Below are 53,558 nucleotides of genomic sequence, written 5' to 3' on the forward strand. Positions count from 1 at the left end.
CTCAATCCAATTGAACGTCTTTGGGCGGTCTTGCACCATTATGTCACCCACAATCGCTACTACCGAAGTCAGAAGCAATTCGCCGACGCCATCCTTGCATTCATGCGTGAGACCATCCCGCAGGAATGGAAGAAATTCCGCGACAAGGTGTCAGATAACTTCCGCGTCATAACACACGAGAACTTTCGGGTTTTGGAGTAGAAGAAGTATAGTGTTCTTGCTTGACGAATTTATCTTTTGGCAGGACTAATCCACTACAAATCTCTGGGAGAGTTAAAGCCACCAGCAAACACGGATAATAGAGCTTTGCGGTTCTCGCACGATGCATATCATTTACTACTGATGACAGCTCACCAGGAAGTATTACGGACATGACATTTTCCTATATGAATATCTTTGCGTTATATTAGTACAGATGTCCTCCGGTATATAATGAGTGTTGGTTAGCTTGATCTCGGGGCAGGCGTTGTCGACTTTTAGGGCTGAGCCAACCCCATCAATGCGCCTTCGCCCAACTCTCGCCAACCCCCGCATCCACCACCAGGGGCACGTCGAGCGTCACCACGGGGTCAGCCGCCCCTTCCATCACCTCACGCACCACACCGATCACGTCGTCCACGGCACCGTCTTCCACCTCGAACATCAGTTCGTCATGCACCTGTAGCAGCATCCGCGCGGGCAGCCTCGCTATCGCATCCGGCACCCGCACCATAGCGCGGCGGATGATGTCGGCGGCGGTGCCTTGGATGGGCGCGTTGATCGCGGCGCGTTTGGCAAAGCCTGCCGCTGGCCCTTTGGTGTTGATTTCCGGCGTATGGATGCGCCGCCCGAACAGCGTTTCCACGCGGCCATGCTTTTTGGCGAACTCCACCGTGCTGTCCATATAAGCGCGGATGCCGGGGAAACGTTCGAAATAGCGGTCGATAAAGCCCTGCGCGTCAGAGCGCGGAATGCGCAGGTTGCGCGCCAGCCCAAAGCCCGAAATGCCGTAGATCACCCCGAAATTGATCGCCTTGGCCTGACGGCGGATGTCCGGCGTCATCTGGTCCATCGGCACGTCGAACATTTCCGACGCGGTCATGGCGTGAATGTCCTGCCCCTCGCGAAACGCTTGCTTCAAAGCGTCAATGCCCGCGATATGCGCGAGGATGCGGAGTTCGATCTGGCTATAGTCGAGTGCCACCAGCTTGTGCCCCTCTGCCGCGACAAAGGCCGTGCGGATGCGGCGACCTTCTTCCGACCGGATGGGGATGTTCTGCAAGTTCGGATCGGTCGAGGACAGCCGCCCCGTGACAGCGCCCGTAATGACATAAGACGTATGCACGCGCCCCGTGTCAGGGTGGATATGGTCTTGCAGCGCGTCCGTGTAGGTGGATTTCAGCTTCGAGAGTTGCCGCCAATCCAGCACGCGGGCGGGCAGGTCGTGGCCCTCTGCTGCCAGATCCTCCAGAATATCCGCCCCTGTCGCATAAGCGCCGGTCTTGCCTTTTTTCCCGCCCTCCAGCGACATCTTGTCGAACAAGATTTCGCCGAGCTGCTTGGGCGATCCGACATTGAACGTCTCGCCCGCAAGCTCGTGGATCTCCGCTTCCAGCCCCGCCATTTTCTGCGCGAAAGCGTTGGACATACGCGACAGGATATCGCGGTCGACCTTGATGCCGGTGCGCTCCATTGCCGCCAGAACCGGGACAAGCGGGCGTTCCAGCGTTTCATAGACGCGCGTCACCTGCGCGGCGTGCAGCTTCGGTTTGAAGGTCTGCCACAGACGCAGGGTGATGTCGGCGTCTTCGGCGGCATAGCGCGTTGCATCGTCTATCGGAACACGGTCAAAGGTGATGGCGGATTTGCCGGTGCCCAGCAGCGTCTTGATGGCGATGGGGGCATGATTCAGGTAGCGGTCCGACAGCGCATCCATCCCATGCCCGTGCAACCCGCCGTTCAGCGCGTAGCTCATCAGCATGGTGTCATCTATGGGGGTGACGGCTATGCCATAGCCTGCAAAAATCTTGGCGTCATACTTCATGTTCTGCCCGATTTTCAGAATGCTCGGGTCTTCCAGCAGGGGTTTCAGGGCTGCGAGCGCGTCGGCCATCGGGATTTGCCCTTCGGTCAGGGCCGGGTCATCGAACAACCCGTCGCCCCCTGCGCGGTGGGCCAGCGGGATATAGGCGGCGTGGCCGGCCTCTATGCACAGCGAGACGCCGACCAGATCGGCGCGCATTTCATCCAGCGCGGTGGTTTCCGTGTCGACCGCGACATAGCCACGCGCATAGGCCGCGTCAATCCATGTGCGCAGCGTGTCCATATCGCGCACGCAGTCATATGTTGCCTGTGCGAAATCAGGCGCCGTTGGTGTCTCGGCTGCGGGCGCGGGCGTAGCCTCTGGCAGCGCCGGGGTTTCGGCACCAAGGCTGTCTGCAATGCGGCGGGTGAGGGTGCGAAACTCCATCTGGTTCAGAAAGCCCAGCAGCGTGTCGGGTTCTGGTTTGCGCACGGCCAGATCGTCCAGCCCGAAGGTAATGGGCGTCGCATCATCCAGTCGCACAAGGGCTTTCGACAGGCGCACGGCCTCTTCGGCTTCGGCAACTTTGGGGGCGATGGTGCGCAGGACTTTCAGCCGTTCGCGCATGGTGATGAGTTGGGCTGCGGCCTCATTGCCCTGTGCCGCCAGATCGGACAGCTCGGCGGGCGAGAGTTCCGCGCCGACCTCTGCGCCCGACAGCGCAACGATGGCCGCGGCATCGGCCTTGGACCCCAGCTTGACTTTGCGTTCCAGCTTGCCTTCAATCTCTGACACATAGCCGTCGATCTGCTCGGCCAGTTCTTTCAGCGCCGCCTCGCGCGTGCCCTCATCGAACAGGCGCTCCACCGGGCCAATGGCTTGCAGCAAAAGCGAGGCTGTTGCCGCCCCGACCCCGCGCACACCGGGGATGTTGTCGACAGAGTCCCCTGCGATGGCTTGTAGATCGATCATCAAGTCGGGCCCGACCCCGAACCACTCGACCACGCCTGCCGGGTCCACCAACTGGTCGGGTTTGCCTTGCATGCCGGGGCGGATCATTGACACATTTGCATTCACAAGCTGCGCCAAGTCCTTGTCGCCGCTGATTATTGTCACCCGCCCGCCCGCTTCTGTGGCCTGCCGCGCCAGCGTGGCGATAATGTCATCGGCCTCATACCCTTCGAGTTCCTCGCAAGCGATGTTGAAGGCGCGGGTCGCTTCGCGGGTCAGCGGGATTTGCGGGCGCAGGTCTTCGGGCATGTCAGGGCGGTGGCCCTTGTAGTCGGAATAGAGGTCGTTGCGGAACGTGTGCGACCCTTTGTCAAAAATCACCGCCGCATGGGTCGGCGCGTCGGGGCCTTGGTTGCCTTCGACATAGCGCCAGAGCATGTTGCAAAACCCGGCGACCGCGCCCACCGGCGCACCATCCGACTTGCGCGACAAGGGCGGCAGCGCGTGATAGGCGCGGAAGATATAGGCAGAGCCGTCAATCAGGTGCAGGTGGCTGTCCTTGCCGAAAGTCATCTTGCGTGGCTCCATGGGTTTGGGCAATTTTGCCCTATTCACTGTTGCTCAAAGGTATTCCACATGCGCTTGCTCTATTCAATCGCCGCCGCCGTTCTGAGCGGTCAGACCGCGACCGCGCTGGACCTGCCTGACTGCGCCTTGATCCCTGGCAGCCCTGATAGTTGTAGCCCCATCGTGGCCTGCATGCCGGGTGATGATACCTATCTGGTCGGTCGCGCGATTGGCTGGGACGAAGGCACCCTGTCGGGCGTCACGAATGATGGTGTCAGTTGCATCGGAACATGGCGCGTGACCGGGCTTGGCATTGGGCTCGCGCGCTTTGCTTGCGATGACGGGCTGGAAGGGCGGCTGGCCTATACCTATCAGGATGGCGAAACCGGCACCGCATCGGGCAGGGGGCTGGTCAGCGGCTTTGGCTGGCTGGAGGCGTGGTCGGGCCACAATATCGAGCAGTTCCTCGACGCGTCAGGCCGCCACGTGGATGGCGAACTGATGTGCGGCGCGGCACCAATGCTGATCAGCTAGGGGCGCCGAACCGGCACTGCATGGCGTCAGAGCGCAGCATATAGGCTGACAGCGCGATATAAGTGCTGAATTCCACCAACATGATTATAACACCGGTTGTGCCGCCGCCGAATGCGCCGAAATCCGTGACCTCGACAAAACAGAGCGTTGCCAGAACGGCATACATGGTGATCGTCGCGTGCCGCGTGTGGGGCCAGCGCCGAAGATAGCCGAATAGAAACACCGCCCCTGTCAGCATGATCGCGAAGAAATGCGCGAATTGCAGGCCGCCGGGAAACTGGCTGTTTTGTAGCCCGATGTTCAGGCTTGGGATTGCGTATTCCAACAGGCCTGGTGCGCCCCAACACAGTAGGAAAACCGAAAAGGCCAGAAGCACCTTGGGAAGAAACCGGTCAAGCGTGGTCAAGAGGAAACTCCAAGCAGTTTGGCCATAAAAGGCAAACTGACTCGAAACGGCCAAGCGCCTGTTGCCATTTCAAACCCTGCGTGATGATGCCGACACGGGTTAAGGCCAAGTTCAGGCCGCGTCATCCGCGAAATCGGCATGGATGAAGCGCTTGTCGCAATAGGGGCATTCGACCACGCCGGTTTCGTGCGACACGGACAGCCAGACGCGCGGATGCCCCAGCGCGCCTTCGCCGCCGTCGCAGGCCACGCGCATGGCGGTCACGATTTCGGTTTCCGGGGCGTCATGGGCCAAGGGTTTGGGGGCGGTCATAGGGGCTGTCCTTGTCGCTGGCGGCGCGCTGGCCTAGGTATGGCACAAACATAACAAATCGGGCGCGCGCGGCAAGGTGGCTTGCGCTGCGCCGAAGGGGCCAAGATGATGAAACAGGCAATCGAGATCAGCAATCTGCGCAAGATTTACGCCGCGCAAAAGGGCGAGGGGCCGAAAACCGCGCTGAACGGTGTGGATCTGAGCATTCCGGCGGGTAGCATTTTCGGTCTGCTGGGGCCGAACGGGGCCGGGAAATCGACGCTGATCAACATTCTGGCAGGGCTGGTGAACAAGACATCCGGACAGGTCAGCATCTGGGGCTTCGATCAGGATAAGAACCCGCGCCAGTCGCGGGCGGCTATCGGGGTGATGCCGCAAGAGCTGAATATCGACCCGTTTTTCACCCCGCGCGGCGCGTTGGAGGTGCAGGCGGGCCTGTATGGTGTGCCGAAATCAGAGCGCCGCACCGATGACATTCTGGAACTGATCGGCCTGTCAGACAAGGCAGAGGCCTATGCGCGCACCCTGTCGGGGGGGATGCGGCGGCGCTTGTTGCTGGGCAAGGCACTTGTGCACAGCCCCGCAGTGCTGGTGCTGGACGAGCCGACGGCCGGTGTCGATATCGAATTGCGCCAGATGTTGTGGGACAATGTGCGCAAGCTGAACGCGCAGGGCATGACCATCATCCTGACCACGCATTACCTGGAAGAGGCCGAGGAGATGTGCGACGAGATCGCCATCATCAACCACGGCGAAGTGGTGGTGCGCGACAAGACCGCCGCATTGCTGGGCCAGTTGGACGCAAAGACGCTGGTGCTGACATTGGAAAGCGACACCGCGCTGGACCTGCCCGAGACAGTCACCCAAGACCGCAAACCCGACGGGCGACTGACGCTGACCTACCGACGCAGCCAGACCAGCGCGGGGCAGGTTCTGGCGGCTGTGGCGGCAGCGGGGGGCGTTGTGGTCGATGTGTCGTCCGAAGAACCCGACCTTCAGGACGTGTTCTTGTCGCTGACCCGCTCGGCGGCGTGATCCGTGGCCTTTTTGCCTGCCGGACTATCCAGCGAGGGCCGCAAATCCATCCAGCCGCAAACCTGCGCATAGTCGCGCGGGTCGCGCGCGTCGGGGGCCGCAATCGCAATGCGCTCCTTGCGCGAGCGCCACAGGTGCCAGCGCCATTTATACAGGTCGCGGGCGCTGCGGGTGATTTTCACGACAGGTGTTTTAAGCGGTAACATGCCCCGCCACTTGCGGGCCATGTAGCGGAACGCAGCCTCGAAACTGCCATCGAGGGTTTCCTTGTAACCATCGTTATGGATCAGCGGCAGCGCCACGGAATAGGCACCCCGCCCATTTGCGCGCGCCTGACAGACAATGTCGGTGCCATACATGTGCCAGCCGTCCAGTGCTTCATCAAAGCGCAGCCCCGCGTCACGGCGCATGACGAAGAGCAACTCGTCGAAGGACTGCACCGGCACAGGGGCCATCGGCACCAAACCGGCAATGAACCCGATAGAGCTGGACCACACAGGCCCATAGCCGCGCGTATCCATGGCAATCCCGAACGCGCCCAGAAGCGCCCAGTCGGGATCAATCGCCTCTACCTCGGCAATACGCTGGCGCAGCAGGTCGTCCCAACCCAGCGGCAAATACACATCATGGTGCAGAAAGACCACGATGTCGGCATCGGTCCGGTCCAGCCCGCCATTATAGGCGCGCGCCGCGGATTTAGCGTTTTCAACCACCTCCAGCGAGTAGTCCCCCGATGCGATCAACGGGGATCGTAGCAGGTTATCCTGCAAAATCCGTGGGTTGTTGGACGCGCAGACAAAGGCGATATCGGGCTTGGGCATCGCTTACTCGGCCTTTTCCAGTTTTTGTCTGCGGATGCTCAGCCGTGTGATGCGGTTATCCACCCGCTCCAGCACCGTGAAGCGAAAGCCGTGGAACACAAAGCTCTGGCCTTCCTCTGGAATGGTCTGCGCTTCGTGGATTACCAAACCGGCCACGGTCACAGCTTCCTCGTCGGGCAAGGACCAATCGGCGGCGCGGTTCAGGTCACGAATGGTCATCGACCCTTCGACCAACACCTCACCGCTTTCCAAATGCACCAGTTCCGGGTCGGCGGGGACGTCGTATTCATCCTCGATCTCGCCGACAATCTCTTCCAGAATATCCTCTAGCGTTATCAAGCCGTGAAGTGCGCCGTATTCATCCACCACCAGCGCGAAATGCCGCTTCTGGCGCAGGAATTCGCGCATCTGTTCATCCAGCGGGGTGGTTTCGGGCACGAAATACGGCGACCGCAGCAGCTTGGTCAGGTCCAGCTTGCTAGTAGCGTCGTAATCGCCGCCGGCCGCGCCGACCAGCGCGTGCATCTCGCGCACAAGGTCGCGCACATACAGAATACCGATTATGTTCTCTGGGTCTTCGCGGTAGACAGGCAGACGCGAATGCGGCGCGTTGATGCAATGCGCGATGATGTCGCGAATTGGCTGGTCCGCGTCGACCACGTCAATCTGGCTGCGATGGCGCATGATCTCTTCCACCGTGCGCTCTGACAGGTCCAGCGCGCCCAGCAGGCGGTCGCGGTCCTCTTTCTCGACAGAGCCGGTGGAATGCCCCAAGGCCAGCGTGCCTGCAATTTCGTCATGCACCGACATGATGTGGCTGTCGGGGTCGATATCGACCCCGAACAGGGCCAGCACCCGCCGCACGACAAAGCGCACAACCGCAACCACGGGCGAGAATACCGCCACGATGATGCGCAAAGGCGCAGCAACTTTCAGGGCGGCGCGTTCGGGGTTGGAGATGGCATAGGTCTTGGGCAACACTTCGGCAAAGACCAGCACCAGCAGGGTCATCACCAATGTGGCCAGCGCCACGCCGCTATCGCCGAACAACCGTGTGAACAGCGCGGTCGCCAACGAAGCGGCCAGAATATTGACCATGTTGTTGCCCAGCAAGATCGCGCCGATCATGCGCTCGCTATCCTCTGTCAGGATCAGCGCGCTGTCTGCGCCGCGCTCGCCCTTGTCGGCCTGCGATTTCAGCTTACCGCGGCTGGATGCCGTCAGCGCTGTTTCCGACCCTGAAAACAGGCCCGATATGACCAGCAGGCATAGAATTCCGCCTGTGGTTAACCAAAAGGCCGTGTCCAGATTGGCGGCCAGATTTTCCATGTATCTCACGAAGGTTGCTGCAACTCGGTCCTATTTAAGGGCTTCAAGGGCGCGCGTAAAGATGCGGTCGCGGGCTTGACCGCGCAGCGGCTTGCGGTCATGTGCCATAGCCATGTTCGCACAAGACGCTCTGGACCAGATCCTGCAACGATTCGAGTACCTCGAAGCCCGTCTGATGGAGGGGGCCTCGGGGGCGGATATGGTGCAGCTTTCGCGCGATTATGCCGAATTGAAACCGGTGGTGACACAGATCATGGCCTATCGGCAGGCGCTGCGCGACCGCGAAGAGGCACTTGCCTTGCGCGACCAGCCCGACATGCGCGAACTGGCCGACGAAGAACTGACCCGTCTTGACAGCGAATTGCCCGCGTTTGAACAAGCCTTGCGGCTCGCGCTCTTGCCGCGTGACAGTGCCGATGCAAAACCGGCCCTGATCGAATTGCGTCCCGGCACAGGGGGCGAGGAAGCCTCGCTTTTTGCCGCCGACCTGCTGCGGATGTATCAGCGCTATGCAGAGGCGCGCGGCTGGCAGGTGCAGACCATCAGCTACTCGGAAACCGAACTTGGCGGGCTGCGCGAAGCGGTGATCCGTGTTGCGGGCGAGGGGGTGTTTGCGCGGCTGAAATTTGAATCCGGTGTGCACCGGGTGCAGCGTGTGCCGGTCACGGAATCGGGCGGGCGCATCCACACATCCGCCGCGACCGTCGCCGTGCTGCCCGAAGCCGCAGAGGTCGAGATCGACATTCCTGCAGGCGATATCCGCATCGACACGATGCGCGCATCGGGCGCGGGCGGGCAGCATGTGAACACCACCGATTCGGCGGTGCGGATTACGCATATTCCAAGCGGGATCGTCGTCACCTCTGCCGAGAAATCGCAGCATCAGAACCGCGCCATTGCCATGCAGGTGCTGCGCGCCAAGCTTTTCGACATGGAGCGCCAGAGGGCTGACGCAGAGCGCGCCGATGCGCGGCGCAGCCAGGTCGGCAGCGGCGACCGGTCCGAGCGGATCCGCACCTACAATTTCCCGCAAGGGCGCATGACCGACCACCGTATCAACTTGACGCTGTACAAGCTGGACGCGGTCATGGCGGGCGATCTGGACGAGGTGATCGACGCATTGATAGAGGCCGACCAAACCGCCAAACTGGCGGCGATGGACGGCTGATGCGCGCGGCGGACCTGTTGGCCGAAGGCGTCGCGGCGCTGCGTGCGGCGGGGCTGGACGGCGCTGCGGGCGATGCGCGCGTGTTGCTGGCCCATGCGCTGGGTGTACCGCGCGACCGTCTGACCTTGGCCATGGCCGACCCGGCCCCCGACAGCGCAATTGCCTGCTTTCGTCGGGCAATCGCTGTGCGCGCGGAGCGCGTGCCAGTGGCACAGATTACCGGGCAGCGCGCGTTCTGGGGGCATAGCTTTATCGTAACCGCTGACGTGCTGGACCCGCGCCCGGAAACCGAGACCCTGATAGAGGCCGCGCTGGAGCAACGCTTCGACACCGTGCTGGACCTTGGCACAGGGTCGGGCGCGATTGTGCTGAGCTTGCTGGCCGAGCGTGCGCAGGCCCGCGCGGTCGCCGTGGACCTGTCACAAGCCGCATTGGATGTGGCTGCGCGCAACGCGGATGCGCTTGGCGTGGCGCAGCGGGTCATATTCCAGCATTCTGACTGGTTTGCCGCCATAGAGGGGCGGTTCGACCTGATCGTGTCGAACCCGCCCTATATCGGCACGCCGGAACTGGCCGCGCTTGCGCCCGATGTGCGCGTGCATGAACCTCGCATGGCGCTGGTGCCCGCAGGTGATGACGGCTCCGGTCTGGCCGCATACCGTGTCATTTGCGCGCAGGCCGTGCGGCACCTGACCCCAGGTGGCTGGCTGATGGCAGAGATCGGCCACCGGCAGGGTGACGCGGTGCAAGCGCTGTTTCATGCGTCGGGACTGGTCAATGTCGGGTTGCGCCACGACCTTTCGGGCCACCCACGCGTGGTGTTGGGTCAGCGCAAACTATGATAAATATGCCATAACCTGCCGTTTCGGGTGATTTTATCGGTCACGGGGCTTGCCACGAGCGGCGTTGCGTGGCACCAACTCTGCGCAGGTTGGTTCAGCACACGTTCGCTGCACCTGACACCCCGATCAGCGGTTCGCTCTTGCGCCTCTTTGGCGGCGCAGCGCGAAGCGCAAGATACGTCCCTATCTGGCTGGACATTTTACAATATGAGATCACCCAATAAACGTTCGCGTTCGAAGTCGAACCGCCCCAAGACGCTTGGAAACATCGTGAACCGCGTGTTCGACAGTTCCGGGCCCGAAGGCAAGGTGCGCGGCACCCCCCAACAGATTATCGAGAAATATCAGTTTCTGGCCCGCGATGCACAGCTTGGCAATGACCGCGTTGCGGCTGAAAACTTTCAACAACATGCAGAGCATTACACTCGCATGTTGGCGCAAGCGCAGCGCGAGCAAGCCGCCGAACAGGAGGCCCGCCGCCAGCAGCAGGAAGACCAACGCGCCCGCAATGACGATCGTGGGCGCCAAAACAATGGTCAGAACAATGGCCAGCAGGGCCAGAATAACGGTCAGAGCGGTCAGAACGGTCAGAACGGCAATGGCGGTCAGAACCACCAGCAGCGGCAGGCCGAGCAAAGCCAGCCCCCGCGCGACGACAGTGGCAATGCAAGCGATGCGTTCGATGTCGCCCCATCAAGCGATGACGACAGCAAGGCGCTTGTGGTAGAGACGCCGGAAGGCAACAGGCCCCCGCAGGAGACGCCCTCCGAGGCGACAGAGCAAAAGCCGCGCAACACGCGCAAGCCTCGCGCACCAAAGGCAGAGGCTAAGGCGGACGGCGATGCCCCCAAACCCCGCCGCGCGCCGCGCAAACCGCGCGCGCCGAAAGGCGAGGGGGACAGCCCCCCCGCACCGGAAATGAAATCTTCGGCGGCGGAATAGGCTACATCGGCAAGGCGTTTGGCAATATGCCAAGCGCCGAAGCCCCGTTCAGCACAAACTGAACCGACAGCGCCGACAGCAGCAGCCCGAACAACCGCGTCAGCACCATCGTTCCGGTGCGGCGCAAGATGCGTTCCAGCGGGGCTGCGGCCAAAAAAGCCAGCAATACCAGAACGATCACCGCCAGCATGACGCCGGTGATCAGCGCGACACCTTCCCATGATCCGCCAGTGTCATTGATCAGCAGCACCATGGTGGCCATCGCGCCCGGCCCGGCAATCAACGGCATGGCCAGCGGAAAGACCGACGGGTCATCGGCCAGATTGCCAGACCCTTCGTCGGCATGGTTCTGACGGCGCTCCGAGCGGCGGTCGAACAGCATGTCCAGCGCCGTCAGGAACAGCAAAAGCCCCCCCGCGATCTGGAACGCAGGCATGGAAATGCCGATGAACTGTAGGAAATCCTCGCCCGCAAGCGCAAAGGCTGTCAGCAGAAGCGCGGCGATAAAGCAGGCCCGCAAGCCGACAGCGCGGCGGTGTTGCGCGCTCATCCCTTGGGTCAGCGCCAGAAACAGCGGTGCCGTGCCAATCGGGTCAATAACCACGAACAGCGTGACGAAAGCAGAGATCAGGAACGGAATTTCCAGCATCATATGTCCTGTATCACCGGGCCTTGAAATGCTTGGCGAGCTTCAGGCCCTGCCCTTGGTAGTTCGACGCCAGATCGGCCCCGTATAACTGTTCGGGCCGCTCTGCCATGCGTTCATAGACCAGCCGCCCGACAATCTGCCCATGTTCCAGCGCGAAAGGGGCTTCGTGGCAACGCACTTCCAGCACACCGCGCGCGCCGGTGCCACCCGCCGGTCCATGCCCAAAACCGGGGTCGAAAAAGCCCGCGTAATGCACACGAAATTCGCCCACCATGGCCAGATAAGGCGCCATTTCGGCGGCATAATCTGGCGGGATATGCACGGCCTCTCGGCTGACCAGAATGTAGAACGCACCGGGGTCCAGAATGATCTGGCCGGTGTCGCTGTGCAGCTCTTCCCAGAAATCGCGCGGCGCATACGCGCCGATTCGGTCCAGATCAATCACGCCGGTATGTGGCTTGGCGCGGTAGCCGACCAAAGTGTCTTGCGCGGGCTTCAGGTCGACCGAAAACCCCAACCCGTCAGAGATGACAGGATCGCCCGGCACCAGCGTTTCGCGCGCGTGCAGGTCGCGCAGGGCCGTGTCATCCAGCACGGCATGGCCGCGACGAAAGCGGATCTGGTTCAGCCGTTGACCGGGACGCACCAGCACAGAGAAGGATCGCGGACAAATCTCGGCATAGAGCGGGCCATGATAGCCATCGGGCACGCGGTCGAATTCGGTTCCATCATCGGCAATGACCCGCGTCAGCAAGTCCAGCCGCCCGGTAGAGCTTTTGGCATTGGTCACGGCATGCAGGCCTTGGGGCAGGGCGAGCTGCTCCATCAATTCCACGACATAGACACAGCCCTTTTCCAGCACGGTGCCATTGTCGAGCGCCATCTCGTGCATCTCGAAATCCGCCAGCCGTTCGGCCACGCGCCGCCCTTTGCCCGCCAGGAAAGAGGCCCGCACGCGCCACGCCCGCGCGCCCAGGCGCAGGTCAAGGCTGGCGGGCTGCACCTGAGCATCGGTGACAGGCAGTTCCGCGGCGATCTGTCCGCGCGCGATCATCTCGCGCAGGGTTTGGGATGGCAAAACACCCTGCATCTCATCACTCCTTGCACGCGGTCTGTCGCATGATCTGTCTTAGCGAAGCCTATGAGACTTGGGAAGGGCAGCCGCGCACGGGTTGTGTGACCCCGATCGGGTTCCTAGGTGAAATGGAGTGCCAAAAAAAGGAGGCCCTTATGGACCGTGACGCATTCATAGAGAAAACCAAGGCCAAGATTGACGAGTGGAACGCCGAGATTGCCAAGCAAGAAGCGCAGATGCGCGGCGCTCAGGCGGATATGAAGCAAAAATATGAAGACCAGCTTGCAGACATGAAAGAGCAGCGCGATCAGTTCGAGAAAAAGCTGCACGAGGCGCGCGAAACCGGCGAAAAGGCGTGGTCCGAAATGCAGTCGGGTTTCGAAGCGGCCTGGACCGACATTGCCAACGCATTCGAGCGGGCGACAAAACGCTGACAGTGAAGAAATGGTCGGGCTAGCAGGACTTGAACCTGCGACCTTCCGTCCCCCAGACGGACGCGCTACCAGACTGCGCTATAGCCCGACAAGCTATGGGCGGCGTTCTAACCGATTCAGCGCCGAGGGCAAGGGGCAATCCGCGCCCCACGCCCATTCACAAAACCGGACTGGCCGGTTTTCTTAAACAGTTGTTGGGGCCGGTTGATACCGGCACACCCCGTCTCGCGAACGGCGTGTCAGCCGTCCCGCGCGGCCATCTTCTGGACCAGCGTTTCAAGTCGCGCCATGGCCGCCGCATAGCTGTCTGCATTGCTGGGCGGAGCGGTGCGCAGCGCATGGGCAATGCCTGCGAAGCGGATCGGGCCTGCTTGTGCCGTCCCGGCCTCTAGTAGTGGCGCGAGCGCGGGCTCGGGGCCGGTGTCGACGGGTTGATCGTCCTCTATGCGCGCAGCTTCCGGCGTGTCCTGTGGCACATCCTCGGCCTTGTCGTTGATGTCAGGCACGGGCGCCGCTGCGATATCGGGGATGTCGGTCTCTGATGGTTGCGCCGCGGGAAGTTCCGTTGCGTCCGCAGCGTCGGGAATGTTCACCGTGTCGGGTGTTTCTTCCGGCTCTGTCGCGTCTGGCTCCGAGTCTTCGACCTGCTCGCTGGCAGGCTCTGCGTCAGGCGTGTCTTCCGTTGGCGGAACCGGCCTGTCTTCGGCTACGGCAGGGCCTGACGTGTCGGTGGCACTTGCCGCGTCGTCTTGCGCTGTTGCCGCTGTCTCGGGCGCAGGTGGCGTGGGTTCTGGCACGCTCTCCGCCGCGTCTGCACCCGTCGCTTGAGGGTCCGGGTCATTCGCCGCGATCACGACAGGCGGCGTCACCTCTCCATCCAGCACATCGTCGCCCAGCGGGGCCATGGCGGCGACGTGGCGCGCGCCTTTATCCTGCAGCAGTTTTTGCACACCACGGATGGTCATCCCCTGATCGTGCAACAGCAGTTTAATTCCGGACAGCAGGTCGATATCAGCGGGCCGATAGTAGCTCCGCCCGCCCGCGCGTTTCACAGGCTTGACCTGACTGAACTTGCTTTCCCAAAAGCGCAGAACATGCGCCGGGGTGTCCAGGGCATCGGCCGCTTCGCTGATGGTGCGGAACGCCTCTGGTGCTTTGCGCATGAACTTGCCTTACTCGTTATTGCCCGGAATTACCCTGCGCGACGCGATCTTTCATCAGATGCGAGGGCCGGAAACTGAGCACGCGGCGCGGAGAGATCGGAACCTCTTCCCCCGTTTTGGGGTTGCGCCCCATGCGTGCATTCTTGTCGCGTGTCGAAAATGTGCCAAAAGACGATATCTTGACCTGCTCGCCCGCGACGAGCGCGTCGGAGATATGTTGCAGCATGCTGTCCACCAGCATGGCCGATTCGTTGCGCGACAGCCCAACCTCGCGGAATACCGCTTCGGTCAGGTCCATTCGTGTAAGAGTTTTATCAGACATCATGCCCCCCGGCGTTTCCGAGCTAGTCTGCGCGAAAGCAATTTCCGAGTCAATATCAGGGGGTTGTGGCGGACCGTTAAAGCGTTACCAGCGCAGCACAACGGCGCCCCAGCTTAGCCCGCCACCGATGGCCTCGGTCACGATCACATCGCCGGGGTTGAACTGGTCGCGGTCGGCCGCGACTGACAGCGCCAACGGAATGGACGCGGCAGAGGTGTTGCCGTGGTCCTGCACGGTCACGACGACCTTTTCCATCGGCACGCCCAGCTTTTGTGCGGTGCCGCGAATGATGCGCAGATTGGCCTGATGCGGCACGACCCAGTCGACATCGCCCGCACCAAGGTCTGCGCGCTCCAGCGCCGTGGTGGCGGTTTGAGCCAGTTTCTCGACCGCGTGCCGGAACACTTCGCGGCCCTGCATTTTCAACACGCCCGATGTGCCGGAGCGTGACACGCCGCCATCGACATAGAGCAGGTCGCGGTATTGGCCGTCCGAATTCAGGTCGACGCCCAGAATGCCGCGATCCTGCGAGGTGCCATCACTGTCCACGGCTTCCAGCACCACAGCGCCCGCGCCATCACCGAACAGCACGCAGGTGCCCCGGTCGGTCCAGTCCATGATGCGCGAAAAGGTTTCAGCCCCGATGACCAACACGCGTTTTGCCTGCCCGCCCAGAATAAGCCCGTTGGCATTGGCCAGTGCAAAGACAAAGCCAGCGCAGACGGCCTGTATGTCAAATGCAAACCCCTGACGGATGCCAAGCGCCGCCTGCACCTGTGTAGCGACGGCAGGAAAGGTGTAATCCGGGGTCGATGTGGCGACGATCACCGCATCAATCTGGTCGGGCGCAATGCCAGAGGCGGCAAGTGCGCGGCGGCCTGCATGGGCGGCAAGGTCCGAGGTGTATTCGCCTTCTGCTGCGAAATGGCGCCGCTCGATCCCCGAGCGCGAGACGATCCAGTCATCCGAGGTGTCGAGCATGGCCGCGAACTCGGAATTCGGCACCACCCGTTCGGGCAGATAGTGGCCGCAACCGCGAATTACCGCCCTTGTGGTGTTCATTCCTGACCCTCTGTGCCTGTGCTGTCACTGGCCGACATCTGCCGTTCCGCGACCGTGTCCATGACCGCGCTCAGCCGGTCCGACATGCGTTCCTGAAAGCCTGACCGCGCCAATGTGAAGGCCAGCTTGATCGCCGAGGACACGCCCGTTGCATCGGCAGAGCCGTGCGATTTTACCACCGTGCCGTTCAGCCCCAGAAAGACCCCGCCATTCACACGGCTTGGATCGGTGCGCTTTTTCGCGCGGCGCATCGGGCGCAATGCCAAAAGCCCGGCGATCATCGCCCAAGGCGTGGCGGTCAATTCGCGGCGCAAAAGGTCGGAAATAAGCCGCGCGGTGCCTTCGCCGGTTTTCAGCGCGACATTGCCGGTAAAGCCGTCGGTAACGATCACATCCACCCGTTCCGAGGGAATATCGCCGCCTTCGACAAAGCCGACAAACTCGAACTGGCCGATCTCTGCGGCTTGCGCGATCAGGATTGCGGCTTCCTTTATCTCTGCGCGGCCTTTGTGATCCTCTGTGCCGACATTCAGCAAGCCGACGCGGGGGCGGGGCATGTTGAACGCGTTGCGAAAATAGGCGGCGCCCATCATCGCGTATTGCAGAAGCGATTCTTCGTCGGCGCGCACATCGGCCCCGACATCTAGCATGGTGTTGAAGCCGGTCTTTCCGCGCGACGGCCAAAGGCATGCGATGGCGGGGCGGTGGACACCCGACAGCTTGCGCAGTTGCAACATGGAAACCGCCATCAGCGCGCCAGTATTGCCGCAGGACACGGTCGCTTGCGCCTGTCCAGAGCGTTGCGCTGCCAACGCGTTCCACATGGACGTGTCGCGCCCGTGGCGCATGACCTGCGCGGGCTTGTCATCCATCTTCACGGTGTCGGGGCTATGATGCACTGTCACACGCCCGCGCAGGGCGGTGTGACGCGCGACAAGCGGGTCGAGCACGGCGCTGTCGCCGTGCAGCAGGATCATCAGATCCGGGTTTTTTGAAACCGACTGCGCGCAGCCGTCGACAACGGCTTGCGGGCCTTGGTCGCCCCCCATAGCATCCACCGACACGGTAATCGTGCCGGGCTTGCCTTTGGCGCTGGTTTCAGGCGCGTCTGACATCAAAGACCCTGACGCGGGACACTGGCATTTAGGCCGCGTCGTCTTCCAGGTCGATCTCGGTCGCTTGGGCAACCACTTCGCGATCAGCATAGTGGCCACAGGACGGGCACACGTGGTGCGGGCGCTTCAGTTCGCCGCAGCTGCTGCACTCGTTGGGGTTGGATGCGACCAACGCGTCATGCGCACGGCGCATGTTACGGCGGGAACGGGTAACGCGGTTCTGTTGAACGGCCATGTCAAACCTCGGATGTCAGTGGCGCGGTGGCGGCCCGAATGTGGACGGGCCGGTTTGGCGCGAGTGTCTGTGGATACGAATTTCGGGCCGAATACACGGAATGTGCCGCGCTTCCAAGCCCTGTTCGCACGAAGGGCGCAAAATACAGGCGTTTTTTTGATGCGCAAGCCATGTTTGCCGGGACCGCGCCACTGGCGAGCTCTTAGGACGGGTCCAGCTTGTCGCGCAGTGCCTTTAGCCCGGCGAATGGCTTGACCGCGTCATCATCCAGCGGTGTCTCGCCTTCCGGTGCGGCGCGCAGCACGCCATCTTCGTTCATAGCAACGCCTTGGGCGCGCGGGAAATCGGGCGCTGCCAGCGCCAGCGCCTCGATCACCGTGGCAGAAAGGTCGATCTGCGTGCCCAGCGGCTCGAGTGTTTCGTCGATTGTCATCTCGACCTCGTCACCCTCCGGCTCTGGCAACTCTGCGGTAAAGCGGCGGATTACGCGTTCGTCGATTCGGGTTGTCACCGGGGCCAACGTAACGCTGCAAGGTTGCACAACGGTCGCGCCTAGACTGCCCGACAGTTCCCAATCCTGCGCCCCGACGGGCGCAAGCGTTCCATGAAAGCGCACCTTTCGCAGGGCGCTCAGCTCCAGATAGCGGGCGAGCGCGGCGCATTCTGCCGTGTCGGGTTCGATCAGGATGTCGCGGGCTTTGCGCCCGTTCAGGCTGGCTACGGACACGGGGGCTGCGATGCGCGGCATTTCGGAAAGCTCGGATGTCATGGGGTGCGGGGCCTTTTGTGTCTGGGTCATGGCATTGGTTGCGGCTGGCAAAGATATAAGGGCAAGGTTTCCATTCTTGAAGTGGGGGGCGTCCTTCTGTATCCCTTTGCGGGAAGCGTGCCTTATTTTAGCGGCACAGAACGGGTTAAAGGGCGGACCGGCCAATGAAACACAGTGTTTTCGCGCTTGTTGCGATTGTGACCTTGGCCTTGAGCGCCTGCTCGCCCGTGCCCCGGTATCATGGCTATGCCCCCGATGACATGCAATTGGCCGATATAGAGGTCGGCCAGGATACGCGCGACGACGTGGCGGAAAAGGTCGGACGCCCCGGTGTGTCGGGCGTCATGGAAGGGGCTGCGTGGTATTATGTCCAGAGCGACTGGGTCGAAGAAGGCTGGCGCGCACCCGTCGAGGTAAAGCGCGAAGTCGTGGCAATCAGTTTTGACGGCAGCGACCGCGTGGCCAATATAGAGCGTTTCGGGTTGGCAGAGGGCGAGGTCGTGGCATTGTCGCGCCGCGTGACGAATACAGGACCATCCGGACAATCCATCTTGCGTCAGCTTTTGAGCAATTTCGGCCAGTTCAACCCCGCACAGATGTTGGGCGGGTAAGCACGGCATAACGGGTCGGGGCAGCTGCGATGACCATACCAGACGCCTTTCACGACCATAATTTCGGTCGGTTGACGCTGCGGGTTGCGCAATCCGAGGGTGATCTGGCGCAGGTGGCACAGTTGCGCCGCGTGCGGTTTCGCGGCAACCGCGGCGCGGATCTGGACCGCTTTGACCCGCTATGCGACCATTTGCTGATAACCGAGGCAGAGACCGAGGGCGCGCTCGCCTGTGCGCGCTTGCGCCTGCTGGATGGCCCGGCGCTGGATGAATGCTACAGCGCGCAGTATTATGATCTGTCGCCGCTGGTGCGCGCCCGGCTCCGCGCGCTAGAGCTGGGGCGCGTTTGTATCGCCGATGACCGCCGCCAAGACCCCGACATCCTGCGCGCGCTTCTGGCTGGAATCGCACGCCGCGCAGAGGCGCAGAGCGTGGATTTGCTGATCGGCTGTGCGTCGTTCAAAGGCGACGAGCCGGGGCGGCACAAAGCCGCGCTTGGCTGGTTGCGCGCGCGCCATACCGGCCCCGCCGAGCTGTGCCCCGCCAAGCGCGACCCCCTTGCCTTCGACCTGCCGCAGCCGGGCGATATTGCTGACCAGAAGGGCGCGATGCAGTCCATCCCGCCTTTGTTGCGTATGTATCTGGGCATGGGGGGCTGGGTGTCGGACCATGCTGTGCGCGACCCCAATCTGGATACGTTGCATGTGTTTACCGCAGTCGAGATTGCGCGCATTCCGCCCAATCGCAAACGCTTGTTGATGGGGATGGCACAGTCACGGTAAACGGCGCGGACCAATTGTCTTTTGGTGCCGCGCGGTTATATCTATTTATCTACAATCCAAGACGGAGGGCAGTTGATGGCCCAAGCCCAGAAACCCAACCTGCATTCCCTCGACCCGGTCTGGGAGCGTATCCGCCACGAGGCTGAGGCCGCGCTGGACGCCGAACCTCTGCTCGGGGGGATGTTTCATTCCTCTGTCCTGCACCATAAAACGCTGGAACAGGCGCTTGCCTTCCGTCTTAGCCAAAAGCTGAGCACGGCGGAGCTGTCCGAACAGATCCTGAGAGAGATCATGGACGCGGCCCATGCGGCAGACCCCACCTTGGGAGAAGCGGCGCGCGCAGATATTGTCGCCACGTTCGAGCGTGACCCGGCGTGCAACCGTTTTCTGAAACCCTTGTTGTATTTCAAAGGATTTCAGGCGGTGCAGGCGCATCGCATATCGCACTGGCTGTGCCGTGAGGGGCGGGCAGATTTCGCCAGCCTGATCCAGATGCGGGTGTCGGAATGCTTCGGGGTCGATATTCACCCCGGCGCACGGGTCGGCCGTGGCATTATGATTGACCACGCGCATTCCATCGTGATCGGGGAAACCGCCGTGGTGGGCGACAATGTGTCGATGCTGCATTCCGTCACGCTGGGCGGCACCGGCAAGGAAGACGGCGACCGTCATCCCAAGATCGGCAATGGTGTGCTGATCGGCGCCGGCGCCAAGGTGCTGGGCAACATTCATGTCGGCGATTGCGCCCGTATCGCCGCCGGGTCGGTCGTGCTGGAAGATGTTCCTGCGCGCAAAACCGTGGCGGGTGTGCCAGCGCGGATTGTCGGTGAGGCGGGATGCGCCCAACCGTCATTGACCATGGACCAGCTTTTTCGCGGTGAAATCTGACCGCTGCAGGACGTAAACCAAACAGGCGCGCGGGTCATTTCCGCGCGCCTGTTTGCGTCTGGCTAGTCTGCGCGGCGCGGAATGATCGTCAGAGACCCGCGCGTTGCGTCGGAATAGGGGCAGACATGGTGCCCGCCCGCGATCAGGTCATCGGCCACGTCATCGTCGACATCGGGCAGCGACACATCCAGTTCCACCGAAATGCCAAAGCCGTCATCGTCGCGCGGCCCCATGCCGACCGTTGCCGTGACAGAGGCATCATCGGGCACGCTGATTTTCTTGCCCCGCCCGTAGGCACGCATCGCGCCTAGAAAGCAAGCGGCATAGCCCGCCGCAAACAACTGCTCGGGGTTCACGCCGTCGCCGCCCGCGCCGCCCAACTCCTTCGGGGTCGACATTGTCAGGTCTAGCGCGCCGTCATGGGTTTTGGATTGCCCCTCGCGTCCGCCACCGGTTGCCGTGGCCTTGGTGCTATAGAGAACTTTTGATGCTGGCATGGTTGCCTCCAATTAGGGTTATCTTCCTCAAGAGGTATGAACCCTGTTCTGGTCTTCAACCGCGCGTGGTGAATTGCACAACAAAAGACCCCCGCCCGATCGGTTCGGGCGGGGGCGTCAAGTCATGGATCTGACCGGCAGGTTACGCCAGCATCGTGACCGGATTTTCCAGATAGGCGACCACTTCGCGCAGGAATTCCGCGCCAAGCGCACCGTCGATCACCCGGTGATCAACCGACAGGGTCATGGACATGACAGTCGCCACTTTCAACTCGCCATCCTTGCCCACGACCGGCTTTTTCACACCCGCGCCCACGGCGAGGATGGACCCGTGCGGCGGGTTGATGACGGCATCGAAATTCTCGATCCCGAACATGCCAAGGTTGGAAATCGCCATCGACCCGCCGACATATTCATGCGGCGCAAGCTTCTTGTTGCGCGCGCGCCCGGCAAGATCCTTCATTTCCGCCGACAGCGCTGACAGCGATTTCAGGTGCGAGTCCTTCAAGACTGGCGTGAACAGCCCGCCCTCAATGGCGACCGCGACGGCCACATCCGACGGCTTCAGCCGCAAGATACGGTCGCCCGCCCAGACTGCGTTACAATCGGGTACGGCTTGCAGCGCCATGGCGCTGGCCTTGATGATGAAGTCATTGACCGACAGCTTCACGCCGCGCGGCTCCAGTTGCTTGTTCAGATCGGCGCGGAACTTCATCAGCGCATCCAGCTGCACCTCGCGGCGCAGGTAGAAATGCGGGATGGTCTGCTTGGCTTCGGTCAGGCGGCTGGCAACTGTTTTGCGCATGCCGTCAAGCGCGACCTCTTCATAGTCGCGCCCCTCATACATGCGCGCGACCATGTCGGCGCTGGGACCGGTGGGCATCGCGGCAGCTTTGGCCGGTGCGGCGGCTGCCGGTGCCGCTGCCTGCGGGGCAGGGGCCGCACCTGGCTTGGCATCCATCACATCGGCCTTGACGATACGGCCATGCGGGCCAGAGCCTGTGATCTGGCCAAGGTCCAGACCTTTTTCGGCCGCGATCCGGCGCGCGAGCGGCGAGGCAAAGACGCGCCCGCCGTCCTTGACAGGGGCAGGCGGAGCGGCTGTGGCCTGAGGCCCCGGCTCGGGGGCCGGGGCGGGTGTCACTTCAGCAGCCGCCGCGCCCCGGGCCTGATCCGGGGCCTCTATGTCAGCGGCGCTTTCGCCGTCTTCGAGCAGTACGGCGATGGGGGTGTTCACTTTCACCCCTTCGCTGCCTTCGGCGACCATGATCTTGCCGATCACGCCTTCATCGACGGCCTCGAATTCCATCGTCGCCTTGTCGGTTTCGATCTCGGCCAGGATATCGCCCGACGACACGGTGTCGCCTTCCTTGACCAGCCATTTTGCAAGCGTCCCTTCCTCCATTGTCGGGGACAGCGCGGGCATGAGTATTTCTGTCGGCATCTGAACCCCTCCTAGCGGTATGTGACTTTATGCGCGGCTTCGACCACTTCGTCGGTCGTGACCAGTGCCAGCTTTTCAAGGTTCGCCGCGTAAGGCATGGGCACATCCTTGCCGCATAGGTTGATGACCGGCGCATCCAGGTGGTCGAAGGCCTGTTCCATCACCACAGAGCTGATGAAATTACCGACAGAGCCTTGCGGGTAGCCCTCTTCCACCGTGATCAGGCGGTTGGTCTTGCGGACAGAGGCAAGGATTGTATCGGTGTCCAAGGGCCGGATCGTGCGCAGGTTGATGACCTCTGCATTGATCCCGTCCTTGGCCAACCGTTCGGCCGCTTCCAGCGCGTAGGTCATGCCAATGCCGAAGCTGACGATGGTCACGTCCTCGCCCGCGCGCGCGATCTGCGCCTTGCCGAAGGGGATCGTGAAATCGTCCATCACCGGCACATCGAAGCTTTTGCCATAAAGGATTTCGTTTTCCAGAAAGATCACCGGGTTCGGGTCGCGGACGGCCTGTTTCAGCAGGCCCTTCGCATCGGATGCCGAATAGGGCATGACCACTTTCAGCCCCGGAATGGCGCTATACCACGCAGCATAACACTGGCTGTGCTGCGCGCCCACGCGCGCCGCCGCGCCGTTCGGACCACGGAACACGATGGGGCACCCCATTTGCCCGCCCGACATATACAGCGTCTTGGCGGCAGAGTTGATGATCTGGTCAATCGCCTGCATGGCGAAGTTGAAGGTCATGAATTCGACAATCGGGCGCAATCCGCCAAAGGCTGCACCCACACCGATCCCGGCAAAGCCGTGTTCGGTGATGGGCGTGTCGATCACGCGTTTCGCGCCGAATTCGTCCAGCAGCCCTTGGGTGATCTTGTAGGCCCCCTGATATTCGGCGACTTCCTCGCCCATCACAAACACTTCGGGTGCGCGGCGCATTTCTTCGGCCATGGCGTCGCGCAACGCCTCGCGCACAGTCTGTTTGCGGGTTTCGGTGCCTTCGGGCCAGTCGGGGCTGGTATCGGTCTTTGGAGCCTCTGGCGCTGGAGCGGCTGTCGCAGGAGTTGCGGGTGCTGCCGCAGGGGCCGCGCCCCGGTCTTGAACCGGGGCCTCCACGTTGTCCACGCTTTCGCCCTCCTCGACCAGCACTGCGATGGGGGTGTTCACTTTCACCCCTTCGGTGCCTTCGGCGACCATGATCTTGCCGATCGTGCCTTCGTCGACCGCCTCGAATTCCATCGTGGCTTTGTCGGTCTCGATCTCTGCCAGAATATCTCCGGCGGAAACGGTATCACCCTCTTTCACCAGCCACTTGGCCAGCGTGCCTTCTTCCATGGTCGGAGAGAGGGCGGGCATCAGAATTTCGGTTGCCATTGTGTGCTATCCCCCCAAAATCACGCGTTTTGCGGCACTTCGGCCGCATAAATATCTGTCCAAAGCTCTTCCGGCGCTGGTTCCGGGCTTTCCTTGGCGAAATCCGCAGCCTCGCTCACGATGCCCTTGATCTCCTTGTCCACGGCTTTCAGATCTTCCTCGGATGCGTGCTTGCCTTGCAGTAGCAATTCGCGGACATGCTCGATCGCATCACGCTCTTCGCGCATTTTCTGAACCTCGTCGCGGGTGCGGTATTTGGCCGGGTCCGACATGGAATGGCCGCGATAGCGGTAGGTCATGATTTCCAGAATATACGGCCCCTTGCGCGCGCGGCAGTGGGCAACAGCCTTCTCGCCCGCGGCTTTCACCGCCAGCACATCCATACCGTCGACTTCCTCGCCCACGATGCCATACGCCGCACCACGTTCCCAAAGGCTGGGTGACTTGGTGGCGCGCTGCACGCTCGTGCCCATGGCGTATTTGTTGTTCTCGATGACAAAGATCACCGGAAGCGACCATAGCATCGCCATGTTGTAGGTTTCATAAACCTGGCCCTGATTGGCCGCGCCATCGCCGAAATAGGTAAAGGTGACGTTATCATTGTCCTTGTACATGTCGGAAAAGGCCAGTCCGGCCCCAAGCGGCACATTGGCGCCGACAATGCCGTGACCGCCGTAGAAGTGCTTTTCCTTGCTGAACATGTGCATCGAGCCGCCCTTGCCGCGCGAATAGCCGCCGTCGCGACCGGTCAGCTCTGCCATCACGCCCTTCGGGTCCATCCCGCAGGCCAGCATATGGCCGTGGTCGCGATACGTGGTGATGCGCTTGTCATCGGGTTTTGCCGTGGCTTCCAGCCCCACGACGACCGCTTCCTGACCGATATACAGGTGACAGAACCCGCCAATCAGGCCCATCCCGTAAAGCTGACCGGCCTTTTCCTCGAACCGGCGGATCAGCAGCATGTTGCGATAATAGCTCAGCAATTCATCTGCCGAGACGTTGGATTTCGGTGTCGCTTTGCGTGTCGCCATGCTTGGCCACCCCTCCCTTGATGACAATAGTTCAACGTTAAACAATCCTTTAGCGCAAATTTTTTTCGGTTGCGAGGGTTTTATGGCAAACCCGCCATGCACTGAATGCAAGGCACATTCGGTGTCGCGGCCATCAGAATTAGTGGCGCCCATCAGAATTAGTGAATGTGTTAAATGGCCCTTGCGGGCCGGAACGAATCATGATGTTGTGCAATTATAAGTTGTTTCCGCTTAAAGCCCTATTCCCACATCTCGGCGCAACAAAAGCAGGAGGCTTCATGGCGCAGGAGTACTGGAACGCGGCCCTCAAGGCTGAAAAGCTGCCATACGGATTTTTCGTGATGCGACCAGAAGCGGCGATGACGCATGCTGGCCTGCCGCGTTTCATCCGAGAGTTGAACATCTGGAAAATGGCTGCGGCGCTGCAAATCGACATGGTTGGCGCGATCAAATCGGGTGTGCTAACGCGTGATAACCCGCTGGATCTGTTACATTCCATGACGCGGCGTTGCGCAGCCTGCGACAAGACGGAAGAGTGCGGGCGCGAGTTGCGCGCGCTCAATTCCCCGGCGAAAGGCCCGCCGGAGTTTTGCCGCGTCAAGAACCGGCTGTCGGAATTGGCAATTCAACAGCGGCCGGGTCACAGTCAGGCTTCGTGACCAACACATCGGTTGGGGGCGCGCGCATCAGGTCGCGCGCGTAATTGCCAAGCCGTGTCGGGTCGCGCCCCGATTGGCTGCCGATTGTCAGCAAGTCAGGTTGCAATTCCGCCATGCGGTAGCGCAATACCTCGTGCACGCCTCCGGGAACGATTTCCGGGGTTTGCAAGGTCGGGGGCAGGCCGCGGCATTCCAGAAACGTGCTGCGCTGCGCGGTTGCCTTGTTCAGCGCAGTCTGACGGTTGGCCGCTGTGTCGGTTGCCGTGATGGGCAATGCATGAATGGCGTGGAACGCGGCATCGGGTGCGAGCGTTGCGGCTTCGCCCAACCCCCCAGAGCAAACCGGATCGAAGCTGAGCGCACCCAGTACGCGCTGGTAGGGTTGCGCCGGATGGGTCTGGGCGATGAGCACGGGGCAGGATACACCAAGCGTGATCCGCTCCATCGTGGTCATGCGCAGACTGTCCAGCACGCGGCGTTCGCGGTGCAACCCCAGAACGACCAGCCCCGCGCCAAGTTGCGTGGCAAGCGTTGAGATCTGCTCTGACGGCGCACCGTCCAAAAGGAACAGGTCTTCGGGGCGTCCGCCATGCTGTTCCAGTGTCGTGCGCAGGTCATCCTCGGATACGCGGGCCAGACTAAGCCGGAACCGCGCGCGCAGCGGTTTGCGCACATGCACCAGAACCAACCGCGCGTTCCAGATGCGTGCCACAAGTGCTGCCCGCCCCAGCACCGCGCGCGAGCGTTTGGTGCCGTCTGTGGCAGCAAGGATTGTGCTGCGCGCGTTCATAACTGCGATTTGTCTGGTAGAAGCTTGCAGGCCGCCATGTCCTCTGACACGTCTTGGGCGAAATGCGCGCGCTGGTTCAGATGCGGGAACCGCGTTGACAGGTCTTGCGCAAAATCGTCAGGCAGGCGTGCGACTGTTGCGCGCGACACAAGCAAACTCTCGACCGGCACACCTTCGGCATAAATGATCTGGTGGTCCTGAAACACCAGCGCATGATAGGTCACGAACCCGCCCTCGCGCTGCTGCACACGGGTTCCGTCGACCAGATGACGGGCCTGCACAAGCGCCTCTGAGCGGCCATTCGCGGTCAGGCCGCCGCGCTGGTAGAGAAATATCCGTTGCAATGGCCCGACCACCAGCGCGCCCAGATTGCCCATCAACCCCGCTGGCAGGCGCACCGGCGCAAAGACACCCACGGCGCGCACGGTCGTCTTTCCGACCCACAGCAACGGTTGCGCGCCATTGTCGCGTGTCAGCACGGATTGCCCGGCCTCTAGCTGTTCAATCGGGACCAACTGCCCGTCGCCCGCCATAATGCGGGTGCCGCTGCAAAAACACCCGTAAACCAGTTGCGACAGGCGCAGGCGTGTTTGCCCCGGATCTACGCCGATCAGCGCATAATGTGCGCCGCGCCGCAGCGGCGAGAGCGGTAGCAGATAGGTGTCGTCCGCCACATCCAGCAGCAGCGCATCCAGCAATTCGTTGTCCTGCGCCATCAGGCGCAATTCTGCCAAGACGGTGACAGGCCCATTTGGCACACCGTCGGGAATGCTCACGCTTTCTTCGGTCACATCGAAAGACACGGTCAACGCGCGCGCACCCGGCTCAAGCGTGTAGATATCGCCCGTGCATAACAGTTCTGGCGGGCCAAGCGGGTCGCCCTCGTTTATGCCCCAGAACGCGCGCAGCGCCGCTGCCTCGAAAATCTCGCAATCATACTGTGTCAACATGCGAAACCCACCTCGCGCCACCGGACGAAACACGCCCGGATGCACCAAGACTAACGCAACTGACGCAACTGGCCAATGGGATAAGATCGCGCAGTGTTTGGGTGGTCAGCGTTGACGGGTCCAGACGGATTCGCGGCAGATGCCGAAGACGCATCCCGACACCCCAAGCGTATTGCCGCGCAACTCCATCTTGGCCGAATAGGTCTTGTCGCGGTCGGGCGCGTAGACCTTGCCGTCATCATAGCCGCCATCGCCGTCCGCAACCATGTCCCAGACAATCGCGCGCCCGATATTGTCGGATGGGACGGTTTGCCCGTCGGGGCCAAATGCCGCGACCAGCCCGCCGCAGATCCGCCCGTTGGAACAGGTCTGCATCTGAACATGGCCGTAATTGCCGTTGTCGTCGGGTTGGGTTTTCCACAGCCCGTGGCTGGGGTCGGCCAGCGCGGGGCCCGCGGTCAGGGCCAAGGCGGCCAGTGTCAATGTCGTGCGGCGCATGATGTCTCTCCTCCCATCAAAAGCTGGGCAAAGGAAAGCGCGGTGCAGGGCTTTCGGGCAAGCCCGACCTTGGGTCAGGCGACGCAACGTCATATGCAAAACGGGGCCCGCTGGGGGCCCCGTTTCCGTGTCAGTTTGGCTGTGGGTCAGCGCGGTTCGGACATCAGCCCGCGGATCAGCGCGTAGCAGGCCAGCAGCAACACCAACGCGAAGGGCAACCCGGTCGAAACCGATGCCGCTTGCAGTGCTGCCAAGCCGCCACCCAGAAGCAGCGACGCCGCGACCAAGCCTTCGAAGATGACCCAGAACACACGCTGGCTGACCGGCGCGTTGATCTTGCCGCCGGCCGTGATCGTGTCGATCACCAGCGAACCCGAGTCAGACGATGTGACGAAGAACACGATCACGAGAACAATCGCGATCACCATGGTGATGCTCGCCAACGGCAGTTCCGACAACATCCCGAACAGCGACAGTTCCGGCACGTAGGAGTCGATCACGTAGCTGAACACGGCTGCTTCGGATGCATTGTCGATCAGCTGCTGGATCGCGGTGCCGCCGAAAGTGGTCATCCAGATGGCCGAGGCCAGTGTCGGGATGATCAGCACACAGGTGATGAATTCACGCACCGAGCGGCCACGGCTGACGCGGGCGATGAACATGCCCACGAACGGGGACCAGCTGATCCACCATGCCCAGTAGAAGGCTGTCCAACCTTGGCGGAACCCGTCATCTTCGCGGCCCACCGGGTTTGACAGTGACACCACTTCGCTGAAATAGGCACCAATATTGCCAAGCACGTTGCCCAGCAGGACCAGTGTCGGCCCGACCAGCAGCACGAAGACCATCAGCAACAGGGCAAGGCCCATATTGATTTCTGACAGGATCTTGACGCCGCCGTCCAGTCCGCGCAGCACCGAGATAAGCGCCATACCCGTGATGATCGCGATCAGCACCAGCGAGGTGGTGATGCTTGCGCCCAAATCCGGCATGCCCAGAACGAAGCCCAGACCGGCAGATGCCTGTTGCGCCCCAAGGCCCAGCGAGGTTGACAGACCGAAGATGGTCGCAAAAACCGCAAGGATGTCGATGATGTGGCCCGGCCAGCCCCAGATCCGCTCTCCAAAAATCGGGTAGAAGATCGAGCGCACGGTCAGCGGAAGGCCCTTGTTATAGGCAAAGAGAGCCAGCGACAGCGCCACGATGGCGTAGATCGCCCACGGATGCAGACCCCAGTGGAAGATGGTCGATGCCATCGCCAGACGCCGTGCGGATTCGACCGTTTCGGGATCGGCCAATGCGCCTTCGACAATGCCAAGGTCGCCGCCCAGCGGGTTATCGCCCCAGGGGGTGCCGAAATAGTAAACCGGCTCCAGCACGCCAAAGAACATCAGGCCAATGCCCATGCCCGCGGCGAACAGCATCGCGAACCAGCCCAGGTAGCTGTAATCCGGCGTCGCATCGAGCCCGCCAATCCGCACCTTGCCCAAGGGCGAGACGAGGATGCCAAGGCAGACGATGACAAAGACGTTCGCGGCCGACAGGAAGAACCAGTCGAAGGTCGAGGTCAGAAATCCGCGCATAGCGCTAAAGGCCGGTCCGACCGAGTCCTGGAACATCAGCGTCAGGATGACGAAAGCCACAACCACCAGCCCGGAAATGGCAAAGACGGGGTTGTGGATATCCAGCCCGAACGGGCCGATCTTTGGGGTAATGTTGTCTTGACCGATCTCGTAATCGGTCTCGATCACCTCGGACGCCCCTTCGGGTTCCGGGATCGCTTCAATGTCGTCTTCTTGTGACATTCATGTTCTCCATTTTTGGCCGCCTGCGGGACGGCTTGAAAGCGGGTTCGGCGGTCGCCTAGCGGACCAGAAACACCGACACATCGGCATGTGCTGCAATCGTGTCGCCATGGCCGGCCCAGATGTAGTCCATCGCGCTCGGGGCGTGAGTCTGCATAACCACAAGATCGCCGCCCAGCTCGTTGATGGCCGACATCAGCGTTTTGTCGGTGTCCACACTAGGGTCATGGCTGACGCAGGCTTTGGACGCGGTGGTCACGCCATGCTTGCTGGCCTGTTCAGACGCGAATGCCGCAAGTTTGTCGGCATAGTCCGCCGGGCTGCGCGCGCCGGGGGCGGGCGCTTCGCCCGTGACGCCGACATAGCAGATCTCGGCACCGTAATGCTTGGCAAGATCCGCCGCAGTGGCCAGCGCCTTGGTGAGTTGGTCGATGTGTGACAGATCGACCGGAAAGATGACTTTCCGATACATGGTCCCTCCATGTGTTGTTTTTATTGGCTTGTGCGGTCACGCTAACACGGGCCATGGGGGGACATGCAACCCCAGCGACACGAATTTGTCCGTGAGCGACACGAACACCCGCGCGCGAGGGGCTTGGCTATGGGATTTGCCACGACACGGCCTATGCAACCACGCCGCAAGAGTTGTGCATTTAATCAGCGTTTCAGCCGTCGGGCGAGGCCCTTGGCCTTGCGCCTGATCCAGGCAGTGAGCCCCCATTGCCAGTAATGTTGCGGCTTGGGTGCGTCGCGTCGCAATGCCCGCTCCGATGGATCGGAAAGCTCGTGCAGGCGTGACTTCGATGGAAACCGAAATGATGTGCGCCCCGCGCCAGCACGGTTGACATGCCAGCCGCGCTTCAATTCGGCCTCGGCAAAGCGTCGCTGCGTATATTTGCGATAGGCATGGTCTTGGTCGGTGAACATATAGTGACGCATCGCAAGGGTCTCTTCGGCCAGACGATATTCGGTGCCATGAATCTTGTGCCCGCCGCTTTTAACCTTGTTGGGACGCAGTGCCGCGCGCCACGCGTTAATTTTCTGCGGAATGCCTTGCGAGAAATAATAGTAATGGCGCATCGGCTGCGGGCCGTCATGGTCGGGAAGATAGCTGTCATCCACAGGCAGAAACACGAACTCGTCGAAATTGATGGCATCAGCGCCGGTCGCAGCGATGCGGGTGATCGCCTCGTCAAGACGCTCGCCGGGGCGGTAGGAATGGACAATCTCATCGGCATCGAGATGCATCAGCCAGTCGGCATCGAGCGCATCGTAGAGGCGTTGTTTGGCGTCCAACTGGGCAACGAGATCGAAATGGCCATTGTAGGGCAGGGTCTCGAGGTGGACAAGATTCTGCTTGAACCGCGGCTCTTTCAGAATTTCGGTGCTGCCGTCATCGGACTCATTATCAAGAATGGCATAGCGTATGCCGTTGTCGATCAGATGCTGCAACGCGTTGGCAAGGTATGTCTTCTCGTTACGTATGGCGAGGACTGCGACGATATCCATTTGCCTTTGAAACTCCTGACAGGGGCGGTAAACTTTTTCCGAGGAAATTGCCGGTTCGCGGTTTGCTTGACGCTAGCTCCGACGTTGTATTGGAGCAGGTGCTCATCAACCTATACGCTGCTGACATGCCGCGACAAACAATCTTCTCCGACCTCGGCGATTTCTCATGTCAGGCATGTGACAAGCTCTGATGAAACGCGATGTCTGCGGCAAGCGTTTCACGCATGCGCTGTAAAGTCGCCGGGCTCGGCGTGGTTGGACTTGGCGGGGTGATGCCACGCAGCACGCCGCCTCGTAACCGCCGGTACAACGACGAAGATTTAAATCCGCTGGGCACCAATCGGGCGGCAGCTTTAATCGGACCAGGCATGACCTTGCGTTTTGTTCCGGAAGTAGCGTTGCGGACGGTCCCATTGTCTGCCTGCGAGTTGTGGGCGACATGCCGTAGCCCCAGAAACCGATTACAGCGTGCCAGCACCGCTGCCGGGTCGTCGTGGAAATCCTCGGCTTTCAAAAGCAGAATATTCTCGGCACCGAAAAGGGTCTGCCATTCCGGCACGATCCGCGAATAGCCCGACAGCGCGCAGTATCCGCCGACATTGCGGTAGAAAGAAATCCTGTCGTCCCAGACCAGTGCAGGGTTATCGCCGCGATCTGAAAGCGCCTTTTCGAGCGGATCCGTCTCGACCCCTCGCCGAAAATCGTAGCGATATTGCGAAAGCGCCCGCTCTACGGGGTCGCGCAAAAGCAAGATGATCTTGGGCTTTTCAAGGCTCTCTTTGATGCGCTTCATGGATTGAGCGTCTGCAAAATACCCTTGCGAGCTTTCGCCAAATATCAGGCTGTCCGAGTCCGAGTGCGAAAACAGGCTGTTGTGCTGCGTTGACCCACCCTTGAACCTATCACCAAAAAAGAACCAAGGCTCTTTCGGGCGGCTCATGCAGATTTCCGGATGCTGTTCCAAGGCTACGTGCAAAGAGCTTGTGCCGCTTTTGGGGGCGCCAGGAAGGAGCAGATTGCATTTGTAATCCACGGAGCGAGCCTCGGTTAACCTAGCGTCGGATCGTAATGCGCGATTACCCACAAGGCGTCAACCCTTCTGCCCGGCGCCCTTTCGGCGGGGAAAAAAGGTTGTGGAGTGCATGCATGCGCTCAGTGCGAATGGCACTGACCCGTAATGTCGAGACCAAGTGCGCATGTCTCGTCTTTCCCCCGCAGCGCGCTGATGCTATCGCTGCACAGGTGAACAATCGGGAGGGTCGAGATGGATTTGGGAATCGCAGGCAAGCGCGCGCTGGTATGCGCAAGCTCCAAGGGGTTGGGGCGCGGCTGCGCCGAGGCGCTGGCCGCCGAGGGCGTGCATCTGGTCATGAACGCGCGCGGGGCCGACAGCTTGGAAGACACCGCCGCCGCCATTCGTGCCCGACACGGGGTCGAGGTCGTGACGGTTGCCGCCGATATCACCACCGAAGAGGGCCGCGCCAAGGTGCTGGATGCCGCGGGCGAGGTCGATATTCTGGTCAACAACGCGGGTGGTCCACCGCCGGGCATGTGGACCGACTGGGAGCGCGATGATTTCATCAAGGCGCTGGACGCCAACATGCTCACGCCGATCGCGCTGATGAAGACGCTTGTACCCGGCATGATCGCGCGCGGTTGGGGGCGTGTGGTTAACATCACCTCTGTTTCTGTGAAATCGCCGGTGGCGGTTCTGGGCCTGTCGAATTCCGCGCGCGCGGGGCTGACCGGCTATGTTGCAGGCACCTCGCGGCAGGTCGCGGGGCAGGGGGTTATCATCAACAACCTGTTGCCGGGCATCCACGATACCGACCGCGCCACCGCGCTGGATGGCGGCGCGGCCAAGGCCGCGGGCATAACTCCCCAACAGGCACGCACCAACCGTGAAGGCACCATTCCCGCCGGACGCTATGGCACGGCGGAAGAATTCGGCGCGACCTGTGCGTTCATGTGCTCGCAGCATGCGGGCTTCATGGTGGGACAAAATATCCTGCTGGATGGCGGTGCGGTGAATGCAACCCTCTGAGCTAAAAGGCTCCGGACTGCTTGTGCTGACGGCGGCGGCCTTCGGGGCCGCGCCGTTCCTGATTGCCTTGGCGGTGCAGTATTTTCCGCCTCTGACACTCGGGGCCTTGCGCGCGGCCTTCGGTCTGCCCCTGCTGTTGATCGTGGCGGGCCTGATCGGGAAGCCGGGCTGGAATGGCGCTGAAGCGGTCATGACGGCCATGGTGGGCGGTATTCTGGTGATCGCGGTTCCCTTCGTCACGTTGGCGGTGGGGCTGCAATACATCCCCTCGGGCATGGGCGGATTGCTCTATGCTACCATGCCGATTTTTACGCTGGCGCTGGCCGCGATCTTCCTGCGCGACGAGCCGGTGACGCTGGAGCAGACCTTGCGCATCGTGCTGGGGCTGGGAGGCGTCGCGCTGATCGCGGGGCCGTCCTTCCTTGGCAACTCGCTTGGTCAGGCGGGTGTCGGAACGCTGTTCACACTGCTGGCACCGCTCAGCTATGCGGCAGGCAATGTGTGGTTCCGGCGGCGGCAGCCTGTGTCGCCACTGCTGCTGAACGCGGCCATGTTCGCGGTGGGTGCGGTTGCAACATGGCCGGTGGCGCTGTTGGTGGATGGGCGTGTCAGCGTCGCACCCTCGGCCACGGTGATCGGCATTCTGGCCGCGTTGGTCATTCTGGCCACGGTTGCGCCTGCGATCCTGAACTACATGCTTGTGCGGCAGGTGGGCGCAAATCGCGCGTCGCTCGTCATGTTCGTGATGCCGGGCTTTTCCGTGCTGCTGGGCATGGTGTTTCTGGACGAACGCTTGCCGCTGCTGGCCTTTGGCGGTTTGGCCTTGGTCATCCTTGCCGCGCGTGGACCGATGCCGCGTCTGAAATCGCGTGCGGTGGCAGCGGAATAGGGGGCGCGCGAACGCCCCCTTCGTGTCAGGCCTTGCCCTTGTAGATCTCGACCAGCTTGCCCAGCATTTCCAGCGCATCCTCGCGCGAGCGCTGGAAGCTGTTGCGCCCGATGATCGACCCGTTGCCGCCGCCGTCGCGGATGGCGCGCGCGTCGTCGAACACCGCATCCGCGCCTTTCGCCGCGCCGCCCGAGAAGACGATCAAACGGCGACCATTGAAGGATGACTGCACGCAATGCTTGACGCGCGCGGCTTGGGTCGCGATGTCGATTTGCTGCTCTTCATAGACCTTCTTGGCCTCTGGCAGCATCAGGTGGTCGGTGCCCAGCTTGATCTTGATAACATGCGCGCCCAGAAGCGCCGCGATATGCGCGGCATAGGCTGCGACATCAATCGCGGTTTCGCCGTCCTTGGTCACTGCCTCGCCGCGCGGGTAGGACCAGATGACAGACGCCACGCCCTTGGCGGCGGCTTCGCGACGCATCTCGACGATTTCCTCGAACATGTCGATCGCGCAATCGCTGCCGGGATAGATGGTAAACCCGATGGCCGAACAGCCCAGACGCAGGGCATCATCGACCGAGGCCGTGATTGCCTGATTCTTGCCCGCCGTGCCGGACATTAGCGAATTGGCGCTGTTGACCTTCAGGATGGTCGGGATCTGGCCTGCAAACGTGTCGGCGCCAGCTTCCAACGGGCCAAGAGGGGCGGCATAGGCGCTTAGCCCCGCGTCAATCGCCAGTTGGTAATGGTAATGCGGGTCATAGCCTGCTGCATTCGGGGCGAAGCTGCGCGCGGGACCATGCTCGAACCCTTGGTCGACGGGCAGGATGATCATCTTGCCGGTGCCGCCCAGCTTACCGTTCATCAGCATGCGGCACAGATTGGCCTTCACGCCGGGTGTTTCGCCTTCGTAATTGGCTAGTATCTTCTGAACGATGCGGGTTGCACGCATGGTGGCTGCTCCTGTCCGGTTTGTTTCTGGAACGGGGTTAATCCGCCGTTTGTGGCAAAACAATGAACTTTACGCGCAACACCGGAACGTTAGCGCAATCAAGCGGGTTTGGCGCGCCTCAAAGCCGTGCCGACTCCGCCATGCGTGCAAAAAGCCCGCACAATGGCGGGCTTTGGGGCCTGATGAAAAAGAGGCTCAGAACGGGATTTCATCATCCATGTCGGACGGTCCCGCGGGTGCGCCACCGCCATATCCGCCGCCGCCGCCGCCACGGCTGTCGCCATAATCGGGCCCGCGGTCATAGTTGCCGCCGCCGGTGCTGCCGCCGCCGGACCCGCCGCCCTCACGCCCGCCAAGCAGGGTCAACTCGCCCTTGTAGGGCCGCAGCACCACTTCGGTCGTATAGCGGTCGGCGCCGGACTGGTCCTGCCACTTGCGGGTTTCAAGTTGGCCTTCGATATATACGTTCGAGCCCTTGCGCAGGTATTGCTCTGCAATGCGCACCAGTGGTTCGGCAAAAATCGCGACCCTGTGCCATTCGGTTTTTTCCCGCTGTTCGCCCGATTGCTTGTCGCGCCAGCGCTCTGACGTGGCGATGTTCAGGTTGCACACCTTGCCGCCATTCTGGAAGCTGCGCACCTCTGGATCGCGCCCCAGATTGCCAACGATGATCACTTTGTTGACCGAGCCTGCCATGTGTTTTCGTCCTTCGCATTGATACGTTGCGCGCTGCGCTATCTTTGCGCCACATGGTAAAGATAGGGTGAACAGGCGCAAGCGGTTTTCTTGGCGCGCAAGACACGCTATACTTGGCAAAGTTTTGGGGATGGGACATGCGTTTAGCTCTTTTTGCTGCCTGCTTGCTGTGCATGGCGACGCCGAATGCGTTTGCGCAGGGGTTGAGCCTGTCATCCAGCGGGAACGTATCCAGCAACCCGTTGGACCGGATCAAGCGCGCGAACCGTGTGATCGACGGGCGGTTGTCAGAGCAATATTCCGCCTCTGTCCGGCTGTTGCCGAACCACGAGGAGGAGGACGCGCGCAGCCCGCTTATACCGCGCTATGATGGGCCGCGCGCGGGGGAATATGTGCAGCTTGCGCGTGTCGCCGCGCGCAACAACAACGTGCCCGAAGACCTGTTCCTGCGCCTTGTGCATCAGGAAAGCCGATGGAATGCAGGCGCGCTGTCGCATAAGGGGGCGATCGGGCTTGCCCAGCTTATGCCCGGCACGGCCGAATTGCTGCGCGTGGACCCGAACGATCCGGGCCAGAACCTTGACGGCGGGGCGCGCTACCTGCGGATGATGTATGAGCGTTTTGGCAACTGGCGGCTGGCGCTTGCGGCCTATAACGCCGGTCCCGGCGCGGTCGAGCAGCATGGCGGTGTTCCACCTTTTGCCGAGACGCGCGATTACGTCGCGATCATTCTGGGCGCGGGATAAACAGCGCAGCCCCCGGCTTGCCTTTCCGCGCCCCGTTGGTGCAAGGTCTGGCAAAACTGCCGGAGAGGACATGACCCAACTCGATACCGATTTCGTCCGTGCGCAATTTCCGGCTTTTGCAGAGCCCGAATTGCAGGACCAGCTGTTCTTTGAAAACGCGGGCGGGTCTTATACCTGCCAGCCCGTGATCGACCGGCTGACGCGGTTCTATCATAGCCGCAAGGTGCAGCCCTATGGCGCGTATCGCGCGTCGGAGCTGGCGGGCGCAGAGATGGACGAGGCCCGCACACGGCTGGCAGCCCTCATGGGGGTGGAGGCTGAGCAACTTAGTTTCGGGCCATCGACCACCGCGAACACCTATGTTCTGGCGCAGGCTTTTGGCGAAAAGCTGGGGCAGGGGGATGCGATCATCGTGACCAATCAGGACCACGAGGCCAATACCGGCCCGTGGCGCCGGCTGGAAGCGCGCGGGGTCGAGCTGCGCGAATGGCAGATCGACCCGGACACCGGCCATCTGGACCCCGCGGCACTCTGGGCGCTGGTCGATGACCGTGTGAAGCTGGTTGCTTTCCCGCATTGCTCCAACGTGGTGGGAGAGGTGAACCCGGTTGCGGAGATCTGTGCCGAGTTGCGCGCGGCGGGCATCTGGTCGGCTGTCGATGGGGTGTCCTACGCGCCGCATGGCTTTCCCGATCTTGGGGCGCTTGGGGCGGATATCTATCTGTTCTCGGCCTACAAGACCTATGGACCGCATCAGGGATTGATGGTGCTGTCGCCCGCACTGGCAGACTGGCTGCCCAATCAGGCGCATTACTTCAACGCCGATGTGCCCTATAAACGGTTTACTCCTGCCGGTCCCGACCATGCGCAGATTGCGGCCTGCGCAGGCATGGCCGACTATTTCGATGCGCTTTATGCGCATCACTTCACGGATGGCGCCGCGCCTGCCGCGCGCATGGCCGCTGTGCATGACCTGATGCGCGCGCAGGAAACGCGGCTGTTGCAACCATTGCTGGACTATCTGCGCGGGCGCAATGACGTGCGGCTTTTGGGGCCGACGCGGGCCGAAAACCGCGCGCCGACGGTCGCGCTGGCCCATCCCCGTGCGGGGGCCGCATTGGCGCGCGATCTGGCTGCGCGCGGCATCATGGCGGGGGGCGGCAGTTTTTACGCCAACCGTGCGTTGCAGGCACATGGGATTGATCCCGCACATGGCGTGTTGCGGTTGTCTTTCGTGCATTACACAGCGTCAGCGGACCTTGACCGGCTGCTTACGGCCCTAGATGACGTGTTGTGAAATTGCGACGAGCGGATATGTGACCGAGCTGACCCCGATCATCCTTTGGCTGCGCCGTGATTTGCGGTTGAGCGATCATCCTGCCCTGCATGACGCTGCTGCGCGTGGCCAGCCGGTTATTCCGTTGTTCATTCATGATGACGAGGTGGCGGGTTTGGGCGCCGCGCCGAAATGGCGGCTGGGCCTTGCACTGGCGAAGTTCGCGCAAGCGTTGGAGGGCGCGGGCTCTCGGCTGATCCTGCGGCGCGGCGATGCGCTGGATGTGCTGCGCGCACTGGTCGCGGAAACCGGCGCGCGCGACGTGATCTGGACACGCGGTTACGCTCCGGACCAGATTGCCCGTGACACAAAGGTGAAAGCGGCGCTGAAAGCCGATGGTGTGCAGGTTCAGAGCCATCCCGGCCATCTGCTGTTTGAGCCGTGGGAGGTCGCCACCAAGGATGGCGGGTTCTACAAGGTTTATACCCCTATGTGGCGCGCCGTGCGGGACCGTGATGTGGCCGAACCCCTGCCAGCACCAAGCCGGATAGCTGCGCCAGATGCGTGGCCCGCGAGCGACCGTCTGGATGATTGGCAAATGGGCCGCGCCATGGACCGTGGGGCCGCCGTTGTGGCAGGCCATATCCATGTCGGCGAGGACGCTGCGCACGGGCGTTTGGACGCGTTTTTGGCGCATCGGGTCGCGCGCTACAAATCCGAACGCGACCGGCTTGATATGGACGCCTGTTCCGGTCTGTCCGAAAACGTGACCTATGGCGAGATCAGCCCCCGCACCATCTGGCACGCGGGTTGGCGCGCTTTGCACGACGGCCATGCGCAGGCAGAGGATTTTCTGAAAGAACTCGTCTGGCGCGAATTTGCGTATCATCTGGTCTATCACACACCTCGGTTGACCACGGAAAACTGGCGGCCCGAATGGGACGGTTTCCCATGGCAGGGCGAGGGAGAGCCTGTGCAGGCGTGGCGGCATGGGCGCACCGGCATCGACGTGGTCGATGCGGCCATGCGCGAGCTGTATGTCACAGGCCGTATGCACAACCGCGCGCGGATGCTGGTCGCCAGCTTCCTGACCAAGCACCTGCTGGTCGATTGGCGGCTGGGGCGCGACTGGTTCGCCGAGTGCCTTGTGGATTGGGATCCGGCGGCAAATGCCATGGGCTGGCAATGGGTGGCCGGCTCCGGCCCCGATGCAGCCCCCTATTTCCGCATCTTCAATCCCGACACTCAGGCGCAGAAATTTGACCCTGACGCCGCCTATCGCAAGGCGTGGCTGGCAGAGTTCAGCCGCACGCCCCCCGCAACGGCGCTGGCTTTTTATGACGCCTGCCCGCGCAGTTGGAAACTTTCGCCCGGTGACAAACGTCCCATACCCATAATAGAGCTGAAAGACGGTCGCGAACGCGCGCTGGCCGCGTATCACGATCACAAAGAAAAGCAAAAACAGGAAGATATGGCGCATGGCTGACATCGCATTTCCATCGCGCAGGGTGGGAGAGATCCTGACATCCCTCGACGGGCAGACCGACCTGCCGCGCTACTTTGCCGCCGCATATGCGATCGGGCAGAAGCTGAACAAGGGGCGGCTGGATGTACACCTGCCCGACGGGCGGGTGTTCCGGCTGCAAGGCAAGCACCCCGGCTATGTGGCCGAAATTCATGTGCATGACCCTGACCTGTTCGGGCGGATGATCCGCGAGGGCGATCTGGGCTTTTCCGATGCCTATCTGGAAGGGGGCTGGACCACGCCAGACCTGCAAGCGCTGATGGACCTGCTGGCCGATGACAACCCCGCGCTGTATGACGAGGTCTTGCCGATGAAGGCGATCCGCTTTGTCGAGCGCTTCCGCCACTGGCTGCGCCGCAACCACAAGACGCAGGCGCGCAAGAATATCGCGCATCATTACGACCTTGGGAACGAGTTTTACAGCCTGTGGCTGGATGACAGCATGACCTATTCCTCGGCGCTGTTCACCACCGGGCAGGAAAGCCTAGAGGCTGCGCAGGAAGCCAAATACGCCGCCATGGTAGACCGCATGAACGTCAAACCCGGCGATCATGTGCTGGAAATCGGCTGCGGCTGGGGCGGCTTTGCCGAATACGCCGCCGCCAAGCGCGGGCTGCGCGTGACCGGGCTGACAATCTCTCAGGCGCAGCATGATTACGCCGTGGACCGCATGGCGCGGCTGGGCCTGTCAGGGCAAGTCGAGATCCGCATGCAGGATTACCGCGACACGCGCGGTGAATTCGACGGTATTGCGTCCATAGAGATGTTCGAGGCGGTGGGCCAGCGCTACTGGCCGACCTATTTCAATGCCGTGCGCGACCGTCTGCGCCCCGGCGCACAGGCGGTGATCCAGATCATCATGGTGGGCGACGCGCGGTTCGACCTGTACCGGCGCAATGTCGATTTCATTCAGAAGCATATCTTCCCCGGTGGGATGTTGGGCGCGCCGACCCCTGTGCGGCGCGTGGCCGAAAACGCGGGTCTGCGCTTCGTCGATACGCATGATTTCGGGCAAAGCTACTCTGAAACGCTGCGCCGCTGGCATGACAGCTTCGCCGAGCGTTGGGACGAGATTTCCGGCATGGGCTATGATGACCGGTTCAAGCGGATGTGGGATTACTACCTGACATCCTGCGCGGCGGCCTTTCGCGGCGGGTCTTGCGATGTGACCCAACTGGTGTTGCAACGCGCCTAGGCTGGGGTAAACTGGCGGCATCTGTCTAAAGGGTGCCCCGATGCAAGATGTGGATGACGACCGCGATACCGCCCCGCTGGACCGCCTGACAGAGCCTTTGGGCCTGCGGCTGGTCTATATGATCATCATCGGCGTGATGCTGAGCTTCGCACAATCGGTGCTGATTCTGCTGGCGGTGATCCAGTTTGTGATCGTGCTGATCGACAACCGGCAGCCGAATGCGCGGCTGGCCGATCTGGGCTGCATGGTCGGCGCATGGGTCGCCAAGGCCGCGCGCTACATGGTCGGCGCGACCGACACGAAGCCATGGCCCTTCCGCGAGATGGATTGAGCCTCGGCGCGGGGCTGCGGCCCTCTTTCGCCCGCGCGCGGCTGTGCTGGACGGGGTGAGCGCGCCGGTCATGTGGGGGTTTGGAGTGAAGCTGGCGGTGGGGTGAGGGGGTGGTTTGAGCCCAGACCGGACCTACGGTCGATTTCACATAAACGGCTGGCCGCGGGGCTGAACACAAGATTTGAAGGCATCGACTGGTCGAGCGCGGGCGTAACCACAGTGCTTTTCGCGACGTTTCGTTTGTGTATGATCATGCCTGAGTGGTGATCTTCGAGGTTGTTGGGCATATGCGTCACATTGTTATAATCCTGCTGCCTCTGCTCACAGCCCTACAGCCAAACTCTGGTCATTCGCAGGGGCTGCTTTCTCCGGGGGCTGAGGACGAAGTGTCGCGCTGCATTCAAAGACACGGCCCCGTCTATCAGGCGGGTGTAAACGTGACGATGGATCAAGCTGTTTTACAAGTGGCGGTCAACTTCGTTTGTACAGCCTTGCACGATAGCGAGCATCAGCCTTCGCGCATGCTTGCGGAGTGCGTCCTACCCAGACTGTTTCTTGGGATGAGGTTTACAGACTACGCCAACATCCATACTGCTTGCTGGGAAGGTCTCGATAATGAGCGTCTTTCAAGCTACTTCTATGTGGGGATGTGCATGATGAAGGCGATGGAGGATGAGCGGATATTCGACCAAAAAAGCGCTTTCGCAGAAAACGCCCGCTGCGAAGAAATCGCTTCGCCGGCTGAAAGCGACCCCAACTACCAATGGCGTCCTGACCTTGGGAGATAATGAAAGCGGCATATGAACGTCTTTCATACCAACCTGCGCGCATTCGATCTCCAATTGTCCTAAGCTTCGTCTTCAGCGACCGTCCGCTCCGTCCGCAAAGCCGCCAGTCCTTATCAGTACGCTAAGCTCTCTCCTCCGCCTCCTGCAACCACCCCCACACCCGCATAGGCGTCAGCGGCATGTCCACATGGCGCACCCCGCGTGGCCACATGGCGTCCAGAGCGGCGTTCGACAGCGCCGCCAATGCGCCGACGGTGCCCGCCTCGCCACAGCCCTTCATGCCCAGCGGGTTGGTCTTGGACGGCACCGGCACGCTTTCAAACCCGATCATCGGCAGGTCCGACGCGCGCGGCATGGCGTAATCCATGAAGCTGCCCGACAGGATCTGGCCGTCCGCGTCTAGCGCCAGATCTTCCATCACCGCCTGTCCCAGACCCTGCGCAATGCCGCCATGCACCTGACCCTCTGCCAGCACCGGGTGCATCAGGTTGCCGAAATCATCCACCGCCAGATAGCGGTCCAGCCGCAGTGCGCCGGTCTCGGGGTCGATCTCGACCTCGCACAGATGCGCGCCGTTCGGGTAGCAGCGCCCCTCCAGCGTGATGCGGGCATCGTGGCGCAGAAGCGTCTCTTCGCCCGCATGGCGCGCCAGTTCCGCCGCCTCGACCAAGGTGAAGCGCCGGTTGCTTCCGGGGGTGGCGAATATGCCGCCCTCGAACGTGAACGGCCCCGCGCCTGTGTGCCGTGTCAGGAACTCCGCAAAATCCGCGACCATCGTCTTGGTCATCTCGAATGTCGCCGCAGATTGCACGGTCACAGAGCGCGAGCCGCCCGTGCCGCCGCCCTGCGCGATCAGGTCGCTATCGCCCTGGATGATGTCGATCATATCCTCATCCACGTCGGTCAGTTCGGCCAGATAGCGTGCAAACACCGTTTCATGCCCTTGCCCGTTCGATTGCGTGCCGACAAACAGGTGCACCCGACCGTCCGGCGTAAACTCCAAAGCGGCACTCTCCGAGGAATCACCCAGGATCGCCTCGACATAATAGCTGACCCCCATGCCGCGCAGCAGCCCCTTGGCGGCACTGTCGGCGCGGCGCGCGGCAAAGCCCGCCGCATCGCCCAACGCCTCTGCCCGGTGCAGCAGGCGCGCGAAGTCGCCCACGTCGATGGTTTCGCCCATGGGCGTGGTGTAGGGGAACGCATCGGGCGCGATCATGTTGCGCGCGCGCAGATCGAACGGCGTGATGCCCAGTTCACGCGCGGCCATGTCCATCGTGCGTTCCAGAAGTGTGATCGCCTCTGGCCGCCCCGCGCCGCGATAGGCATCGACCGGCGTAGTGTTGGTATAAACCGCCTGCACATGCAGGTCCGCCACGGGGATGTCATATACCCCCGTCAGCACCTTGGAAAACAGCGCGGTCTGGATGTTCTGACCGAACTGAGAGTTATACGCCCCAAGGTTGGTGGTCGAGCGCACGCGGTAGCCGATGATCTTGTGATCCGCGTCCAAGGCCAGTTCCGCCGTGCTGGTCAGATCTCGCGCGCCATTGTCGGACGCGATGGATTCGCCCCGCTCGGCCACCCACAGGATGGGCGCTTCGATTTGGCGGGCTGCCGCCGCCAAGGCGTAATGCTCGGGGTAGACCATGACCTTCATGCCGAACCCGCCGCCCACATCGGGCGTGGTGACGCGCACGTTTTCGGGGTCGAGCGACAGGGCCTTCGCCAGTTCCGTTTTCAGCCGCCACACGCCTTGGCCGTTGAACGCCATGTGCAGCTTGCCGTTGTCCCAGTCTGCCATCGCGGCGCGCGGCTCAAGGCTCGCTGCCGTCACGCGGTTTTGCCGCACGTCCAGCGTGGTGATGTGCGCCGCGCGGGCGAAGGCATCCGCCACCGCGTCCGCATCCCCCAAGCGCCAGTCGAGGGCGAGGTTGCCGGGGGCCTCTGGGTGGATCGTGTCGCCGCCGGGGGCGAGCGCGAGCGCCACGGGCAGGTCGTCATAATCCAGCGTGATCGCGTCCAGCGCGTCCATTGCCGCCTCGCGCGTCTCGGCGACTACCAGCGCCACGGGTTCGCCCACATGACGCATTGTATCATGGGCCAGAATGGGGCGGTGCGGGGCCGCACCCTTGCCGCCGCGCGTGTCGGGCAGGGTAATGGCGTAGACGGATTCTGTGACGCCCATTGCGATCAGGTCCGCGCCCGTCAGAATGGCGCGAATACCGAGCAGGGCGCGGGCATCGTCCACATCCAGCGCCGTGATCCGCGCATGGGCCACGGGCGCGCGCAGAAAGACGCCGTGCAACGCGCCTTTGGGGGCGATATCGGCCATGTAACGGCCTTGCCCGGTCAGAAACCGCATATCCTCGCGCCGCGTGCCGCCCTGAGATTTCCCGAATGCCTGCATGGTGATGCTCCTTGTTTAGGAAAGAGGATAGGCGAAGCGGGCAGGGGTGCAAGGGGGGCGTTGCAGTGCAATCAGGCTTGGGCAAGACGCAGACAATCCGCGACCGCCCGAGGTGGGTGCGGGAAACCCGCGCCCGCCTGGCGGGCGGGCGGTCAAGGGGGGCTCTGTTGCACAAATCCCGTGAGGGATTCATCTTGTGAATCCAGTGTGGTAGCTGGAGGGCATGAGCAGACCCATCGCTCCGGCCGACAAGACAAGGACCTGGCCGGCCTACAACGAAGCGCTCAAGCGACGTGGTTCGTTGACGATCTGGTTTGATCCCGCCATGACTAGGGAGGCGACGCCGACCGGAAAGCGTAGTCGCCAACCCGACTATAGCGATGCTGCCATCAAGACCTGCCTTACGATGAAAGTGCTGTTCGGCATGGCGCTGAGGCAGACGACAGGTTTTGTCGAGAGCTTGCTGCGGCTGATCGGCTCGGACTGGGCGGTGCCAAACTTTAGCACCCTGAGCCGCCGCCAGAAGACCTTGAATGTAAGCATTCTCTACCGTGGCTCATGCGGCCCGTTGCACCTGCTTGTCGACAGCACAGGCATCAAGGTCGAGGGCGAAGGGGAATGGAATGCGCGCAAGCACGGTGGCACAAACCGCGTTCGCCATTGTGCTCGCACCAATGGCGCATCAATGGCTCACCTGGCGCAAGATCCACATCGGAATTGACGAGAAAACACTCGAAATCCGGGCTGCGGAGTTCACCATCAGCAATGTCGGAGACGCGCCCATGCTGCCCGAACTTCTCGACCAAATCCCGCCCGATCAGGAGACCGGCAGCGTCACCGCCGATGGTGCCTTCGACACCCGCAAGTGCCATGATGCGATCGCCGCTCGCAGCGCTACGGCCATCGTACCACCCCGCAAGAACGCCAAACCATGGAAGCCCGATAGCCCCGGGGCGATTGCGCGAAACGAAGCGCTTCGCGCGTCGAAACGCTTCGGTCGAACTATCTGGCGACGATGGAGCGGTTATCACCGCCGGAGCCGCGTCGAAACCAAAATGCATTGCGTCAATCTGCTGGGCCAACGTCTGACCGCGCGGGATTTCGACCGTCAGGTTGCCGAGTTCCAGGTCCGTGTCGCCGTGCTGAACGGCTTCACAGCGCTCGGAATACCCGTCACCGAAGCTGTGGGATGACTCTGTCCGGGGAAAGGGGAACCTCGGCCATCAGCCGATTTGTGCAACAGAGTCCCGCCGACTGGTCGGAATATTTCGGCTATATCACGGATCAGGGCGACCGCTTCTTCCATCTGGACCCGCTCTGGGCCGATGCCAACATAGATGCCGTCGCCATCGACAATTACATGCCGCTGTCGGACTGGCGCGACGGAACCGAGCACGCCGATGCGGGTTGGGGCAGCATCTATAATCTGGACTATCTGACGGCCAATGTCGCTGGTGGCGAGGGGTATGACTGGTTCTATGCCAGCGCGCTCGACCGCGACCAGCAACGCCGCACACCCATTCGCGACGAGAGCGTTTGGCAAGAGGACTGGATCTGGCGTTACAAGGACATTCGCGGCTGGTGGGAAAACGACCACCACGACCGTGTGGGCGGTGTGCGACTGGACAAAACCGCGTGGGAGCCGCGCTCGAAACCCATCTGGTTTACCGAATACGGCTGCGCCGCGATCGACCGGGGCACCAACCAGCCGAATGTGTTTCTGGACCCGAAATCGAGTGAAAGCCGCGCGCCCTATTTCTCGCGCGGATGGCGCGACGACACGGTCCAGATGCAATATGTGCGCGCGGTCAACCGCTACTGGTCGGACCCGGCCCACAACCCGCAATCGGAATTCTACCAAGGCCCGATGGTGGACTTGACCCGCGCGCATCTTTGGGCGTGGGACGCCCGGCCCTATCCGTGGTTTCCCGGCAATGCCACATTGTGGAGCGACGGGGCAAACTGGGCGCGCGGGCATTGGGTGACGGGGCGCGCGACGGCGCAACCGCTGGACGCCGTGATCGCGGAAATCTGCGCGCGCGCGGGGCTGACACCGGTCGATGTATCGCGCGTTTACGGCGTGGTGCGCGGCATGGCCGTGCCCTCGACCGACAGCCCGCGCGCAATGTTGCAAGCGTTGATGCTGGCGTTCGGCATAGATGCCGTGGAACGCGACGGCACCTTGCGCTTTGTCACGCGCGATGGGCGGGCTGTGGCGCGGCTGGGCGCGGACAACCTTGTGCGCGCGGATGGCGGCGATCTGACCCGCATTCGCGCCCCGCAGGCCGATGACGCCGGGCGCGTGCGGCTGGGCTATGTGGCCGAAGGCGGCGATTTCGACCTGCGCACCGCAGAAGCCGTGTTCCCAGATGCCAGCTCTGCGCGCGCGGCGGGGTCCGACCTGCCGCTGGTTTTGCCAGAGGGCGAGGCGCGGCTGATCGCGGAACGCTGGCTGACCGAGGCGCGGGTCGTGCGCGACAGTGCCCGTTTTGCGCTGCCACCGTCCAGTGGGGTTGGCGCGGGGGATGTGGTCGAACTTGATACCGGTGCGGGGGCGTCGGTCTGGCGGATCGACCGCACAACGCTGTCTGGCCCGCGCGAGATGGAAGCCACGCGCGTCGAACCCGGTGTATATGGCCATGGCGAAACCGATCTGGGGGGCTCACAAGCCGCTGGCTACACCGCGCCCGGCCCGGTGCAACCGGTCTTTCTGGACCTGCCGCTGATACCGGGGACAGAGGTGGCGCATGCGCCGTGGCTGGCTGTCTCTGCCCGCGCATGGCCCGGCGCGGTGGCGCTGCATCGCCGCGAAGGTTCTGACCAGTTCGTGCTAAATACGCTTGTGGCGCAACGCGCCTTCATCGGGGTTACGGCAACGCCGCTGGTGGCGGCACCGGCGGGGCGCTGGGATAACGGGCCTGCGCTGCGTGTCCGTATGATGCGCGGGGTGCTGCAATCCGCCAGCCCGCAAGACGTGCTGGGCGGGGCGAATAGGCTGGCCATCGGGCTGGGCGAAGATTGGGAGGTGTTCCAGTTCGCAGAGGCCGAGATGGTCGCGCCGGACACCTACGCGCTGCGCCGCCGGTTGCGGGGGCAGCAAGGCACTGACGGGATCATGCCCCTGGACTGGCCCGCCGGTGCGCTGGTTGTCGTATTGGACGGTCGCTTGGCGCGGATCGACTTGCCGCGCGATGCGCTGGGGGGTGAACGCGCCTATCGCATCGGACCGGCCAGCCGGCCGATTGATGATGCCAGCCAGCGCGATTTCGTGGCAACTGCGCAAGGGGTGGGGCTGCGACCCTACCGTCCGGCGCATCTGCGCCTGCACGCGCTGGCGGGGGGTGATCTGGCGGCCGCCTGGGTGCGCCGCACACGCGAAGGGGGCGATGCCTGGGGCAGCGCCGAAGTGCCGGTCGCGGAGGCCTATGAGCGTTATATGCTGCGGGTGCGTCTGGGCGGCGAGGTTCTGCGCGAAGAAGTGCTGGACAATCCCGCCTTTATCTACACCGCCGCGATGCAGGCCACAGACGGGGCAGGGGCCGCATTTGCGGTCGAGGTGGCGCAGGTCTCTGACGTGGTTGGGCCCGGGCCGTTTGCGCGGGCCGAGGTGCTGCTGTGATGGCACCGACGACATGTGACGCGCGCGCCGGTGCGCCCACCCGCCCACCCCGCCACGCCGCCTGCGCGGCGCGGCTTGCGCACCGGCGCGCGCGGGGGGTGGGGTGGATATGCGGCCGGTAACGCCCACGGACTTGCTAGCCGCAGCGCAGGTTCTGTTGCAGTGGCCCGACGACGCCTGGCCAGAGGTGGCGGCGGCACTGCTGGACGAGGCCGCGCGGGCCGACCGGTTCCGGCGCCGCCACGGTCTTGCGCATCCGCGCCTCGGCAATGGCACGGTGACAAGCGCGGCACTGGCGCGCGGGTCCGCCCCTGCGCCAGCCGCCGGCGACCGGCGGTTTCTGTCGGCACTCGCGGCAGTGATCGCGGCGGTTCTGGCGCGGTCAGAAGGCCTTGAAGGTCATGGTCGTCAGTGTGCGGCTGATACCGGGAATATCGAACAGCGCTTCTGACAGATAATGGCCGACATCCGCGTCATCGGGGATATAGACTTTGGCGATCAGGTCGTATTCGCCCGAGGTGGAATAGAGTTCCGAGACCACCTCGCGGTCATAGATAGCGTCGGCAACCTCGTAGGTTTTACCGGGCGTGCAGCGGAACTGGACAAAAACGCAGCGCATAGGGCCTCCGGGTGTTGGGGTTCAGGGGGCTTTGCCCACTCTGGGCGCGGGCGCGCCCATTCACCCCCAGAATATTTGGGCAAGGATGAAGAGGGAAGAGTCAATCTGGCTGAAGCGTGAGCGGAGCTGCCTCTGCGCCGAGGTCTTCGGTGGTGAGTGCGGCCTTGGGCCTTGCAAGGCGGTTGCGGATGACCCAGTGCAGCCGGTGTTCGGCGCGGGTGATGGCGACATAGGCAAGCCGTTTCCAAAGTGCAATACCGCCCTCGGTGCGGCCCGCGCGCGCGGCGGCGTAAAGGTCGGGGGCAAAGACCTGCACCTCGGGCCATTGCGAGCCTTGGGCCTTGTGAATGGTGCAGGCCGCACCGTGCACGAAAGCCGCGCCCATGGCGGCAGCGAAGGGGATGAACGGGTCCTCGTTCGGGTCTTTTTCGATTTTGACGATCGAGGCGACCGAGATTTGCGGATCTGGCGCGCCGAAGATGTGGAGCCGCGAGAAGCCCGGTTTGCGCCCCGGCCCCAGATAGACCACCTGCGCGCCCTTGATGAGGCCGCGCGCTTCGAGATCAATCCGTTTGGCACGGTGCTTCAGCGGCAGTTCCAACCCGTCGCAGATCAGCGGTTCGCCTTCCAGCAGGGCATCTTCGGGGGCGCCATGGGCGCTGCGGAAGGCATGGATCAGGCGCAGGCGCGTGGCGTTGCGCCACACCAGCACCGGGCTGCGCGCCATCAGGTCGCTATCCACACGCTCGGCCAGATGTACGCGCTCGTCATTGCGGGCGGCGGCGGTGATGCGGTCCTCGAATTGCTCGAAGCTGAGGTCGGGATCGGCCAGCGCATGTGCCAGATCAAGGATCGGATTATCCGCCGCCTGCCGGTGGATGCGAGCCAGGTGCATCTTTTGTGGGGCTGGAAGGTGGTCGAACACCATCTCGCCCGCGCCCCCGACAGGTGCAAGCTGCGCCGGGTCGCCGAACAGGACCAGCGTGCCGAAGAGTTCCTTCAGATCGTCCAGTTGGCGCTGGTCCAGCATGGAGCTTTCATCGACAAAGCCAATATCGAGCGGGTCGTCGCGACGCTTCCAGCCGGTGATGAAATCGGACCCGCGCAGGCCTGCTGCCGCCAAAGCGCCGGGGATGGAGGGGGTTTGCGCGTAGAACGCCGCCGCGCGGTCGAGCGCGACATCCTCCATACCTTCGATTGTGGGCCGCGGGGCCTGACCCGCCAGCCATTCAGCGATTTTCTCATATTCCGGGTCATAGACCGGGGAATAGAGGATGCGGTGCAGCGTGGTCGCAGGCACGCCGCGCCCGCGCAGGACCGACGCCGCCTTGTTGGTTGGGGCCAGCACCGCCAGCGACCTGCGGTCGCGCTTGCGGCGGGGTTCATATTCGCCTGTCACGATCTCGACCCCGGCGGCCGCCAGTGCTTTGGTCAACCCCGCCAGAAGCAATGTCTTGCCGGAGCCAGCCTTGCCGGTGATCGCCAGCACCGTGCCGCGCCCCTCTGGCATGGGGCCGGTCTGGCCGGTGTCGAGGTCGATCCCCGCCGCATCGAGCGCGGCGGACACCCGTTCCCAAGCCTGGGACTGGTCATCGGAGAGGGCGGGCAGGGCGGCTGTCGCTGTCATGGGCGCGACCCTAGCCCAAAGCGCGGGCCGGGGGAAACCGCTTTCGCGCGCTTGCAGCGCAGGGCCGCGCGGCGTAGCCTGAGCGCCTCCATTGCAACAGGACCACCCATGCCAATCCGCAACCGTTTCGCCGCGCGCCTGTCCGACCATGCCGCATGGCGGCGCGATTTCCATGCCCATCCCGAATTGGGGTTCGAGTGCCACCGCACCGCCGCGATCGTGGCCGAGAAGCTGCGCGCCTTTGGCTGTGACACGGTGGTCGAGGGTATTGGCGTGACCGGCGTTGTAGGGCTGATCCATGGCCGTAACGGGCCGGGCCGCTGCATTGGCCTGCGCGCCGATATGGATGCGCTGCCGATGCATGAGGCGACGGGCCTGCCCTATGCCAGCACCGTGCCGGGGCGGATGCATGGCTGCGGGCATGACGGGCATATGGTGATGCTTCTGGCCGCCGCCGAATACCTGTGTGAAACGCGCGCCTTCGACGGCACCGTTGCCGTCATCTTCCAACCTGCCGAGGAAGGGGGCGGGGGCGCGAAGGTCATGTGCGATGCGGGGCTGATGGACCGCTTTGCCATTACCGAGGTCTACGGGCTGCACAACCGCCCCGGCCACCCTTTGGGCGAATTCAACATCCGCGCGGGCGCGTTCTATGCGGCGGTGGATGAGTTCCGGCTGGTGGTGGAAGGCAAGGGCGGGCATGCCGCCAAGCCCGACCAGACCATCGACCCGGTGGTGGTCGCCAGTCACCTGATCGTGGCGCTGCAAAGCGTGGCCGCGCGCAACACCGACCCCACGCAGAACATCGTGCTGTCGGTCTGCGGGGTGGACACATCCAGCCACGCGCACAACGTCATCCCGGCGCGGGTGGCGCTGGTGGGGACGATCCGCACGCATGACGCGGGCGTGCGTGACCTGGCAGAGGCGCGGCTGCGCGCGCTGGCGGACGGCACGGCGCGGGCGTTCGGGGCGGTGGCGGAGGTGGAATTCCTGCGCGGCTACCCGGTGATGGTCAACCATGCCGCGCATACCGACTACGCCCGCGCGGTGGCGCTGGACGTGTCGGGGCAGTGCATTGAGGCGGGGTTCAACATGGGCGGCGAGGATTTCGCGTATATGCTGGAAGAACGCCCCGGCGCCTATATCGTGCTGGGCGCGGGCGACGGGCCGGGCCTGCACCACCCGCAATACGACTTCAACGACGAGGTGATCCCCTATGGGGCAAGCTGGTATGTGGGGGTGGTGGAGGCGAGGTTGGGGTGAGAGCGAGGGTCATTCAAGTGATTTGTATGCTAAAGATTTACGGGAGAAGGTCGTGAGCACCACCGAGAAAGGTAACAGGCTCGAAGATCGTTTGCTTAAATATTTACTTGATCAAACAGGGCATGATGAACTGGTGTATGGATTATACCCGGCAGGACAGTGCCGCGTGCTAAAGCAAGCAAAATATTACTGCCGAGATCGCGAAGCAGATGTCGAATTTGATATCGTAGTAGAGATTCGTCGCCAAGGTGCTTCTGATCCGCATCTATATTTAGTCTTTGAGTGTAAGAATCATAAGAGGTCAATCGAAGATAAAAACATCCGAAACTTTTCTGATCAACTTATTAGTGTATTTGGGCATGCTGCGAAGGGTATTATCGTTACAACGAACAAATTGCAGTCAGGTGCTTATAGCGTGGCGAATAAGCGAAAACTTGGCATTGTGAAATTTGATAGCGATGGAATTGAAATAGTAGCTGAACGCACAGCAAGATCATGGGTCGAGGAAAAATTTATAGATTCTCAGCTTTATTCTGGTAGCGGATCGCAAAAAAGTCTTAAATTTTCAGCGCATTTAGATGGGTGCTATTTCAGTTAATTTAATCAACTGATAAGAGATGCTATTTCAGATCGTCTGAATATAATGGAAATAAGCTTCGGAGTGAGTTTTAATACTGTAAATTATCTTACAGTCTATCAGATAAAAGAAAAGGCAGAGCAAGCTCTGTCACTGGTAAATTATAAGAATGGCGAAGTTGATGTGGAAGAAATCTGTAGATCGTTGAACCTCACTCTAGTTCGATCCGGAAAAATGATCTACGATTCGGATGGAAATGCAGTCTTGGGTTCGCTTGATTTCGCTGGGCAAACTATCCGCGTAAATTTGCATCAGAACAGCAATCGTGAACGATTTACAATCGCTCATGAAGTAGGTCATCTGTGTCTCGAACATGGTAAGTTTCTTCTGTCAGAAACTGTTGTAGAAAACGACCTATACGTTGAGAATAATTCAAAGGAGATTTTTAACTATCAGCGTCTTGAGTTTCAGGCTAATATTTTTGCTGCTGAGTTGCTTCTGCCGGATACTCAGTTTCGTAATACCGTCGAGGCGTTAAGAGAAAAGTATGGCACACACGGCAGGAGTTTTGGGTATATTTTCGTTGATGATCAACCGTGCAATTATGTGCCATATAGCCAGATGTTAGCTGATCTATCAGAGCTGTTTGGTGTTTCAAGAAGAGCTATTGAGATTAAGTTAAAAAGAGCAGGGCTTGTTACAGATAATCGCTCTTCTTTCACTCGAGCTTGATCATATCACAATTTGGCGTCCTAGGAAGTTGCCATGGCTTATCTTGCTCTACCCCCCCAAGCAGCGCCACCGCCCGCGACGGTGCTGGCGCTCTGGTGCACAAACGGTCAGATGCGCTGAACCGGGCTGACGCTAGGGAAGCTGCCCATTTTTTAGGCCGCTATGCTTGACTCTCTTGCCAAGGCGTCGTCCATTCGGCGGATAAGGCGTATCGTCGCAGGGGCAACCCGTGCCGCGCGCGCCTTGCAAGCTGCCCTCTGAGTGGCGGCATAAATCAACCTGGAGGTTACCATGACCAAACATCTGACAGCTGGCGTTTTCGCTTTCGCCACCGCCATGGGCGGTGCCGCGATGGCGCAGGACCAGACATTCATTTCCATCGGCACCGGCGGCGTGACGGGCGTGTATTAACCGGCAGGCGGCGCGATCTGCCGCTTGGTCAACCGTGACCGGGCCGAGCATGGCATCCGCTGCGGTGTGGAATCGACCGGCGGGTCGATCTTCAACATCAACGCCATCCGCTCGGGCGAGCTGGAATTCGGCGTGGCGCAGTCGGACTGGCAGTTCCATGCCGCCAACGGCACCTCGCGCTTTGAAGAAAACGGCGCGTTCGAGGAATTGCGCGCGGTCTTCTCGCTGCACCCCGAGCCGTTCACGGTTGTCGCGCGCGCCGATGCGGACATCACCGATTTTGCGGATCTGGCCGGCAAGCGCGTCAATATCGGCAACCCCGGTTCGGGCCAGCGCGGCACCATGGATGTGGTGATGGACGCGATGGGCTGGACCACCGACACCTTTGCGCAGGCCACGGAACTGCCGCCCGCAGAGCAGTCGCTGGCGCTGTGCGACAACAATGTGGACGCCATCGTCTACACCGTCGGCCACCCGTCGGGCGCTATTCAGGAAGCGACCACCTCGTGCGACACCGTGCTGGTGAACGTGGATAATGACGCCATTCGCGGTCTGGTCGAGGAGAATTCCTACTACCGCATGGCGACCATCCCCGGCGGCATGTATCGCGGCAACGCAGAGGACGTGACCACCTTCGGTGTCGGCGCGACCTTCGTGTCGTCGACCAACGTGTCGGACGATGTGGCCTATGAAGTGGTCAAGGCGATCTTCGAGAATCTCGACCAGTTCAAGGCGCTGCACCCCGCGCTCGACATTCTGGAAGCGCAGACCATGGTGACAGATGGCAATTCCGCGCCCATCCACGAAGGGGCCGCACGCTACTACCGCGAAGCGGGCCTGATGGAATAAGCGGCCTCGTGCCGTAGCACTGCCATGGCCCGTGTCATGCGGGCCATGGCTTTCGTGTTTTCCCGGATCCGTTGGGAAAACCGCCAAATCATCAAACCAACATTCGGGGGATGGACCATGTCGCAAGCGCCTCAAGAGGGTCGCCGCTTTTCCGATGAGGAATTGCAAGACCTCGTCGCCAGCACCGATTCTGGTGGTCGTGAACCGACCAACCGCAATGTCGCGTTGCTGATCGCAACCGTGGCGTTTCTGTGGTCGGTCTTTCAGGTCTGGATTGCCGATTTGCAGTTCCAGTTTGCCCAATACTGAAGTGGTCCGGCAAATTTGGACAGCGTGCTAAGATGTATCCAACGCGCACGAATGGATACGAGAATGACAAAGCGACGGAACTTTTCAGACAAGTTTAAAGCTGCTGTGGCGCTTGAGGCGCTGC

At 61.9% G+C, this 53,558-nt stretch carries 52 protein-coding genes, 1 tRNA gene and 4 pseudogenes; 27 read left to right on the forward strand and 30 right to left on the reverse strand.

All coding sequences use genetic code 11. The annotated features are described in order from the left end of the window. Positions 1-201 (forward strand): annotated as a pseudogene (locus ROE7235_RS11150) (IS630 family transposase); the annotation flags it as partial. Positions 202-496: 295 nt separating this feature from the next. Here the strand turns inward: ROE7235_RS11150 and polA are convergent. Beyond that, positions 497-3,526: a DNA polymerase I gene (gene polA, locus ROE7235_RS11155; protein ID WP_245963939.1), complete on the reverse strand. Its 3,030-nt coding sequence runs from the start codon at positions 3,524-3,526 to the stop codon at positions 497-499. A 63-nt stretch (positions 3,527-3,589) separates the two neighbouring features. Here polA and ROE7235_RS11165 point away from each other — a divergent pair, with 63 nt between their 5' ends. Beyond that, a complete protein-coding gene (locus ROE7235_RS11165) occupies positions 3,590-4,054 on the forward strand; it encodes a hypothetical protein (protein ID WP_121095637.1) in 465 nt (154 codons plus the stop codon). On the opposite strand, the gene ROE7235_RS11170 is transcribed toward ROE7235_RS11165, so the two are convergent. Both ROE7235_RS11170 and ROE7235_RS11175 read right to left on the reverse strand, forming a co-directional pair. After that, a complete protein-coding gene (locus ROE7235_RS11170; RefSeq protein ID WP_121095639.1) occupies positions 4,047-4,460 on the reverse strand; it encodes a hypothetical protein in 414 nt (137 codons plus the stop codon). The genes ROE7235_RS11165 and ROE7235_RS11170 overlap by 8 nt on opposite strands. A 111-nt stretch (positions 4,461-4,571) precedes the next feature. Then, on the reverse strand, positions 4,572-4,754 hold the full coding sequence (locus ROE7235_RS11175; RefSeq protein ID WP_121095687.1) for a zinc-finger domain-containing protein: 183 nt from the start codon (positions 4,752-4,754) through the stop codon (positions 4,572-4,574). A 123-nt stretch (positions 4,755-4,877) separates the two neighbouring features. On the opposite strand from ROE7235_RS11175, the gene ROE7235_RS11180 reads away from it, so the two are divergent. Then, positions 4,878-5,807 (forward strand): ABC transporter ATP-binding protein, encoded by a 930-nt coding sequence (locus tag ROE7235_RS11180; RefSeq protein ID WP_121095641.1) that lies wholly within the window; start codon positions 4,878-4,880, stop codon positions 5,805-5,807. On the opposite strand, the gene ROE7235_RS11185 is transcribed toward ROE7235_RS11180, so the two are convergent. Then, a complete protein-coding gene (locus ROE7235_RS11185) occupies positions 5,768-6,628 on the reverse strand; it encodes a glycosyltransferase (RefSeq protein ID WP_121095642.1) in 861 nt (286 codons plus the stop codon). The two genes, ROE7235_RS11180 and ROE7235_RS11185, sit on opposite strands and share 40 nt — an antisense overlap. A gap of 3 nt (positions 6,629-6,631) precedes the next feature. Next, positions 6,632-7,957: an HlyC/CorC family transporter gene (locus ROE7235_RS11190; RefSeq protein WP_121095643.1), complete on the reverse strand. Its 1,326-nt coding sequence runs from the start codon at positions 7,955-7,957 to the stop codon at positions 6,632-6,634. 112 nt (positions 7,958-8,069) lie between these two features. Between ROE7235_RS11190 and prfA the strand changes: the two genes are divergently transcribed. From prfA to ROE7235_RS11205, 3 genes are all read left to right on the forward strand, one after another. Beyond that, positions 8,070-9,125 (forward strand): peptide chain release factor 1, encoded by a 1,056-nt coding sequence (prfA, locus tag ROE7235_RS11195; RefSeq protein WP_121095644.1) that lies wholly within the window; start codon positions 8,070-8,072, stop codon positions 9,123-9,125. After that, a complete protein-coding gene (gene prmC, locus ROE7235_RS11200; protein ID WP_121095645.1) occupies positions 9,125-9,967 on the forward strand; it encodes a peptide chain release factor N(5)-glutamine methyltransferase in 843 nt (280 codons plus the stop codon). Before prfA ends, prmC begins: the two co-directional genes overlap by 1 nt. 207 nt (positions 9,968-10,174) lie before the next feature. Next, a complete protein-coding gene (locus ROE7235_RS11205; RefSeq protein WP_121095646.1) occupies positions 10,175-10,909 on the forward strand; it encodes a DUF4167 domain-containing protein in 735 nt (244 codons plus the stop codon). A gap of 1 nt (position 10,910) precedes the next feature. Here ROE7235_RS11205 and ROE7235_RS11210 read toward each other — a convergent pair whose 3' ends face one another. After that, the gene (locus ROE7235_RS11210; RefSeq protein WP_121095688.1) at positions 10,911-11,558 is read right to left on the reverse strand and encodes a MarC family protein; all 648 of its coding nucleotides are present in this window, start codon (positions 11,556-11,558) and stop codon (positions 10,911-10,913) included. A gap of 13 nt (positions 11,559-11,571) precedes the next feature. Further along, positions 11,572-12,648: a 2'-deoxycytidine 5'-triphosphate deaminase gene (locus tag ROE7235_RS11215; RefSeq protein WP_121095647.1), complete on the reverse strand. Its 1,077-nt coding sequence runs from the start codon at positions 12,646-12,648 to the stop codon at positions 11,572-11,574. 140 nt (positions 12,649-12,788) lie between these two features. On the opposite strand from ROE7235_RS11215, the gene ROE7235_RS11220 reads away from it, so the two are divergent. Beyond that, complete coding sequence (locus ROE7235_RS11220) at positions 12,789-13,067, forward strand: sll1863 family stress response protein (protein ID WP_220669561.1); 279 nt, start codon at positions 12,789-12,791, stop codon at positions 13,065-13,067. A gap of 11 nt (positions 13,068-13,078) precedes the next feature. Here ROE7235_RS11220 and ROE7235_RS11225 read toward each other — a convergent pair. From ROE7235_RS11225 to ROE7235_RS11255, 7 genes are all read right to left on the reverse strand, one after another. After that, a tRNA-Pro gene (locus ROE7235_RS11225) sits at positions 13,079-13,155 on the reverse strand. A gap of 151 nt (positions 13,156-13,306) precedes the next feature. Beyond that, a complete protein-coding gene (locus ROE7235_RS11230) occupies positions 13,307-14,230 on the reverse strand; it encodes a MerR family transcriptional regulator (protein ID WP_121095648.1) in 924 nt (307 codons plus the stop codon). 16 nt (positions 14,231-14,246) lie between these two features. After that, entirely contained in the window at positions 14,247-14,552 is a 306-nt protein-coding gene (ihfA, locus tag ROE7235_RS11235; protein WP_121095690.1) for an integration host factor subunit alpha, read from the reverse strand. Between the two features lie 84 nt (positions 14,553-14,636). Next, positions 14,637-15,614 (reverse strand): beta-ketoacyl-ACP synthase III, encoded by a 978-nt coding sequence (locus ROE7235_RS11240; protein ID WP_121095649.1) that lies wholly within the window; start codon positions 15,612-15,614, stop codon positions 14,637-14,639. Next, positions 15,611-16,729 (reverse strand): phosphate acyltransferase PlsX, encoded by a 1,119-nt coding sequence (plsX, locus tag ROE7235_RS11245; protein WP_121095650.1) that lies wholly within the window; start codon positions 16,727-16,729, stop codon positions 15,611-15,613. The genes ROE7235_RS11240 and plsX overlap by 4 nt, the downstream gene beginning before the upstream one ends. Before the next feature lie 28 nt (positions 16,730-16,757). Next, positions 16,758-16,964, reverse strand: a complete 207-nt coding sequence (gene rpmF, locus ROE7235_RS11250; protein WP_121095651.1) for a 50S ribosomal protein L32 — start codon at positions 16,962-16,964, stop codon at positions 16,758-16,760. Positions 16,965-17,166: 202 nt separating this feature from the next. After that, on the reverse strand, positions 17,167-17,733 hold the full coding sequence (locus tag ROE7235_RS11255; protein ID WP_121095691.1) for a YceD family protein: 567 nt from the start codon (positions 17,731-17,733) through the stop codon (positions 17,167-17,169). 164 nt (positions 17,734-17,897) lie between these two features. Between ROE7235_RS11255 and ROE7235_RS11260 the strand changes: the two genes are divergently transcribed. The 3 genes from ROE7235_RS11260 (at position 17,898) to cysE (ending at position 20,014) form a co-directional block, all read left to right on the forward strand. Next, a complete protein-coding gene (locus ROE7235_RS11260; protein WP_121095652.1) occupies positions 17,898-18,344 on the forward strand; it encodes an outer membrane protein assembly factor BamE in 447 nt (148 codons plus the stop codon). Between the two features lie 29 nt (positions 18,345-18,373). Next, entirely contained in the window at positions 18,374-19,126 is a 753-nt protein-coding gene (locus ROE7235_RS11265; RefSeq protein ID WP_121095653.1) for a GNAT family N-acetyltransferase, read from the forward strand. 75 nt (positions 19,127-19,201) lie between these two features. Continuing rightward, positions 19,202-20,014, forward strand: a complete 813-nt coding sequence (gene cysE, locus ROE7235_RS11270) for a serine O-acetyltransferase (RefSeq protein ID WP_121095654.1) — start codon at positions 19,202-19,204, stop codon at positions 20,012-20,014. Between the two features lie 62 nt (positions 20,015-20,076). On the opposite strand, the gene ROE7235_RS11275 is transcribed toward cysE, so the two are convergent. From ROE7235_RS11275 to pdhA, 4 genes are all read right to left on the reverse strand, one after another. Continuing rightward, on the reverse strand, positions 20,077-20,511 hold the full coding sequence (locus tag ROE7235_RS11275; RefSeq protein ID WP_121095655.1) for an organic hydroperoxide resistance protein: 435 nt from the start codon (positions 20,509-20,511) through the stop codon (positions 20,077-20,079). Positions 20,512-20,653: 142 nt separating this feature from the next. Next, positions 20,654-21,955: a pyruvate dehydrogenase complex dihydrolipoamide acetyltransferase gene (locus ROE7235_RS11280; RefSeq protein WP_121095656.1), complete on the reverse strand. Its 1,302-nt coding sequence runs from the start codon at positions 21,953-21,955 to the stop codon at positions 20,654-20,656. 11 nt (positions 21,956-21,966) lie between these two features. Then, positions 21,967-23,331, reverse strand: coding sequence for a pyruvate dehydrogenase complex E1 component subunit beta (locus tag ROE7235_RS11285; protein WP_121095657.1), 1,365 nt, complete (start codon positions 23,329-23,331; stop codon positions 21,967-21,969). Positions 23,332-23,351: 20 nt separating this feature from the next. Next, positions 23,352-24,362 (reverse strand): pyruvate dehydrogenase (acetyl-transferring) E1 component subunit alpha, encoded by a 1,011-nt coding sequence (pdhA, locus tag ROE7235_RS11290; protein WP_121095658.1) that lies wholly within the window; start codon positions 24,360-24,362, stop codon positions 23,352-23,354. 200 nt (positions 24,363-24,562) lie between these two features. Between pdhA and ROE7235_RS11295 the strand changes: the two genes are divergently transcribed. After that, the gene (locus tag ROE7235_RS11295; RefSeq protein WP_183073485.1) at positions 24,563-25,021 is read left to right on the forward strand and encodes a DUF6455 family protein; all 459 of its coding nucleotides are present in this window, start codon (positions 24,563-24,565) and stop codon (positions 25,019-25,021) included. Here ROE7235_RS11295 and ROE7235_RS11300 read toward each other — a convergent pair. The 7 genes from ROE7235_RS11300 to ROE7235_RS11330 all read right to left on the reverse strand — a co-directional run bounded on the left by ROE7235_RS11300 (position 24,960) and on the right by ROE7235_RS11330 (position 31,657). Beyond that, positions 24,960-25,811, reverse strand: a complete 852-nt coding sequence (locus ROE7235_RS11300) for a universal stress protein (protein ID WP_121095660.1) — start codon at positions 25,809-25,811, stop codon at positions 24,960-24,962. The two genes, ROE7235_RS11295 and ROE7235_RS11300, sit on opposite strands and share 62 nt — an antisense overlap. After that, a complete protein-coding gene (locus tag ROE7235_RS11305; protein WP_121095661.1) occupies positions 25,808-26,761 on the reverse strand; it encodes a Hint domain-containing protein in 954 nt (317 codons plus the stop codon). The genes ROE7235_RS11300 and ROE7235_RS11305 overlap by 4 nt, the downstream gene beginning before the upstream one ends. A 105-nt stretch (positions 26,762-26,866) precedes the next feature. After that, positions 26,867-27,259: a DUF2147 domain-containing protein gene (locus ROE7235_RS11310; protein ID WP_121095662.1), complete on the reverse strand. Its 393-nt coding sequence runs from the start codon at positions 27,257-27,259 to the stop codon at positions 26,867-26,869. 146 nt (positions 27,260-27,405) lie between these two features. Continuing rightward, positions 27,406-29,064 carry a BCCT family transporter gene (locus tag ROE7235_RS11315; RefSeq protein ID WP_121095663.1) on the reverse strand — a complete coding sequence of 553 codons (1,659 nt, stop codon included), beginning with the start codon at positions 29,062-29,064 and terminating at the stop codon, positions 27,406-27,408. A gap of 58 nt (positions 29,065-29,122) precedes the next feature. After that, on the reverse strand, positions 29,123-29,536 hold the full coding sequence (locus tag ROE7235_RS11320; RefSeq protein ID WP_121095664.1) for a universal stress protein: 414 nt from the start codon (positions 29,534-29,536) through the stop codon (positions 29,123-29,125). Positions 29,537-29,721: 185 nt separating this feature from the next. Then, entirely contained in the window at positions 29,722-30,573 is an 852-nt protein-coding gene (locus tag ROE7235_RS11325; protein WP_121095665.1) for a glycosyltransferase family 2 protein, read from the reverse strand. A 169-nt stretch (positions 30,574-30,742) separates the two neighbouring features. Next, positions 30,743-31,657: a sulfotransferase family protein gene (locus tag ROE7235_RS11330; protein ID WP_121095666.1), complete on the reverse strand. Its 915-nt coding sequence runs from the start codon at positions 31,655-31,657 to the stop codon at positions 30,743-30,745. Positions 31,658-31,837: 180 nt separating this feature from the next. Between ROE7235_RS11330 and ROE7235_RS11335 the strand changes: the two genes are divergently transcribed. Then, positions 31,838-32,617, forward strand: coding sequence for an SDR family oxidoreductase (locus ROE7235_RS11335; RefSeq protein ID WP_121095667.1), 780 nt, complete (start codon positions 31,838-31,840; stop codon positions 32,615-32,617). Then, positions 32,604-33,506, forward strand: coding sequence for a DMT family transporter (locus tag ROE7235_RS11340; protein ID WP_121095668.1), 903 nt, complete (start codon positions 32,604-32,606; stop codon positions 33,504-33,506). The genes ROE7235_RS11335 and ROE7235_RS11340 overlap by 14 nt, the downstream gene beginning before the upstream one ends. A 25-nt stretch (positions 33,507-33,531) precedes the next feature. On the opposite strand, the gene ROE7235_RS11345 is transcribed toward ROE7235_RS11340, so the two are convergent. Both ROE7235_RS11345 and ssb read right to left on the reverse strand, forming a co-directional pair. Beyond that, on the reverse strand, positions 33,532-34,461 hold the full coding sequence (locus tag ROE7235_RS11345; protein ID WP_121095669.1) for a class I fructose-bisphosphate aldolase: 930 nt from the start codon (positions 34,459-34,461) through the stop codon (positions 33,532-33,534). 195 nt (positions 34,462-34,656) lie between these two features. After that, positions 34,657-35,157, reverse strand: coding sequence for a single-stranded DNA-binding protein (ssb, locus tag ROE7235_RS11350; RefSeq protein WP_121095670.1), 501 nt, complete (start codon positions 35,155-35,157; stop codon positions 34,657-34,659). 137 nt (positions 35,158-35,294) lie between these two features. On the opposite strand from ssb, the gene ROE7235_RS11355 reads away from it, so the two are divergent. The 6 genes from ROE7235_RS11355 to ROE7235_RS11380 all read left to right on the forward strand — a co-directional run bounded on the left by ROE7235_RS11355 (position 35,295) and on the right by ROE7235_RS11380 (position 41,018). Then, positions 35,295-35,903: a lytic transglycosylase domain-containing protein gene (locus tag ROE7235_RS11355; protein WP_245963940.1), complete on the forward strand. Its 609-nt coding sequence runs from the start codon at positions 35,295-35,297 to the stop codon at positions 35,901-35,903. Positions 35,904-35,973: 70 nt separating this feature from the next. Beyond that, a complete protein-coding gene (locus ROE7235_RS11360) occupies positions 35,974-37,200 on the forward strand; it encodes an aminotransferase class V-fold PLP-dependent enzyme (protein ID WP_121095672.1) in 1,227 nt (408 codons plus the stop codon). Between the two features lie 19 nt (positions 37,201-37,219). Continuing rightward, the gene (locus ROE7235_RS11365; protein WP_245963941.1) at positions 37,220-38,665 is read left to right on the forward strand and encodes a cryptochrome/photolyase family protein; all 1,446 of its coding nucleotides are present in this window, start codon (positions 37,220-37,222) and stop codon (positions 38,663-38,665) included. Continuing rightward, positions 38,658-39,899, forward strand: a complete 1,242-nt coding sequence (locus ROE7235_RS11370; RefSeq protein ID WP_121095674.1) for an SAM-dependent methyltransferase — start codon at positions 38,658-38,660, stop codon at positions 39,897-39,899. The genes ROE7235_RS11365 and ROE7235_RS11370 overlap by 8 nt, the downstream gene beginning before the upstream one ends. Before the next feature lie 40 nt (positions 39,900-39,939). Continuing rightward, entirely contained in the window at positions 39,940-40,230 is a 291-nt protein-coding gene (locus ROE7235_RS11375) for a DUF4389 domain-containing protein (RefSeq protein WP_121095675.1), read from the forward strand. A gap of 260 nt (positions 40,231-40,490) precedes the next feature. Next, on the forward strand, positions 40,491-41,018 hold the full coding sequence (locus tag ROE7235_RS11380) for a hypothetical protein (RefSeq protein WP_121095676.1): 528 nt from the start codon (positions 40,491-40,493) through the stop codon (positions 41,016-41,018). A 121-nt stretch (positions 41,019-41,139) separates the two neighbouring features. Here ROE7235_RS11380 and ROE7235_RS11385 read toward each other — a convergent pair whose 3' ends face one another. Then, positions 41,140-43,428 carry a xanthine dehydrogenase family protein molybdopterin-binding subunit gene (locus ROE7235_RS11385; protein ID WP_121095677.1) on the reverse strand — a complete coding sequence of 763 codons (2,289 nt, stop codon included), beginning with the start codon at positions 43,426-43,428 and terminating at the stop codon, positions 41,140-41,142. Between the two features lie 223 nt (positions 43,429-43,651). Here ROE7235_RS11385 and ROE7235_RS11390 point away from each other — a divergent pair. From ROE7235_RS11390 to ROE7235_RS11400, 3 genes and pseudogenes are all read left to right on the forward strand, one after another. Further along, positions 43,652-44,621: pseudogene (locus ROE7235_RS11390) on the forward strand (IS5 family transposase). A gap of 41 nt (positions 44,622-44,662) precedes the next feature. Next, positions 44,663-47,047 carry a baseplate multidomain protein megatron gene (locus tag ROE7235_RS11395; protein WP_183073489.1) on the forward strand — a complete coding sequence of 795 codons (2,385 nt, stop codon included), beginning with the start codon at positions 44,663-44,665 and terminating at the stop codon, positions 47,045-47,047. 109 nt (positions 47,048-47,156) lie between these two features. After that, positions 47,157-47,498: a DUF7742 family protein gene (locus ROE7235_RS11400; protein ID WP_121095679.1), complete on the forward strand. Its 342-nt coding sequence runs from the start codon at positions 47,157-47,159 to the stop codon at positions 47,496-47,498. Here the strand turns inward: ROE7235_RS11400 and ROE7235_RS11405 are convergent. Continuing rightward, positions 47,430-47,666 (reverse strand): Lrp/AsnC ligand binding domain-containing protein, encoded by a 237-nt coding sequence (locus tag ROE7235_RS11405; protein WP_121095680.1) that lies wholly within the window; start codon positions 47,664-47,666, stop codon positions 47,430-47,432. The genes ROE7235_RS11400 and ROE7235_RS11405 overlap by 69 nt on opposite strands. Positions 47,667-47,766: 100 nt before the next feature. After that, the gene (locus ROE7235_RS11410; RefSeq protein ID WP_121095681.1) at positions 47,767-49,293 is read right to left on the reverse strand and encodes an ATP-dependent DNA helicase; all 1,527 of its coding nucleotides are present in this window, start codon (positions 49,291-49,293) and stop codon (positions 47,767-47,769) included. 108 nt (positions 49,294-49,401) lie between these two features. Here ROE7235_RS11410 and ROE7235_RS11415 point away from each other — a divergent pair, with 108 nt between their 5' ends. From ROE7235_RS11415 to ROE7235_RS11435, 5 genes and pseudogenes are all read left to right on the forward strand, one after another. Beyond that, positions 49,402-50,556: a M20 aminoacylase family protein gene (locus ROE7235_RS11415; RefSeq protein WP_121095682.1), complete on the forward strand. Its 1,155-nt coding sequence runs from the start codon at positions 49,402-49,404 to the stop codon at positions 50,554-50,556. 52 nt (positions 50,557-50,608) lie between these two features. Next, the gene (locus ROE7235_RS11420) at positions 50,609-51,154 is read left to right on the forward strand and encodes a restriction endonuclease (protein WP_183073491.1); all 546 of its coding nucleotides are present in this window, start codon (positions 50,609-50,611) and stop codon (positions 51,152-51,154) included. Positions 51,155-51,217: 63 nt separating this feature from the next. Further along, positions 51,218-51,865 (forward strand): ImmA/IrrE family metallo-endopeptidase, encoded by a 648-nt coding sequence (locus ROE7235_RS11425; RefSeq protein ID WP_183073492.1) that lies wholly within the window; start codon positions 51,218-51,220, stop codon positions 51,863-51,865. Between the two features lie 291 nt (positions 51,866-52,156). Next, a pseudogene (locus tag ROE7235_RS11430) lies at positions 52,157-53,125 on the forward strand (TAXI family TRAP transporter solute-binding subunit). 117 nt (positions 53,126-53,242) lie between these two features. Further along, positions 53,243-53,431, forward strand: a pseudogene (locus ROE7235_RS11435) (hypothetical protein); the annotation flags it as partial. Between the last annotated feature and the right edge of the window lie 127 nt (positions 53,432-53,558).

It is taken from the genome of Roseinatronobacter ekhonensis, from assembly GCF_900499075.1.
GTDB lineage: Bacteria > Pseudomonadota > Alphaproteobacteria > Rhodobacterales > Rhodobacteraceae > Roseinatronobacter > Roseinatronobacter ekhonensis.

Excerpts from the sequence above, each read along its gene's own strand:
- polA (WP_245963939.1), bottom strand. The coding sequence starts at position 3,526 with ATGACTTTCGGCAAGGACAGCCACCTGCACCTGATTGACGGCTCTGCC.
- ROE7235_RS11165 (WP_121095637.1), top strand. The coding sequence starts at position 3,590 with ATGCGCTTGCTCTATTCAATCGCCGCCGCCGTTCTGAGCGGTCAGACC.
- ROE7235_RS11180 (WP_121095641.1), top strand. The coding sequence starts at position 4,878 with ATGATGAAACAGGCAATCGAGATCAGCAATCTGCGCAAGATTTACGCC.
- ROE7235_RS11185 (WP_121095642.1), bottom strand. The coding sequence starts at position 6,628 with ATGCCCAAGCCCGATATCGCCTTTGTCTGCGCGTCCAACAACCCACGG.
- ROE7235_RS11190 (WP_121095643.1), bottom strand. The coding sequence starts at position 7,957 with ATGGAAAATCTGGCCGCCAATCTGGACACGGCCTTTTGGTTAACCACA.
- prfA (WP_121095644.1), top strand. The coding sequence starts at position 8,070 with ATGTTCGCACAAGACGCTCTGGACCAGATCCTGCAACGATTCGAGTAC.
- prmC (WP_121095645.1), top strand. The coding sequence starts at position 9,125 with ATGCGCGCGGCGGACCTGTTGGCCGAAGGCGTCGCGGCGCTGCGTGCG.
- ROE7235_RS11205 (WP_121095646.1), top strand. The coding sequence starts at position 10,175 with ATGAGATCACCCAATAAACGTTCGCGTTCGAAGTCGAACCGCCCCAAG.
- ROE7235_RS11210 (WP_121095688.1), bottom strand. The coding sequence starts at position 11,558 with ATGCTGGAAATTCCGTTCCTGATCTCTGCTTTCGTCACGCTGTTCGTG.
- ROE7235_RS11215 (WP_121095647.1), bottom strand. The coding sequence starts at position 12,648 with ATGCAGGGTGTTTTGCCATCCCAAACCCTGCGCGAGATGATCGCGCGC.
- ROE7235_RS11220 (WP_220669561.1), top strand. The coding sequence starts at position 12,789 with ATGGACCGTGACGCATTCATAGAGAAAACCAAGGCCAAGATTGACGAG.
- ROE7235_RS11230 (WP_121095648.1), bottom strand. The coding sequence starts at position 14,230 with ATGCGCAAAGCACCAGAGGCGTTCCGCACCATCAGCGAAGCGGCCGAT.
- ihfA (WP_121095690.1), bottom strand. The coding sequence starts at position 14,552 with ATGTCTGATAAAACTCTTACACGAATGGACCTGACCGAAGCGGTATTC.
- ROE7235_RS11240 (WP_121095649.1), bottom strand. The coding sequence starts at position 15,614 with ATGAACACCACAAGGGCGGTAATTCGCGGTTGCGGCCACTATCTGCCC.
- plsX (WP_121095650.1), bottom strand. The coding sequence starts at position 16,729 with ATGTCAGACGCGCCTGAAACCAGCGCCAAAGGCAAGCCCGGCACGATT.
- rpmF (WP_121095651.1), bottom strand. The coding sequence starts at position 16,964 with ATGGCCGTTCAACAGAACCGCGTTACCCGTTCCCGCCGTAACATGCGC.
- ROE7235_RS11255 (WP_121095691.1), bottom strand. The coding sequence starts at position 17,733 with ATGACATCCGAGCTTTCCGAAATGCCGCGCATCGCAGCCCCCGTGTCC.
- ROE7235_RS11260 (WP_121095652.1), top strand. The coding sequence starts at position 17,898 with ATGAAACACAGTGTTTTCGCGCTTGTTGCGATTGTGACCTTGGCCTTG.
- ROE7235_RS11265 (WP_121095653.1), top strand. The coding sequence starts at position 18,374 with ATGACCATACCAGACGCCTTTCACGACCATAATTTCGGTCGGTTGACG.
- cysE (WP_121095654.1), top strand. The coding sequence starts at position 19,202 with ATGGCCCAAGCCCAGAAACCCAACCTGCATTCCCTCGACCCGGTCTGG.
- ROE7235_RS11275 (WP_121095655.1), bottom strand. The coding sequence starts at position 20,511 with ATGCCAGCATCAAAAGTTCTCTATAGCACCAAGGCCACGGCAACCGGT.
- ROE7235_RS11280 (WP_121095656.1), bottom strand. The coding sequence starts at position 21,955 with ATGCCGACAGAAATACTCATGCCCGCGCTGTCCCCGACAATGGAGGAA.
- ROE7235_RS11285 (WP_121095657.1), bottom strand. The coding sequence starts at position 23,331 with ATGGCAACCGAAATTCTGATGCCCGCCCTCTCTCCGACCATGGAAGAA.
- pdhA (WP_121095658.1), bottom strand. The coding sequence starts at position 24,362 with ATGGCGACACGCAAAGCGACACCGAAATCCAACGTCTCGGCAGATGAA.
- ROE7235_RS11295 (WP_183073485.1), top strand. The coding sequence starts at position 24,563 with ATGATGTTGTGCAATTATAAGTTGTTTCCGCTTAAAGCCCTATTCCCA.
- ROE7235_RS11300 (WP_121095660.1), bottom strand. The coding sequence starts at position 25,811 with ATGAACGCGCGCAGCACAATCCTTGCTGCCACAGACGGCACCAAACGC.
- ROE7235_RS11305 (WP_121095661.1), bottom strand. The coding sequence starts at position 26,761 with ATGTTGACACAGTATGATTGCGAGATTTTCGAGGCAGCGGCGCTGCGC.
- ROE7235_RS11310 (WP_121095662.1), bottom strand. The coding sequence starts at position 27,259 with ATGCGCCGCACGACATTGACACTGGCCGCCTTGGCCCTGACCGCGGGC.
- ROE7235_RS11315 (WP_121095663.1), bottom strand. The coding sequence starts at position 29,064 with ATGTCACAAGAAGACGACATTGAAGCGATCCCGGAACCCGAAGGGGCG.
- ROE7235_RS11320 (WP_121095664.1), bottom strand. The coding sequence starts at position 29,536 with ATGTATCGGAAAGTCATCTTTCCGGTCGATCTGTCACACATCGACCAA.
- ROE7235_RS11325 (WP_121095665.1), bottom strand. The coding sequence starts at position 30,573 with ATGGATATCGTCGCAGTCCTCGCCATACGTAACGAGAAGACATACCTT.
- ROE7235_RS11335 (WP_121095667.1), top strand. The coding sequence starts at position 31,838 with ATGGATTTGGGAATCGCAGGCAAGCGCGCGCTGGTATGCGCAAGCTCC.
- ROE7235_RS11340 (WP_121095668.1), top strand. The coding sequence starts at position 32,604 with ATGCAACCCTCTGAGCTAAAAGGCTCCGGACTGCTTGTGCTGACGGCG.
- ROE7235_RS11345 (WP_121095669.1), bottom strand. The coding sequence starts at position 34,461 with ATGCGTGCAACCCGCATCGTTCAGAAGATACTAGCCAATTACGAAGGC.
- ssb (WP_121095670.1), bottom strand. The coding sequence starts at position 35,157 with ATGGCAGGCTCGGTCAACAAAGTGATCATCGTTGGCAATCTGGGGCGC.
- ROE7235_RS11355 (WP_245963940.1), top strand. The coding sequence starts at position 35,295 with ATGCGTTTAGCTCTTTTTGCTGCCTGCTTGCTGTGCATGGCGACGCCG.
- ROE7235_RS11360 (WP_121095672.1), top strand. The coding sequence starts at position 35,974 with ATGACCCAACTCGATACCGATTTCGTCCGTGCGCAATTTCCGGCTTTT.
- ROE7235_RS11370 (WP_121095674.1), top strand. The coding sequence starts at position 38,658 with ATGGCTGACATCGCATTTCCATCGCGCAGGGTGGGAGAGATCCTGACA.
- ROE7235_RS11375 (WP_121095675.1), top strand. The coding sequence starts at position 39,940 with ATGCAAGATGTGGATGACGACCGCGATACCGCCCCGCTGGACCGCCTG.
- ROE7235_RS11385 (WP_121095677.1), bottom strand. The coding sequence starts at position 43,428 with ATGCAGGCATTCGGGAAATCTCAGGGCGGCACGCGGCGCGAGGATATG.
- ROE7235_RS11400 (WP_121095679.1), top strand. The coding sequence starts at position 47,157 with ATGCGGCCGGTAACGCCCACGGACTTGCTAGCCGCAGCGCAGGTTCTG.
- ROE7235_RS11405 (WP_121095680.1), bottom strand. The coding sequence starts at position 47,666 with ATGCGCTGCGTTTTTGTCCAGTTCCGCTGCACGCCCGGTAAAACCTAC.
- ROE7235_RS11410 (WP_121095681.1), bottom strand. The coding sequence starts at position 49,293 with ATGACAGCGACAGCCGCCCTGCCCGCCCTCTCCGATGACCAGTCCCAG.
- ROE7235_RS11415 (WP_121095682.1), top strand. The coding sequence starts at position 49,402 with ATGCCAATCCGCAACCGTTTCGCCGCGCGCCTGTCCGACCATGCCGCA.